The following is a 57,671-nucleotide window of genomic DNA, read 5'->3' on the forward strand; positions in this document are numbered from 1 at the left end:
TGTTTTATGGACTATCCGGTGGATGGCGTATAGACAAAGAAGCGTTTTTTTCGGGTGCGAACCTGAATTTCATCAACCTGTTAAAACTAAGAGCTTCATACGGTAAGCTGGGAAACCAGGCAGTTGCCTTGTATAGTTACCTGAATTCGGTAAACCTGGGCAATGACTATTCCTTCAATAACAGCATCTCTACCGGCGCCGCTGTCACGAAGTACAATGAACCGGAGATCACCTGGGAAACCACCCATACCTATGACGCCGGGTTAGACATCGCCGTATGGTCTAACAGGATCAACCTGTCGGTAGATGTTTTCAGAAAGAGAACGTCGAACATTCTGCGGCCCGTTAGTCTTCCGTCCCAGGTAGGCGGTTTGGCGGGCCCCACAAGAAATGTAGGCACCGTTGACAATACGGGCGTCGACATAAGCTTAAGCCATCGTAACCGGTACGGCGATTTCGATATTGAACTGGCAGCGGAATACGGGTTCGTAAAAAATAAAGTGGTGGATTTTAACGGGGAAAAGATCATCGGCACAAGACGGATCTCGGCAGAAGGCTATCCGTTAGACGCATACTATTTATACGAGGCCGAAGGAATTTATCAGGATCAGCGTGAAATTGACAACAGTGCAAAAATCAGTAATGCAGTCAGGCCAGGTTATATAAGATACAAAGATCAGAACAATGATGGCAGAATAAATGGTGATGACAGGATCATTACAGGCAGCTCCATTCCCACATCAAATTACAGCTTTACCATAAACGTGGGTTATAAAAGATTTAGCCTGAATACCTTTTTCCAGGGCGTTTCGGGCATACATCTTTATCCCACTTTGAACCTTGCATACCCTTTCAATAACGGCGCCGGAGTAACGAAAGAATGGGTAACGGACAGCTGGACGCCGTCGAACCCGGGTGCGCGGCTGCCGATTCTCACGACAACGCTCGCGACTGAAAACTTTCAGCCGTCTACTTTCTGGCTCGAGGATGCGTCGTACCTGAGATTGAAAAATATTCAGTTGAAATACGAGATGCCCGCACGATTGATTTCAAAGGCAGCATTGACGGGCCTTACATTTTTTGTTAGTGGTGAAAACCTATTGACATTTTCCCAATTCGAAAAGTTTGATCCCGAGAAGAATGTCACTTTAGACACTTTCTATGAGTATCCATCGGTAAAAACGGTCAGTTTTGGATTAAATGCAACTTTTTAGGTGAAACAATTTAAAAAAGACAAGATGAAAAGCTTATATATACTTTGCTTCGTGTCGTTGTTATGTTCCTGTTCTAAAAAAGCGTTAGAAACAACACCCACCGACCGATATACAGAAGAAACGTTCTGGGTCTCCGAAAGGAATGCTGTTGCTGCACTCAGCGGCTGTTATGCGGTGATGACTGAAAACGGGATCTTCGGCGGAGATGCTACCCCTTTGTGGGAAGAAACCGTTACACCCAATGCCTATAATTACATTGACGAGATGGGTTTCAATGCAATTGCTTCAGGAACGCACACGGCAGTTAATTCTTTAATTATCTATCATCGCTGGAACGATGCTTACAGGGGAATTGGCCGCTGCAATACATTGATAAGCAAAATTACAGAGATCTCTATGAACGACAATCTGAGGAACCGGATGATTGCGGAAGCCAAATTCCTCAGAGCGCTTTACTATACTGTTCTGGAAACTTATTATGGAGGCGTTCCCTTAATACTGGATCCACCCGATCCCAGGGCACATGGAAGTTTACCAAGAAATTCAAGAGAAGAAGTGGTAACCCAGATCTTGAAAGACATAGACGAGGCTGCTTCCGTTTTACCTGTTACTTATCCGGCTGCCGATAAGGGGAGAGCGACAAAAGGCGCAGCGCTCGGCTTAAAAGCCCGCATACTATTATTTGAAGCAAGTCCATTGATAAATACCACGAACGACATTAATAAACATACAGCAGCTGTCAATGCAGCAAAAGCTGTTATGGATCTTGCTCCATCAGCTAAATACGATCTGTTCCCCAATTACAGGCAGCTCCTTTTCCCTGCAAATGAAAATAATCCGGAAGTAGTTTTCGATGTGCAATTCAAAGCACCAGAGCTTACCGGCAATTCCTTCGACCTCATAGGCAGGCAGTTCAATACGAACGCGCCTTTGCAGGACCTGGTAACATCGTATGATATGGCAGATGGCCTGCCGGCAGATAAATCACCTTTATTTGATCCTAACGACATCTACAAGAACCGGGATCCGCGATTCTATCAGACCATCGTATTTCCCGGAGATACTTTTATGGGGAACCTGGTCACGCACCTTGCTCCATTTACACAAACCGGTTATGCGCTTAAAAAATACACTGTTTATGACAAGGAACCCACCACCAATCTGATTGGTGGGCTGCAGTCGCCGACAAACTACGTAGTGATCCGTTATGCCGACATCCTGTTAATGTATGCAGAAGCGCGAAACGAGGCCGTGGGGCCTGATCAGTCTGTTTATGATGCGGTAAACCGTGTACGTGCCCGTGCGCAGATGCCAGATCTGCCAGCCGGACTAAGTAAGGCGGAAATGCGTGAAGCGATCAGGAAAGAACGAAGGATAGAATTTGCCGGCGAGGGATTTTATTATAATGATATCAGAAGATGGAAGACCGCTGAACATGTGATGAATGCAACCATATACGACTCTGAAAATAACGTGATACAAAAAAGGACTTTCAATCCGGCAAGAGATTATTGGTGGCCAATTCCACAAGCAGAAAGAGATCTGAACCCGGAACTAACACAAAATTCGTTATATTAATGCGTGAAAATTTTAAATAATACATCACATAAACATGAGGAAAATAAAGTTTGCTGCCGTCCTGAGCAAGCCGTTGTGCCATGCTGTATTTGTCCTTTCTCTGTTACCTGTTATAGCAGGCTGCGGCACAGCCAATGCTACAAAGAGTGCCGGTGCCAAAGTTCATCCTGAGAACTGGAAGCTTGGTTCATCAACTTCATTAATACCAGTTTTGAAGCCGGAAGTAATAAAGGAAGTCAGGGAAAGCGGAATTCATTTTATCGAGATCGGTTGGAAGGATCACAACCTCGAAGGAAGCACATTCGCCGACAGGATGGATTACGCAAAAAGCGTGTTCGCGCAAGCCTCGGCTGAGGGTATAACTATCTGGTCTACCCATGTGCCTTATGGAAAGAATTTCGACATATCAAATCCCGATGCCGCAGCGCGAAAAAACACAGTGGCTTTAGTTAAGGAATATATCGATCTGGCCATTGAGATGAGGGCAAAGCAAATTGTTTTGCATCCGTCTGAACCTTTGGAAGAAAGCACTCGGGCACAGCGCATCATTAACTGCCGCGAATCTTTGCAGGAGCTTGCCGCGTATACAAAAGGGAAAGGTATAGCCCTGGCAATGGAATGCCTTCCGCCTAATTTTCTGGGAAGATCATCAAATGAAATGCTCGTTATTCTGGATGGCATTGAAGGCGTAGGCGTTTGTTTTGATTCCAACCATCTCTACCCCGAAAAGCCGGAGGAATTCGTCAGGAAAGTAGGAAAAAGGATCAGGACGGTGCACATCGCCGATTTTGATGGTAAAGTGCAGAAACACTGGATGCCGGGCAGAGGGGCCGTTGACTGGAACAAAGTTATTGACGCCCTTGCTGATATCGGGTATTCAGGGCCGTTCATGTATGAAGTGGTAAGGAGGGACAAGGAGACGCACACTTTTAAAGACCTCAAAGCAAACTTCGACTCTTTAAGAACGGCATGGTCAAACAGCAAAACCAGCAGGCGGTGAGCAGTGTGTTCCCTGTTAAATTTAATTGTCAGTACTTCTTAAAAATCACAAATGGAAAAGAACAATAGCAATTTGGTTATATCGAAAGCCTTATGGAAGGATGATAATGAATTATTTCAGATAGCCCGAAGAGAGTTATATACGGCGGTGATCGGTGATATTATGGACCAGATCGGATTGCTGCACCAGTTTTTGCCACCGCAGGTGCAACCACTGGAAAAAAATATGTATGTAATTGGCCGGGCCATGACGGTTTTGGAAGCTGATGTCATTGAAGACAAGCTTCAGCAGGGAAATAATCCCGTTCTTAAACAGTCATTCGGATTGATGCTGGATGCGCTGGATGACCTGAAAAAAAATGAAGTATATATCTGCAGTGGGGCGTCTCCTTCGTACGCACTATGGGGTGAACTGATGTCGGCCCGGGCAAAAAAATTAGGCGCGAATGGCGCGGTGGTAAATGGATATTCAAGGGATACAAAGGGAATTATAGCCATGGATTTTCCCACTTTTTCATTTGGCCGTTATGCACAGGACCAGGCGCCGAGGGGAAAGGTGGTGGATTTCAGAGTGCCAATAAAACTCGGAGATGTGGTTGTTGCCCCAGGCGATATTGTCATAGGTGATATCGATGGCGTTTGTATTGTGCCGGCCAATGCTGTAGAGGAAGTGTTTCGCCTGGCTATTAAGAAAGCAAGAGGAGAAAAAATGGTATACAGTAAGATAGTGGAGGGAATGAGCGCCAGGGAAGCATTTTACACCTATGGCATTTTATAATAATAGTATAACGTATGAACCTTGCAGGAAAGAATATACTGGTTACAGGTGGCGGCGGTTTCGGTGTGGGCGAAGGCATTTGCAGAGTGCTTTTATCAAATGGGGCTACGGTGATCATCAACGAGCGGGATGGTACTAACGCAGCAATGGCCGGCAAGAAATTTCCGGAAGCCCTCACTATTGTTGCCGACGTTAGTAAGCCTTCTGAAGTAGAAGCAATGTTTCAGCAGCTCAGCAAAAAAGTGCGGGTACTCCATGGTTTGGTCAATAATGCAGGCGTTGGGCTGAATAAACCAGCTCATGAAGCAACAGAGCAGGAATTTGGGGAGTTGTACGATGTGGATATGAAAGGCGTGTGGTTGATGTCGAAGTTCTTTGTGAATCAGCTGCTGAAGAATGGCAGTAAGGGAAATATTGTAAATATTTCGTCGGTCCATGCACATGCTACCATTTCCGGCTATGCTTTATACGCAAGTGCCAAATCCGCAGTGGAAGGCTTTACCAGGGGAATGGCAGTAGAACTGGGTAAGTATGATATCCGGGTAAATGCAGTGGCGCCGGGGTATGTTCACGCACAGCAAAACTATGCGCTGATCAGCAAGTTTACAGATGATCCTGAACAATGGGTTGAAGATCTTATCTCAAAAGAACAGGTACTGCACAAAAGAATAGAACCGGATGATTGCGGGAATGCAGTCGCCTTCCTGCTTTCCGATGCCAGTAGTTGTGTGACTGGACAAACGCTGTACGTAGATGGCGGAAATACGATCAAATTGTTTGGCTCTATTTAATATTACCATGAAAATTTCACGAATCACCTGGTATGAAGTAATCGTACCTGCCCATAAAGGATCTATTAATAGCAAAGAGATCAACAAACCACTGCATAAATTGCCCGTAGGAGCAAAGGAGGGATGGAGCCTGCAATTTGACGAGCTTCCAAAGCTGATAATAAAACTTGAGCTGGATTCAGGTATCATTGGCTGGGGCGAATGTTACCGCGGGCACAATGCCGCTGTCGTTGAAGACATCATTAACGTTCTACTCGGAAGAGATCTACGCAGTCTTACTTTACAGAAATTACCATTTGTTTTTTGCAGGGAATATGATGGCTTTGAATGCGCCATCTGGGATGCCTATGCAAAAGCGCATAACATGCGGGTGGTAGACCTGTTGGGAGGCCCGGTGAGAGACAAAGTGAAAGTTGGCGCGTGGTCGGGGCACAGATCGATAGCTGAGGTAGGGGACCTGGTAAAAAACTTTTCGGCAGCCGGATATGACTGTATAAAATTTAAATGTGATCTGGACGACAATGTTGTTGCCTGGTGCGAAGTGATCGCCGCAGAAGCACCGCGCATGCAGGTTATCCTGGATCCGAATGAAAGATGGGAATTTGGTTTTGAGGCACGTCGCAGAATGCATGCCCTGCAAAGAACAGGTAATGTTCTGTGCCTGGAAGACCCTATTCCCCGATGGAAATTAGCCGAATTTGCTGCCCTCAGATCAATTGGTTCAATTCCCATTGTGCTGCATGTTTCTCTGCCTTATATCCTGCATGGGCAGCGTATCCAGGATGCCGTAAGAGCGATTCAACTCGATGCGGTAGATGGTTTCAATTTCAACGCCGGTTTGGCAGACTTTCAACGGTTAGACCACATTGCTGCAGCCGCTCAACTGCCCTGCTGGCATGGCTCTGAAATAGACCTTGGTATACTGGAAGCGATGTACGTGCATAGTTCCGCTGCTGCTGCCTCCTGTGTATGGCCCGGCGATATATTCGGGCGAATGATCCGCGAACATGATCTGTTGAGAACACCATTGAAGTTTGAGCCGCCCTATGTTCACTTGCCGCAAGGTCCGGGCCTCGGCATAGAACCCGACATGGAAGCGATAGCGCATTACCAGGTCAATACAAAAGAGTATAAATTATAAATATGAGAAATCCTTTTATCAGCACAGATGCAGATAAAGCTGCCATATGGGAAATGCTTGTTACCCGCGATATCGATGCTTTTACAAAAAATGATTGGTCAGTCATTGAAGACGATTTTATTGAAGAAGGTTTTATTGGCATCGATGGAAAACTTCAACCCGATCCGGACAATTGGAAATTGAGTTTTCCGAACCTGGAGGCCTATAAAACAGAATGGTTGAACCAGGCGAATGCATTTCAAAAAACGACCTGGAGTGCAGATCCAAAGTCAATGGTGCTGCAAGCGACCCAGCTCGACCTCATCGAGATCCACGAAAGAACTGCATTGGCGCATAAGAAATTTGCAGGATCACTGAAAAAAGCAAATGGTGAACGAGTTCCCATGAACTGGCAAACATTGTATCACTGTCGTAAGGTGCAGAACAAGTGGAAGCTGAGCGGGTTTACCGGTTATATTCCTTATTTCATCGCCCATGAACCGCAAAAACAAAATACCATGATAAGAGTGCCCGAACATGCTTCACAACATACTACCGCAGGACCTTATTCACCCGTGTTGATCGTGCAGCCCGGCACGATGGTCGTGATCTCAGGCCAGGCGGCCATCGATACCGATGGAAAGGTTATTGGAGATACCATTGACGAACAGGCGGCTTTTACCCTTGATAATTGCAGAAAGCAGCTGGGTTTTGCCGGGTGCGACCTTAATAATGTTTTTAAGGTCAACGTTTACATGAAAGACCTGAAAGACTGGCCACAATTTAACGAAGTATATAAAAGATATTTCGGTTGGCCGCAACCCGTTCGCACCACTATACAGTGCGGGCTATTAGATAAGCTCTTGATAGAAATTGATATGTGGGCAGTAAAAAAATAATTGTATGATCTGGGATCAACTGACATCATCACAAATAGCAGCGACAGACAGGAACATTCCGGTTATTTTGCCTTTAACGGCCACAGAACAGCATGGCCCGCACCTTCCATTAGCTACAGACAGAATGATTGCAGAGCATTTTATTTATTCATTGAATGCTGAAATGAATGACAAAATACTTGTTCTGCCCTCGATATATGTTGGCTGCTCGCATCACCATATTGATTTTGCCGGAACACTGAGCCTGGATCATACTACTTTTCTCGCCATTGTAAAAAATATGGTGAGGGCCGTCTTGCACCATGGCTTTCATAAGATCATCTTATTTAATAGCCACGGCGGCAATCAGGGAATTATGACGGTAATAATGGAACAGCTGGGTTTTGAGAATGCACATGCCCATTTTTTTGCAGCAACATGGTGGGCTATGGCAAGAGAGGCTCTAATGCAGGTTTCCGAAACAGGCAGGGGAGGAACAGGCCATGCATGTGAATTCGAAACTTCACTAATGTTACTGATCGCTGAAAAGCTGGTCGACAAAGCTAAAATAGAGCCGGGTGCCAACGCGCCAACATTTGAATGGGCTGAAGGCGATATGCTGTATGGTTCGGCAGCTTCCTACTTCCGTATGATCAAAACGATGACGCCGAATGGTATTTACGGTGATCCAACAAAAGCGTCGGCTGAAAAAGGTAGAAAAATAACGGATTGTGTTCTCAGGTCTTTAAAGCAAATGGTTACTGATATTTATAAAATGAATACAACCTAATTGACCGATATGAAGAAAGGGATACAAACAAAAACGCCAATGAATAATTACGCCGCGATGGTGATAATAGGCGTGCTGTTTTTCATATTCGGGTTTGTGAACTGGTTAAACTCCTTATTGATCCCGTACTTCAAGCTCGTCTGCAATTTGAACAATACACAGTCAATGCTCGTGGCTTTCATTTTCTATTTTGGTTATTTTGTCATGGCCATTCCTTCTTCGATGATCTTGAAAAGAACAGGCTTTAAGAATGGGATCATGATCGGGTTGTGGATCATGGCGGCGGGTTCACTCATTTTTATTCCGGCTTCATGTGTCCGCAGCTATCCTATGTTTTTATTGGGGCTGTTTGTACAGGCAACGGGACTTACGATTATGCAAACGGCCGCCAATCCTTACGTGACGATAATGGGTCCTATCGAGAGCGCAGCCCGCCGGATCAGTATCATGGGAGTTTGTAATAAAGTGGCGGGAGCTATTGCTCCATTGATCTTTATTCATGCCATTACAAAAAATCCTGACGAGATCGATCAAACGAAAGCTTTATTATCAGGGTTGGATTCCATTCAACAGGCCGGCCTGTTAAATAGCCTGGCATCCAGGCTGATAATTCCGTATGTGATCATGGCCGCTGTTTTATGTTGCCTGGGTATTATGATCAGGTATTCACCATTAAAAGAAGCAAAGGAGCAGGAGGCTGAGAATAAAAGGGCGCCGGCAGCCGACACCAGGACCAGTATCCTGCAGTTCCCTTACCTGATCCTCGGAGCGTTGGCTATCTTTTTTGCAGTAGGGGTAGAAGTACTGGCCGTTGATTCCATCATTTCCTATAGCCAGTTCAATGGATACAGCTTCAGAGAGGCTAAATTCTTTGCAACCTATACCTTGCTGATAATGGTGATCAGCTACATAACGGGCGCTATTGTGATACCGCGATATATTACGCAGAAAAAAGTTTTGCAGGTATCGGCTATCCTCGGGTTAATGCTGTCAGCAGGGGCGATCTTTATTGTTGGTAAACCTTCGCTTTGGCTGATCGCTTCGCTGGGCTTGTGCAATGCATTATTATGGCCATCTATCTGGCCTTTAGCCCTGGAAGGCCTTGGCAGGTTTACCAAGCAAGGATCTGCGATTTTAATAATGGGGGTGGTTGGCGGCGCAGTGATGCCATTGTTATATGGCTTGTTAAGCGATCATTATGATCAGCAGATGGGGTATTGGATCATGATCCCCTCATATGCTTTCCTGTTATTTTATGCTGTGAAGGGTAGTACCTGGGGCAGTCATAAACCTTTGCCGGCAGAAGAACAACCATTAACCATCAAACCGACGATTTCAAAGTGACAGTGTACCCGTGCATGTAATCGACTACGAGGCCGGGGATAACTGGAACGGATAGTACAATTTTTTAATATTGTCGTTGGCTAAAGCTTTTCCAATAAAATTTATAAAAATTAACCCGTTCTACTGTTTTTTGGCAGGGATTTTATAAAGTTGTAAGTATGAAACAGTTACTTACTCTCCTTAATATTGCTCTCGCATATCCGGCGACCGCCCAAACGCTTAATGACGTATACATTGGTGCGCAACTATATACAACTCCTTTTGATGGCATGCAGATCAATAACATTGTTATTTACTTCAGAAATGACGGCAGTTTCAATGATCAGCTAAACACAGCTGACTGGAAAACCACAGTTACCGGTACTTATGTCATTAAGAACAAACTGGTAAAACTGTCGTTCAGGAACGGCCAGGAACCTGTCACCTACCAATTGGCGGCCAATGGTAATTTGGTAAGTATGGCTGGTATTAAGCACACCTTATACAAAGTAAAGAAGGTAACCAGTTTAACGGCCTCAGCTTATGAAAAAAGATCAGGCAGCAGCCGGGGCGGCATGGGAACCGGCATGCCGGCTGCGGGTGTATTTTCTTCAAACTATTTGCATTTTGATGGGAAAGGGAATTTTTCTTTCAATCGGTCAGGTATTGTTGGTATCGGGTCTAATGATGCAGCCGGAAAGTATGAAAAGAATAGTAAAGGCAGTGGCAGGTATAAGTTAGGTGACGGAGAAATAATATTGACCTTTAAGGATGGCAGCGTTAGCAAACATAGTTTCTTTTACAGTCCGCCAAATGAAGAAGATCTGATATTGTTAGATGGTGAGTTCTATTTCAGGGAGAAGGAGGGGCATCAGCCAGAGGAAGCAGTTGCTTCGGAAACAAAAAATGATGCTCTGCCGTCTGCCGCTGAATTAATGAACGAGTTACGGTTACGGTATGGTGGAGAAAGCATCGATAACATAACGACCCTTAAAGAAACGGCTACTATTAGCGGCAATATGGAGGCTGTTTCAGTTACTGATATCGTAAATAATAAAATACGGCTTGAGATCAGGCAGCATGGTCAATTGCTGATGGTTAAACAACTGGAAGGTGATTCAGGCTGGCAATGGGTAAAAGGCAAAAGGTCTGCACTGCTGCAACGCGATAAGGAAGAGCTGCGCTTAAGTTTATACCAGGGCGTTCTTGGGTTACATAAAAAATTGAATGGTTATTTTACAAAAGGAACTGTCGCGAGATCAGGCAGCGATTATATGATCACTTTTTATAAAGGCGATAAAAAGCTGGTGTATTTGATCGGCAGCGATTATTCGTTGAAGGGTAATGCGTATTCGGTAACAGAGGCGCCGAATATGTCGGTATATAAAAATTTTGCTAAGTCAAAAGGTATTACCTATCCTTCGGTTACGGAAACTACAGATGGAAGGAACAAGCTGACAGTAACAACAACAAGCATGGAGTTCAACCCTGTTTTGACAGCAGATAGCTGGATGGCCCCATAGCCGGCACATATTTCTATCCTGATTCAAGGACAACGTTTGGAATTTGCGATAATGCCGTATGTGCCCGATTAGATGCTCAAACAAAAAGTTTTGAGTTATCTTTAGCTTTTATGCATAATATATTATCATGATCAAGGTCTTTCTGTCTTTAGGGTTAATGATAGCCGGATTGTATGTTAAGCATGGCAACAGCAATGAGAATATGCAGTCTGCTGTTGCAAAAAAACCGGGTGTTGTTCTGGAAGAATTTTTGTTTACGAGTGCACCCTTTCCTTCCTGCCATGCTGTTACCCTCGTTGAGCTGGAAAACAGGGAACTGCTCGCTACCTATTTTGGTGGTACCTATGAGCGGCATCCGGATGTTGAGATACGATTGCAACGTAAAAAATCAGATGGCGCCTGGACGGCTCCAATAAGTGTGGCGGATGGTATACAGCCAGATGGTAAACGATTTCCTACCTGGAACCCGGTTATTTTTCAACCGAAAGGAGGACCCTTGACGCTTTATTACAAAGTTGGACCCAGTCCTAAAGAATGGTGGGGAGAATTTAAGACCTCCAGCGATAATGGAGTTTCCTGGAGTAAAGCGCAGAGATTGCCGGATAGCATACTTGGTCCGATAAAAAACAAACCGATCCAGTTGAGTGACGGCACCATTCTTTCCGGATCGAGCACGGAGGATCACGGATGGCGGGCCCATATAGAGCGTAGTACAGACGGCGGTAAGAACTGGAGTGTCATCGGGCCACTGAATGATCCTAAAAAACTGGGTGCAATACAACCCACCTTACTTACGCATGCCGATGGCAGCATTCAGATGTTGTGCAGAACGCCTAACAATCAGGATGGCCATATTGCAGAATGCTGGTCGCGGGATAAAGGCCTTACCTGGTCGGAAATGAAGCCCTCCACGCTGCCCAACAATAACTCAGGTCTGGACGCTGTTACCCTTAAAGATGGGCGACATGTCCTGGTCTATAATCACTCAACACGCGATCAAAAAGGCATGGGGCACAAAGGACGCGGGGTCATCAATGTAGCTGTAAGTAAGAATGGCAAAGACTGGGAAGCGGCGTTAATACTCGATTATATCGACCAGCCAAACAAACAATATTCCTACCCCTCCCTTATTCAAACTTCCGATGGGTTGGTGCACATCGTATATACCTGGCACCGGACACGGATCAAACATGTTGTTATAGATCCGAACAAACTGGAAACTTTTCCCATAAAAGATGGCCGGTGGCCGTATGATAAAATACCGCTTGTAAAAAGCAGTGAGAAACAGTAATTACTTTGAACCGTATCTTGGTTAAAACCGGCCACACTCGTTCCTGCCCACGGCAGGCGCCCTATGCTGGCAGAATTTTTAGTGATTAAATAATAAATGGCAGCTGCTGCCAATTGTTTAATTAAAAAAATACTGTCATGAAAGTAAAGGAAATGGCTACTTCAGCCGCAGAAATGGTAGGATCCCGTGTAGTAGCAAAAGGAGCGAATAAAGCTATTCAGTCATTACCCATGCAAAAGCAGAATAAGATAAGAGGCGCCCTGATGATTGGTGCGGCAATGTTCATGCTTGTGTCTGGCTTGAAGATGCTTAAAAGAAGGGGCTGAAAACTTATTGTTGAGCGTTCGCAAAACAATCTTTACCGAAATCAATGCAAAACGCCTCAAATAAATGATCGCGTTTTGCATTATTTCCGGCCCATACAATGCTGTATGGCTATATAGCTAAGCGTTCATTTTTTCCTGGCTTGCTTCTGTATTAATGCCAGCCTCTGCTATCGTGGTCAGGGACAGGTCGGCTTCCTTTTCTTCTTCCAATGTAGGAACCAATAATTCTGCGATCTTGTTTTGCCCCATGGTCTTGGCAAGGGTGATCAGGCTGCCATAGGAAGCTATTTCATAGTGCTCTACCTTCTGAGCAGCTATGATCAGGGCAACATCACGCTGCGAAGATCCTTCCTCTGTTTCGTCTATCACTTTCCATCCTTCGTCAAAAAGCCCCTGAAGACCCATGCAAGGTTGTGTTCTGGGAGGAATGCCTAACTGCGAAAAAACTTCCTCAAGCCGTAATTTGTGCTGTTCTGTTTCTTCCATATGCTCAATGAACGCCTCTTTTAACTGGGTATTGGTTGCGGCAGTACTCATCGTATTAAGCATCTGGGCCAGATGCGTTTCCGCCCAATAAAGTTCTTGCAGAGAGGTTTCAAAAAAGCTCTGCAACATCGAATTTCTGTTTTCCTGCATGTTACTTTCCATATAGCTATTTTTTTGTGAATGATAAATCGTTAACAATGGGAATGTTTTTGCACACTATGGCATAACTGACGCAATAACTATTCCGTGAGTGTCTTGCGTTCCGGTGCAGGGAAGCCAAAAAAGGTAGTTATAAAATCCGCGAATTGAATTTATTACACGAGATTTATTTTAAAAATGCACACCGGGAAATCCTACAAACTTTCTGAGTTCCTGTTCTGGACAAGGAGGAGTATATTCTGGCTTTTTCTGTTAGGCACGATTCCGACCGTTTTATACGAGGCACTCGATTGGAAATGGTTATCGGTACCGTGGGCCGTTGTCGCCCTGCTGGGTACTGCCACTGCTTTTATTGTCGGGTTTAAAAATGTACAAACCTATAATCGTACCTGGGAAGCCAGAAAGATCTGGGGCGCTGCGATGGGCGCCAGCCGGTCATGGGCGTTGATGTGCCGGGATTATATCGAGGATAGAGATCAGGCGCGTAAACTTATTTACCGGCATTTTGCCTGGCTTACCGCTTTACGCTACCAGCTCAGGGCCAGCAGGAGTTGGGAAACAACCGACACTTTGTACAACAAAGAATATAAACGCTACTATTCCATTCCGGAAAAAGAAACATCTTTAGATGATGAGTTATTAAAATATATCTCAAATACGGAACTGGCTGGTATATCTGCGAAGAATAATAAGGCCGTTCAGTTGCTTGCTTTGCAGGGCGAAGCGTTGAAACGCCTTTATAATGGCGGATCCCTTGAAAATTTCAGGTACCTTGAAATGCACAAGGCCTTAAGAGAGCTGTCTGACCACCAGGGTAAAAGCGAAAGGATCAAGAACTTTCCCTATCCCAGGCAATACGCTACCATCAATAACCTGTTTGTAAAACTATTTTGCATCCTGCTTCCTTTTGGCCTGCTGGGAGAATTCAATGATTTCAATAACGGGATGACTGGTGTCCTAAAAGGCAATATGGTATGGTTTGTTATTCCGTTCAGTGTGCTCATCTCCTGGGTATATACATCGCTGGAACAGGTAGGCGAAAGTACTGAAAACCCCTTTGAAGGTAATGCGAACGATGTGCCGATTTCGCAAATGAGCCGGACTGTGGAAATTGACATCAGAGAAATGTTGGGGGAAACCGATCTGCCTGCAGCCCTGAAGCCGCAAAACAATATTGTATTATAAATGCTAAATCTCAATGTTATCAGAATGTTATGGGGTGGAATAAGTTTTTAACAGTACAGGAGTAAAGAAAGAATGTAGCATGGAGCGTAACGCTGATTAGCATTAAATTGACCTAAAATTCTGATTATGTCGAAAAAAGAAGCAATATGGATGATCTCCGTCGTCGTAGTTGTCATTGGCGCATTCTATTATTATATGAAATATATCTATAAACCCACTCCCAAACAGCCTGCTGAAGTACTGGCCGCAAATTCTGCTTCAGGGCCGGCCGGAACGGTGGAGTGGCAGGAATGGCTATTACCCGATGAGCTGAAAGAGATCTCGGCGAATGTTTTTCAGGATGATACGCACATGGCCTGTATCGACGATAATGAGGGCATCATATACATCTATAACCTGCAAAGTAAACGTATTGATGACAAGATCCGGTTTGCCGGAAAGGGTGATTATGAGGGACTGGCAAAGGTGCAAAATACCTGGTATGTATTGCGGTCTGATGGTTTTTTGTACGAAGTTCAACCAGGGAGCAAAGATCCCGCAGTTAAAACGGTCGATCTGCCACTTGGTGTAGAAAATGATACCGAGTCTTTATGTTACGATAGCGCCCACAACAGACTGCTTATTGGCGTGAAAGAAAAAGATCTGACGGAGCAGGATAAAAAAGGTTTTTATAGTTTCGATCTGAAGACCAGGAAAATGAATACCAATGCGGTTTTTTATATAGAATCCTCGTATAACAGTGAGGATAAGGAAGAGAAAGATAAACATAATGATCAGGAGAAGGCTAAAGACAAGGATAAGAGCGGTAAGGGAAAAGACAAGAAAAAGAAAAAAGGTGACGCTGAGATCAAACCTTCGGGAATTGCTATAAACCCGGCAAACAGTGAATTGTATATCCTGGATGGGCCTTCTTCCAGATTGTTTATTGCTGATGCTACTGGTAATATAAGATCCAAAATTCAGTTAGATAAGAAGATCTTTCCGCAGCCCGAGGGATTATGTTTTAATTCAAAAGGCGATCTTTATATTTCAAGCGAAGCCGGTAAAAATGAACAGGGCGTAATTGTTAAGTTCAAGCCCGACTAAGAGGCATGACTACCTTTTAAAAGAAATGGCGGTTCCACTTACGAGCGGAACCGCCTTTTTTACTTAGTTATCTGCTCCCTATTTTACTATTGTGAACGTGATCGTTTTTGAAGTTCCGGCTGTGCCGCTTGCACCATCAGATGTATATGGGGTAGCTTTCAGGGTATAGGTGCCCAGTGCGGGGGGAGCCCAGTTGCCATAATAAAAGTTACCATTTTCATTATCGCCATGCAGCGCAAACGGTGCTTTGTTATCGGTATAGGTCTTGCTTTGTTTGCCGCTTAATTCAAACTTTACACTTCCTACGGTTGTAGTAGAGGTAATCGCGCGAATATTTGCGTTTTCCAGCTTCAGGGCGCTCAGGCTGATGGTTTGGCCATTGGTAATGGTCATTACATCTGAATCGGTAGCCGAGTTAACCAGTTTAAAGCCTGTGATGCTTTGAGTGCTGGTAGTGGTTGTTGTAGTTGTTGTGGTAGTAGGCACAGTGACATTGGGAACAGGCACCATGTCATTATAGGTAGCATATTCATTGCCCATTTTGATATCATCAAAGTAAAGTACACGTTTGTTGGTAGCAGATGTACGCGTACCATTCCAGTATGATTTGTAGATACCCAGTTTCCAGAAAGGCAGGTGATACGTGTCGTTGATGGGATAGCTGTTAGGGCCGCTGTGATTCACGATCTTTTGCCCATCACGCCAGATCTCAACCAAACCGTCAGAACCGGCCGTGTGCTTAACGTGCAATACATAGGCATGCCATTTATCTTTATCCAATGCACCCATATCGATCCAGGTATCCATTACGCGCAGATACAGTCTGTCAGACTTTGTGCGTAAGCAAAGTGACGGGGTAGTGCCGCCGCCCTGGTGCCATTGCGTGATCACTTCATCGGTAGCATCAATTTTATAATCGGCGCTGGGCACAAACAAAGAGTAAGCATACCAGCGGTTGTTGTTTGTTGCGTTCGGGAAGGTGATCTCGGCTCTTGTTCCGCTCTGTACTTCAGGGTCTGTATCTCTTAATTCAAAACGAACTGATTTGGTGCCATTGTAAAACTGATTGGTTGACGCTGTAATAGAATAGGAAGCTGCAGCCTGCAATTTTCCGTAGGTGTTATTAAACCAGGTGCCATCAGCATTCTCCTTGTACAAAAGACTGGCCAGTGATTCGGTAGACACAGTTTTGTTCTCCACGCTTTCTGCAGGCATTGCAGCAGTTGGTTGCATAACATCTTTTTTACATGAATACAGGGAGGCAAGTAAAAGAGATACGGCCAGCACACGTTGATTTTTCTGAATAAAGTTTTTTGAGGTACGCATTTGAGTTTTCATTTAGGGTTTTTAATTAATGTTAGATAGTGCTTTTACTTACCACTCATGGTTAACTTTTCTGCGAAGTGCATTTCTTGAAGTTTTCCACTCAGGCGTTCATCGCTTTTTTTTCATTTGCTCGAATCTGAACTATAAACTGCAATTGTATTGTTCTTATTTCCCGAAGAAATAGGGAAGAACCATTTTTACGTAGTAATAACTAGAGGCGCATCCAAAGTTCTTACTCCGGTTTAGTATGATCTATTATTCGTTATTGGGACAGTTATTATTTACCTGGCTTTAACCAGCAGATTGTGCTTTAATTGTAAGCAGGACAATGCAGGGCGTTTTTTTGCGCAGTAACATTGAATTGTAATATATATAGTGGCTATTATCCTATTTTCCGGTAGATCCAGAATGGCAGCAGTTTCATGATACTTGCAATCAGCCGCCAGCGTTTTGTTACGTAAGCAACCCGCTTTCTGGCTGCAATGGCAGTCCTGATCTGGCGGGCGGCTTTCTCTACCGGGGCTGCCCAGAACTGCCCCTGTCCTTTGGCCATTTTTGTATTAACAAACCCTGGACGGATATCTGTAATGAAGATGCTCGTGTTTAATTTGCGGGCTTTGATGTTCAAACCTTCTGCATAATTACTTATATAAGCTTTGCCGGCACTGTAGGCGGGCGTAAAGCTATTGCCCCTTACTGCAGCCACAGAAGAGATGACCGCCAGTTGGCCGTGGCCGCCCTGTTTAAGATAATAATTAAATGTAAAAGCCGCTATTTTCACAAAACCCATCACATTGGTAGCGGTGGAATCAATTTCTATTGCAGCTACCAGGTCTTCCGACGGCTCGCCATAACCGGCACTATAGATCAGCAGATCGAGGCCACCCATACGAGCGATCAATGCCTCCAACTGCCCGATCGCTTCCGCGCCCTGTACATCAAAACAGGCCGTGTGTATGGCGGGGTGTTGTCTTTTCAATTCCAGCAATAATTCCTGCCGTCTGCCGGTAACTGCCACGGTATGACCAAGGGCTATATACTGTTTCGCTAATTCCCGCCCGATGCCGGAAGAGGCTCCAATGATAATGACCTTCATGCGATGGATTTGATGGTTCCTTCAGTAAATGTACTAAGCCTTACCCGTAGCAGAAATTAAACCTGCGTGCTGTATCTGTTAGTCCTGTTATCCAGTCAGATAGCTGGCTTTGTATCTGATATGTCAAATAGACACTTTATTGGTTGATCAAATTGCCCCAGTCAATTTTTCTTCGGATAGTAAAATGTGCAGGTGCGAATGCAACCTAAAAATGTAATATTGACTCTTATAAGTAAATAGCTTGCGTTTTTCAAAAGAACGCTCCATAAATAGCGTCTAAACACAAAATTTACCAGACATGAAAACAAACCTCCGGGTTTCCGTTTTGACATTAGCTTGTTTAAGTTTTGGCACGATTGCACAAGCCCAGTATCCGACCATTCCTCCTGCGATGGAAGATTCGGCCAACCAGGTAATGAAAGAATTTAAAAGAAGATCCGATGAAGCATGGGCGAAAGCATTGCCCATTATCGAAGCGGATGCAAAGAATGGCAAGCCGTATATTCCCTGGGCGGCCAAACCATCTGATCTGCCACAGGCAAAGATACCTGCTTTTCCCGGCGCTGAAGGTGGTGGCGCTTATTCCTTCGGTGGCAGGGGCGGTAAAGTGTATGTAGTAACCAACCTGAACGATAGTGGTCCCGGGTCGTTCCGCGAAGCCTGCGAACAGGGTGGGGCGCGCATCGTTGTGTTCAATGTGGCCGGAATCATTCATTTAAAGAGCCCTGTAATTATCCGGGCGCCCTATATTACCATTGCCGGACAAACTGCCCCCGGTGATGGCGTGTGCATTGCTGATGAATCGGTATGGATCGATACCCACGACGTGGTGGTACGTTTTATGCGCTTTCGCCGCGGTGCTACAGAAGTTACCCGCCGCGACGACGCCCTGGGTGGAAACGGTGTAGGGAATATCGTTTTCGATCACGTTTCGGCCAGCTGGGGACTCGATGAGAATATGAGTATGTACCGGCACGTGTACGACAAAGGCGACGGATCGAAACCGCAGAAGTTACCTACCGTGAACATCACCATGTCGAATTGTATTTTCTCCGAAGCGCTGGATACGTATAACCATGCTTTCGGCAGCACGATCGGTGGACATAACAGCGGCTTCATGCGTAACCTGTGGTCGAGCAATATCAGCCGCAGCCCGTCGATTGGTATGGACGGTGATTTCAACTTTGTGAACAATGTGGTATTTAACTGGTGGAATCGCAGCGCTGATGGCGGTGATCACAGATCGTTGTTCAACTTCATCAACAACTATTTCAAGCCCGGTCCCATGACGCCAACCGATAAACCGATCGGCCACCGTATTTTGAAGCCCGAATCAGGCCGCGACCAGGCGAATGCCCAACGTTTCGGTAAAGCATATGTAAACGGTAACATTGTGGAAGGTAACGAAGCCGTTACCAAAGACAACTGGGCCGGTGGCGTGCAGGTGCGTGATATGGCCGATGCAGGTGAGTTCACTTCGCAAATACGAGTGGATAAACCTTTCCCCATGCCGAAGATCACTATCATGTCGGCCAAAGAAGCCTATAACTATGTACTTGAGAATGCAGGTGCTACCTTACCCAAACGCGATGCCGTTGACCAGCGGATAGTAAAGCAGGTCAAAGAGAACAAGATATACTATACCGAAAACGGCAAAAACGCTGATGATGTTGGCAAATTTGTAAAACGCCGTTTGCCTGCAGATTCCTATAAAAAAGGTATTATTACCCATCCCAGCCAGGTAGGTGGATATCCTGAATACAAAGGAACGCCTTATAAAGACAAAGACAACGACGGTATGCCCGACAGCTGGGAAACAGCCCACAAATTAAATCCCAACGATGCGGCTGATGCAGTAAAAGACCGTGATAACGACGGCTACACCAATATCGAGGAGTTTATAAACAGTGTTGTGAAAGTTAAAATGTAATTAACTTCTCACTTATCAGATAGCAAACAGGGCCATCCGCAGGCGGCGGATGGCCCTGTTTGTTTTAGCTTTTCATTACTTTTATAGCCAATCTTCCAGTATATGTCAATATTATTTACCCCGCTTCAGCTAAGATCAGTGCAGTTCAGGAACCGAATTACGGTATCACCCATGTGTCAGTACTCCTCAGTAGATGGGTTTGCTACCGACTGGCACCTGGTGCATTTGGGCAGCAGGGCGGTAGGCGGGGCAGGACTTATCATCACAGAAGCAACGGCCGTTTCGCCGGAAGCCCGCATCTCGCCGTTTGACCTTGGCATCTGGAAAGAAGAACACCTGGAGAAACTACAACAGATCACAGCTTTTATGACTGCACAGGGTGCTGTTCCCGGCATCCAGTTAGCCCATGCCGGCCGCAAAGCCAGTACCAATGTGCCCTGGAAAGGCCGTGGTAAAGTGGCTATTGAAGAAGGTGGCTGGCAGGTGGTGGCGCCTTCTGCTATTGCCTTTGCCGACAATTATCCCATGCCAGTTGCGCTGGATACAACCGGCATTCGAAAGATCATAAATGACTTTATCACAGCGGCCGACCGGGCTTTACGGGCCGGCTTTAAAGTGGTTGAAATACATAGCGCCCATGGTTACCTGATCCATGAGTTCCTGTCGCCCCTAAGTAATAAGCGTACCGACGAGTATGGCGGTTCCTTCGAGAACCGTATCCGGTTGCTGCTGGAGATCATTGCCGGCGTTCGAACAGTATGGCCTGCCGACCTGCCCTTACTGGTGCGTATATCCGCTACCGACTGGGCAGAAGGTGGTTGGGATATTGAGCAGTCTGTGCAGCTTGCCGGCCTGCTGCAACAGCATGGAGTAGATCTGCTGGATGTATCTTCAGGCGGCCTGGTCAACTACCAGAAGATCACTGCCGGGCCAGGTTACCAGTTACCTTTTGCTTCCCGTATTAAAAAAGAAACCGGCATGCCCACCGGTACTGTTGGTATGATCACCACCGCCATACAGGCGGAAACCATTCTCGTTAATGGAGATGCCGATATGGTGATCATCGCCCGTGAAATGCTTCGCCAGCCATATTTCCCATTACAGGCGGCGCATGAGTTAAAAGAAAATACTCACTGGCCGGTGCAATATGAAAGGGCGAAGTGGTAGGTGCCTTACTTTTAGCTAAATTTGCATAGTGTGTACGATATGTAAGCAGCGGGTTGAACCTGATTATCCAACCCCTGATTTATAACTTGTAAGTAAACTATATGGAACTGAAGAAAGTAGAAAAGATATCAAAAGCACTCGCTGATCCGAACAGATTGCAGATCCTTAAGTCGCTGCATGCAAAACAAACCTGTATGTATTGCTCAGATATCAACGAGATCATTGACCTGGCCCAGCCTTCAATTTCTCATCACCTCAAGCTACTCACTGATGCCGAGCTGATCATTGCTGAAAAAGAAGGCCGGAACGTGAAGTATACCATGAATAATAAGATGATCGACCAATATGTTAAATTCCTGGTAGCCCTGAAGGTGTAAAAATTTTTTTTCTGGAATTAATTGACATATCGAAATGTTTCGATAGGTTTGTAGCCGAATTCAATCCTTGCAAAAGGATTTTTTTGGAGAAAATACATCGATTTATTTCGATATATCTATTTAAATTCAGCATTATGAACCGTTTATTACCGACCAGACTAATCAAAAAAAAGCAACAGACAGGCTTTGCGCCGGCGTTGACCCCGGCATCCATTGTTTCGGGATTATCTTTGTTATTGTTATTCTTTGGGGTCATCCTCTTAGACGCCTGCACCAGCCGGGCCAACCAAACTGAATCAGCAGCCGCTACAGCAATTGCAGCTGCTCCGGGTATACCTGCAGATGTATATGTAGTGGCTCCCGGCGAAGTGAAACAACTGATAGAGATAGCAGGAACCCTGGCTGCCAACCAGGAGGTTTCCATCTCGAGCGAGCTCACAAAGAAAGTGGTGAGCGTACCTGTAAAAGAAGGCCATTTTGTTAACAAAGGCGCTTTGTTGTTCCAGTTAGACGATGCAGATCTGCAGGCACAGCTGGAAAGGCTTCGGCAGCAGGAAAAACTGGCAGCGCTGAATGAAGCACGAATGAAAGACCTGTTAGCACATGACGCTGCTTCGCAACAGGACTATGACCAGGCTGCCACCAACCTGGCTGTATTGAAAGCTGAGATCAGGCAGTTGCAGACAACGATCGACAAAACCCGGATCCGCGCGCCTTTCGCCGGAAGGATCGGTATCATCCGTACTTATCCGGGTGCATTGGTTTCTCCGAATACACCCCTTACTACCATAGTAGACGATGCGCGGGTGAAAGTGGAATTTTCATTACCGGAGAAATATGCCAACCTGGTAAAACCCGGGAGCCTGCAACAATTTACAGTAGAAGGCGACAGTACGCGTTACAATGCCACGGTGATCTCCAAGGAATCCTTTGTAGACGCTACTACCAGGACTTTACTGTTGAGGGCCATTGCGATGAACCCGCAAAACAAACTCGTACCAGGTCAAAGTGCGCATCTTACCATCGCCCTGCGAACAGCTGAGGATGCCCTTCAAATACCGAGTCAAAGCCTTATGCCTTCTTCCCAGGGATATTCGGTATACCTGCTTAAGAATGGCAAAGCACAGGCAGCGCCGGTGGTAGTAGGGCAACGTGACGCGGAGAGCGTACAGGTGACCAAAGGCGTTCAACCAGGCGATACCGTTATCATCAGTAACCAGTTACGCCTTACGGCCGGCGCTGCAGTTCGTGTCGTAAACCTGAAATAGCTCCCGTTCCCTACCGCAGTTTTTATCCCATTCTCTTATTATAGCAACTTATTGCAAATATGGTAGCGCAGTGGATTCTCATTGTGCACCACCTTCTATTGACCATTTTTAATTAATTATATGAGCGCCATTTCACAAACGAGCATCTCCAGGCCGGTACTGGCGGGGGTGATGTCAGTTCTATTGATCTTATTTGGCATAGTGGGGTATACGTTCCTTGGTACCCGTGAGTACCCGGTAACCGATTCGCCCATTGTGACCGTAACAACCGTTTATCCGGGCGCCAGCGCCGATATCATAGCATCGCAGGTGACCAAACCGCTGGAAGAGGCCATTGCAGAAGCCAATGGCATCCGCGCCCTGTCTTCTGTAAGCCGTGAACAGGTGAGCATCATCACCGTTGAGTTCAATATGAATGCAGATCTGGAAGCAGCGGCCAATGATGTGCGCGACAAGGTTTCCAAATCGCGGCAGCAATTGCCTGTAGACATTGAACCAACGATCGTGGAAAAATCCGGCCCGCCAGAGTTCCTGGTGTTCCTTACAGTGCAAAGCGATACAAAAAGCCTGGAGGATATTACCGACTTCGTAAATATCAATATCAAGGAACGGCTGCAATCCATTCCCGGCGTTCGGCTGGTGGAATCCTACGCGGGCCGCAAGCGCGCCATGCGGCTGCGTATGGACCCGGTGAAGCTTTCTTCTTATGGCCTTTCGCCTGCCGATATCCAGGCTGCCTTGCAACGGGAGAATGTCGATCTGCCCAGCGGACGTATTGAAGGCCAGCAAACGGAAATGACACTGCGAACCATGGGGCGGCTGGTCACCGAAGATGATTTCAATAACATGATCATCAGCGAAAAGAACGGTGCTATCGTTCGTTTCCGGGATGTTGGCCAGGCCATCATGAGCTCACAGAACGAGCGTACCGCCATGATCGTAGCCGAAGGTCAAACAGCGCGGTATGGCGTTGGTACCGGCGTACAACCGCAACGTGGCGCCAACTCACTCGCTATTGTTGATGAGTTCAACAAACGATTTGAAGAGATCATTAAAACAGCGCCCAAAGAATACAATATCAGGCTGGGTAAAGATTTTACCGTGCCGGTAAAGAATTCCCTTTCTGAAGTGGAAGAAACCCTGATCCTGGCATTCGGCCTGGTAACCATTATCATTTTCATTTTCCTGCGCGACTGGCGCAGTACGCTGATACCTTTGGTGGCCATTCCTGTGTCTATCGTCTCCGCTTTCTTTATCATGTACATAGCGGATTATTCCATCAATGTGCTTACCCTGCTGGGTTTGGTGCTGGCCATCGGCCTGGTGGTAGACGATGCCATTGTGGTGCTGGAGAATATTTACTCGAAGGTGGAAGAGGGCATGACGCCGTTGGAAGCCGCGCGCAAAGGCTCCAATGAGATCTATTTTGCAGTTATATCTACTACCATTACGCTGGCCGCGGTATTCCTTCCGATCATGTTCCTCGGCGGAATCACCGGCAAACTGTTCAAAGAGTTCGTGGTAGTAGTGGCCGGTTCGGTATTGATCTCGGCGTTCGTGGCGCTTACCCTGTCGCCCATGATGAGCGCTTACCTGTTGAAAGCAGGCGCCCACCACAATTGGTTGTACCGGAAAACGGAACCTTTCTTCGTAAAACTTAATAACGGCTACGAACGCCTGCTGAAAGGTTTCATGCGGTACCGCTGGCTGGGTTTTGTTCTGCTCATTCTTTCTTTTGGCATTGCATACTGGCTGGCGCCGAAACTGCCTTCCGAGCTGGCCCCGCTGGAAGACCGGTCGCTGGTAGGTCTGGCGGTAATCGCGCCTGAAGGCACTTCCTTCGAAAGTATGGAAGAATCCATGAAAGAGATCAGCAATTACGTGGCTGATTCCATTCCAGACCTGAACAACAATGTAACCTATGCAGCTGTAGCGGCCGGCGTGGGTACTCTGGTGCAACCCGCCAACAGTGGGTTCCAGTGGGTATTCCTTGAAGATCCGCATAAACGGAAAAGTGGTTTAACCCAACAGCAGGTATATGAAAAGCTGGTCGCTGCCAGTGGCCGGTTCAGGAACGTGATCGTTATCCCGATCCAGATCCCTACCATCGGCGGTTTTGCTTCCAATCAGCCCATCGAATATGTAGTGCAGGCGCCTGATCTGAAAAGCCTGATCGATGTAATGCCCAAACTGACCGCCGCTACAGCCGGCAGTAAAAAGCTGAGTTTCGTAAATCCTGACTTCAAAGTGAACAGGCCCGAGATCAGTATTAACATCGATCGTCAGCGGGCGGCCCAGCTGGGTATCTCTACGCAGGAGATCGGCCGTACGCTGCAGTTAGCATTGAGTGGCCGGCGGTACGGATACTTTATTTACAATGACCGCCAGTATGAAGTGATCGGGCAGCTTGAACGTTCAGAGCGTTCCACACCGGAAAATCTTCGTTCGCTGTTCCTGAAATCTGCTAATAACGAAATGGTGCCGCTTGACAACCTGGTGTCACTGCATGAAGGGATCAGTCCGCCCGCTATTTACCGCTACAATCAAAGCTACAGTGTAACCATACAGGCTACGCCGGCTGCAGGCGTGAGCATGGGCGAAGCGCTGGATGAAATGGATCGCATTGCCAAAGAAACCCTGCCGCCGGGTTTCAGAACAACACTCGCAGGACAAAGCCGGGATTACCGGGAAAGTAGTTCAAGCCTCGTGTTTGCTTTCATCTTCGCCATCATCCTGATCTACCTGGTACTGGCGGCGCAATTCGAAAGCCTGATCGATCCGTTTATCATCCTGCTTACCGTGCCTATGGCTGTAACGGGCGCCCTGATCAGTTTGTGGGTAAGCGATAGTTCCATCAATATCTTCAGCCAGATCGGCATGATCATGCTGATAGGTCTGATCACCAAAAATGGGATCCTGATCGTGGAATTCGCCAATCAGCGGAAAAAAGACGGATTAAGTGTACGGGATGCCGTTATACAGGCGGCTGCCTCCCGCTTCAGACCCATTCTGATGACCACTCTGGCCATGATCTTTGGTGCGCTGCCCATTGCCCTCAGCCTGGGTAACTCTTCCGGAAGCCGCGCATCACTGGGTATTGTAGTGGTAGGGGGATTGGTGTTCGCCGGTATTCTTACCCTCTTCGTGATCCCTGCCGTGTACAGTTATTTCAGCCGCAAAGCGAGGCCCGTGCAAAATGATGTAAACGGAACTGCAGTATCTACTGCTGTTTCATCTCTTCAACCCAATACAGTATTATCATGAGATCACTAGCATTTCTTACGTATTTAAGCCTGTTTTCGATGATCGCACCGCTTGCGATCCTGGCGCAACCCGAAAAAAAACTCAGTTTATCCGATGCCGTATTGCTGGCAAAACAACATAACCGTGCTTTGAAAGCAAGTTCACTGGATATTTCCATGGCCCGTGAGCAGGTGCGGCAGGCAAAAAGTCTTTCGTTGCCTTCAGCCCAGTTGGGAGCACAGTACCTGCATTATTTTGCCTTGCCGGCCTTTTTCGGATTTGGGGAGAACGGCAGCGCCAGCAAGATCCCATACGCCCGCTTTGGCGGCCGCGATCAGTTTGCCGGAACCATCAACGCCAGCTATTCCGTGTACAATCCCATGGCAGCGCCCACCCGTAAAGCCGCGCAATTGCAGGAGCGGCTATCACAAACATCTTACCGGCAGTCATCCATCGACCTGGTGGCAGATGTACAGCAAACCTATCTTGGCATACTGGTGCTGGCGGAGCGGGTGAAGCTGCAGCAGGAAAGTTTGTTGCGTAATGAGAAGGCGTTGGCTGATGCAAGGTCTTTGCTGGCGCAGGGGCGGGGTTTGCGGGTAGATACGCTTCGTGCATACACAGCTGTGCAAAATCTGAAACCGGATATACTAAAACTTAATTATGCGATAGAAGTCGGCAAACAACAACTGATCACGCTGATGGGAACAGATTCGCTCACGCAGATCAGCTTAACTGATTCACTGGCGATACAGGCGCCCGCCGCGGTACCAACAGAAACTGAATTATATGAACAGGCATTGCGTCAGCGGCCCGACCTGCAGGCCCTCGCGTTGCAGCAACAGGTGAGTGAACAGCAAACAGCACTGGCCAAAGCAGCGCGGCTGCCGGTGGTGTCTGTTATCGGCCAGTACCAGCTGACAAGCCAGGCGCGTAGATTGGATTTTGTAAATGCCAACTGGCCTTCCACCTCTTTTGCAGGAGCACAGGTGGCATTACCCCTGTTCACGGGGTTTAGCAATCAGGCAAAGATCAGGCAGGCAGAATTGGCGCATCAGCAGTCCGGGATTCGGCTTACAGAAGCACAGCAGGCTTTGAAAACGACGGTTAAGCAGGTGATCGCCGATCTGAAAGAGACCTATGACAGAATGCAAACGCAATTGAAGGTCAAGGAAACGGCTTTGCAATCGTATGAGATCGTACAGTACAGATACGAAAAAGGCGTAACGTCCAGGCTGGAATTAACAGATGCAGAACTGGCTTTAACGGCCGCTCAACTGAATTACCTCGAAGCCGTTTACGAATATAGAAGTGCTGAAATTGCATTGGCAAGAACGAGCGGTTTGGAAGGCGTAGCTAAATAGGATAGGAGATGGGGGTAAACAATGGTGCCACACCCGCAAGGTGTGGCACTTGTATGTTTAGGGCTTCCACCCATTGTATTTTCGAATGAGCTCCCTCGCTTTCAACCCTGATGGTTTCATGTCTTTGTCGGTCCAGTTCCCGGTCGATGAGGCCGTGGGCAACAAAACCGAGCAGGTTTCATCTTTGTCAGACACCGACCACGTGATCCAGCTGATCCTGTTCTTCTCCGCCCAGTTGATCCATTCATTCCATTCCGCCTCGTTCAGCGGACCATTACCTGTAGCTTCCATACCGGCCGATTCGGAGATGAAGATGGGTAATTGTTTTTTAATAGCATAGTCACCGCGGTCGCGGAGAGATTGTTTATGGGTGGCTGCATAAAAGTGAAGCGTGTACATGAGGTTGTTATATCCTTCGATAGGATCATCGGCCACCAGGTGTATATCCTGGTCCCAATGCGGCGACCCCACCAGGATGATATTATCCGGATCGATGGCCCTGATCGTTTTAATAAGCTCGATGGAATATGCCTTTACATCGGCCCATGATTGCCGTTCGGGTTCATTGAAGATTTCATAAATGATATTTGGCTGTTTACCGTAGGTGGTTGCTATTTCAGTAAAGAACTGTTTTGCTTCCTCCAGTCTAATATTATGGCTATGCCAGTCAACGATCACATAAATACCTTCCTGAATGGCTGCATCGATCACTGCTTTTATCTGCTCTTTCGACCAGGCCGGCGCTTTGATATAGCCGCGATCAGGTTCTACACCCATGGCTGCACGTACCACATTGCAGCCCCAGTCTTTTTTTAACCAGCTTACTGTGCCGGCATTGTAAAACCGCGGCCACCAGTTATGCCAGCCATAGCTCATGCCCCGGAGTACGACCGGTTGTCCTTTTTCATTGACCAGCTGAATACCCGAAACCTTCAACTGACCATGTTCCTTTACGGGTTGTGCAAAGGCCATGGAAATAATAAAAAGGAGAGAAAGGGTAAATTGTATCTTTTTCATATTAACAAGCTTCAGCAGTTAAGGTGCTATATTTTATTTAAATAAAAAAAACAGGGCAATAAAAGCTGATAAATGGATAAAAAAGTAACAGTTACCCCGCGAGGGCGGGGGAGGCGCTGGCCTGTAAATTGATAATAAATGAATAATATATCTTTGTTCTCTTAAACGTTTAACATATGTTCGGAGATCTGTTTAGCAAATTGCAGGAAGCCCAGCAGAAAATGCAGGAAGGCAAGCAAAAGCTGGCTGATGTTACTGTTGACGGCGAAGCCGGTAATGGCATGGTAAAGGTGTCGGTAACCGGCACCAGGGAAGTAAAGTCCATTTCGGTAGATAGCCAGTTACTGTCGCCCGACAAAAAGGAAGAACTGGAAGATCTGCTGATAACAGCCCTGAACCGGGCGCTTAAAAATGCCGAGCAGGCATGGGAAGACGAAATGAAAGACGTTGCTGGCGGTATGTTAGGCGGCCTGGGAATGTAATGCCACATCAATTAATGCAGCAATGGCTGGCTGTAAGTACTTACGGCCAGCCATTTTCTTTTTTAAGAGCCAAGGCTCATTTATTGCCAGGCCAGCGTGCATTTGCCGATGGCGTAAAAGTTTTTATTATAGCGTTGGGTTCTGGCTGTATATATTACCGTGAAACTGCCATCTTCTTCTTCAATAGCGCATAAGGGTGTACGCATGGCATGGTCACCCGCATCGGCCCAAACGTTATCGGCTGTTTGTACCTTAACCCTTGTTTCATGCTCCCAGTGAATACCGTCTTTTGACAGGCTGTACCCGATCTCCTGGTCACCGAATGAATCAAAGATCATCAGGTAACGTCCATCCTTTAACCGGGTAACGATCTCGTTCTCGGTGAATACTTCAGCGAGGGGAAGGGGATTGAATGGTTCTGGCATTCTTTTCCAGGGTCCTTTCAGGGATGGTGCATAAGCCAAGCCGGTGGGCCATGGTCCGCGGGGCGTATGATTGTGCCCGTCGTAAGGAGAGAACCAGGTATTGCCCACTTTATACGGATTGAAACAAGCCACGGCCTGTTGTCCTTCCCACTCCTGCGATGTGCTGTCAGGTTCCATTATGACATCCATATCGGCATAGGGGCCGGCAATACCATCGCGGCCTTTTATAATGGATTTGGCGCGCCAGATCCTTCCTGCATAATCATTGCCGGGAATTTCACCTTTGGTTGAATCGCCGGCACGATAAGCTACGTAAAAGATGTTCCAGGCATCTTCTTCTTCATTGAATACAACACCGGTGCACCATACTTCTGCGCGGGGATTGCTTGCAATTCTTCCCGGCACACTTTCTACAATGGTCGATTGACGGTTCCAGGTGGCAGCATCGGGGCTGGTCCAGTAGGAGATGCGCATATCCCGGTGCGGCCGATTGAACATCTCATTTACGAACATGTGATAAACGCCGTTTATTTTTACCACCTGCCCGGTTTCAAAACCTGATTTATTGTTGGAGGCTGTTACATCGGCATGGTCGGCGCCAATTACGGGACCTGTATGTTGCGCCACCATTTTTAATACTTTTACTTCCGGTTTTACGGTGCTTTCTGTTTTTGTGTTTTCTTTTTTGCCTGAGGTCTTTTTCTTTTGAGCACATAGCGGCTGCACTGTCATGCAGGCAATTGTTACAATCGTTACAAACTTTGCGGCGAACTGCATCTTTTTTCTATTCATTACAATTATTTGCTGGTGTCAATAAGTAATTATTATGAGCGCGGCCAAATTTACATCATGGTCACAGAATAGTGTCCTGTACCATGCCGCACCAGGAGAATGTTACTGGAAGCGTATGCTCATGGCTGTTCTTTTTTGTCGCCGTACATGGCAGGCAGCTGCAGGTTATATTTTACAACGATCAATCGGAAGATAAAGATCAGCACCATCACCACTACATCTAACCAGTCTTTATTAAAGTTCAACTCCAGTAAAAGGAAGTAGATAAGTCCGCCCAGGATACAGGCGGTGGCGTAGATCTCTTTCCGGAAGATCATTGGAATATTGTTGAGCAGTATATCTCTTATTACGCCGCCGAAGCAACCGGTGATAGTGCCCAGTGCAATGCAGATAAGGGGATGAAGATTAAAAATGATTCCTTTTTGTATGCCGAGTACTGTAAAGAAACCAAGTCCCAGGGAGTCGAAAATAAAAAGGGTTTGCTGGAAATTTTTGATAATATTTCTAAACAAGATGGCGGCTGTAGCGCTGGCGAGAATTATAAGCGGCGTATTAACACTGCGCATCCAGCTAACAGGCAGATCGCCGATAAGCATATCCCTTAATGTACCGCCGCCAATGGCGGTGATGAATGCAATGATCAGAATGCCGAACACATCGAGTCTTTTTTGCATGGCAGCAAAAACGCCGGAAACGGCGAAGGTGCAAGTGCCCAAGATATCTATCAGGCGCAGGAATTCTGCTTTCATAGTAAATATATTCCGGTAAATATAGGTACATTATGAAACAGGTGCGCCATACTTCCGCTTGCGATGCAAAAGAAGTATGGCGCACATTTTTATACAACCTGGTGTTACTTGCGATCAGGTAAGCAGGGAAGAACTGCTGAAATTCACTATGTTCTTAAGCTTCGGACAGGCGCAGGTAACAGTGAAAGTTGTCCCCTGTTTATGCCGGCTTTTAAACTGGATGCTGCCATTTAGTAACTCCAGATAGCTTTTGACTATGTGTAAGCCCAGGCCTGTTCCCTGGATGCCGGTGGTGTTTTTCGCCCGGAAAAAATTGTTGAATATATATGGTTGATCTTCTTTCGGAATTCCTATGCCAGCGTCTTTCACCTTTATGGTGAGCTTACCCGCATTTATTTCAGTATGAATTTCAATGGTCTTGTTTTCGTCGGAATATTTGCTGGCATTGGATAATAAATTCAGCAGTACGATTCGCAAAATGTTTTTATCCTGCAAAATGTGGCTGTCGCCATGGTGGGCGTATACCAGGTTTTGCCCCTTCTTCAAGCAACTTTCCGTTTGGTCCATTATTGCCTTGATGAAACTCTTTACATTGAACCATTCAAAAATAATATCCGTTTTGCCCTGTTCAATTTTCTCTGCGGCCAGAAAATCGTTCACCATATCCACCAGGTGTTGTGATGAAGAGATGATGCGGTTGATATGTTTTGCCCGTTTATCAGCGTTCTTGCCTTCATTGTTGTAGCTTTCGAGCAGGGCAGTGCTGGTTAAAATATTGGTTAGGGGCGTTTTAAACTCGTGGGAAGCCATTGAAAAGAAATGTCTTCTCATGGCGCTCATTTCTTTTTCGCGGTTAAGTGAATCGATCAGTTCCCGGGTGCGCTCTTTTACCCGCTCTTCCAGTTCATTGTACACCTTTATATTCTCCAGGGTCACTGCAGTGATATCGGCCAGCGATTGCAGCAAAATGACCTGGTCTTCCGTAGGCACATGCTCATGTGCCCAGTAGGTGCCAATGGCCCCGATAGGATCATCGATGCTTCTTATTGGCACCATGACCAGACTTTTTACAAATGTTCGCCGGTAGATATTTATTGGTATGCGGCTGTCGTTGTAAACGTCTTTAATAACAACCGATTGTTTGTGAAGCATTGCCCAGCCGCTTATACAACTGTGAATGGAAAAACGCTGACCCTTCCACAAGGGGCTTATGGCATCTTCATCAGCATAATAGCACTTGTCATTTTCCCGCAAAACAAAAGTGGCGCCATCGGCTCCGCTAATTTTCCTGGCTGTTGTTCGAACGATAAACATCACGGTTTCAATATCTCTCGAAAGGGATAATTTTTGAACAGCCTGTACCAGGCATTGCACGGTCTGCTTATTCATCGAACATTCTAAAAGAGATGTTGATGTATTCATAATCCACTAGGTTTCATTGCTTTAAAAACTGGCCGGAATGCTTGATATTACTAAAGGATGCAGGTTTGAAAGAAGGGAGGGGACTAATTGCAGTAATTATAAACGTAATTTATACAATTTAGTTTAAAATGAAGCGGAGCCTGGCAAAAAAAATGCCCCGGCGATCTTGCCGGGGCTGCTGTATGATCGGTGCTGCTAATAAATTGTGTCCGGAATAGAGCACATGCTGAAAGCTATTCACCTATTTTGGATAACCATCGTTCTGGCCAAGGTTCCGGTTCACATCACGCTCTGTTTGCGGAACAGGCAACAGGAACTGATGATCCTGAACATTGATACCCAGCGCCGCCATCACTTCTTTATATCGTTTCAGGCGGATGAGGTCGTATTTGCGATGGCCTTCTATGAACAGTTCACGACCCCTGTCTTTTACCAGGCTGTCGATGAATGCTTCGCTGGTAGGCGTATTGGTGAAGTCAAGCTGCTGGGCGGGGTCTTTTAGGCCGGCCCTTGATCTTACGGAATCAACACCTGCAAATTTAGCGGGGTCAGCCGGATTGATATTATTCAATGCTTCCGATTGCATCAGCAGCACATCTGCATATCGCAGCACGATCCAGTTCACGTTCGAGTTATTACTGTTGGCTACATAAGACGGATCGCGGTATTTGTATACAAAAGGAGCAACAGCCGTACTTCCCACCCGATTGGCCATATTCCATCTGCTGCGAATACTGTCAGCCGCGGAATACCCATTCTGGAAAAAAGTGGTATTCACCGTAAATGGACCGGCGCCACCCAGTTGTGTAGGGTATAACATCCGCAAGATAATATTCGATGTAATGCCTGTTGTTACCGGGCCGAACTGTATTGAAAAGATATGCTCGGGGCCGTTCTTTTTGTCATTATCAAATACATCCTGGTATCTTGGCAACAACTGATATACTTTGGAATTGATCACCCGGTTGAGGGCTGCCAGTGCATTATGGTTGTCCTGGGCATCGGCAAAACTGGTACTGGCTCTTTGCAGGTATACTTTGGCCAGCAGGGTGGCTGCTGCACCGGAAGATGCCATGCCTTTATTAGCACCGGGGATCCGGTTCTCGGGCAGGCAATTGGCCTCTGCAAATTGCAGGTCTTCAATGATGGCCTTGTACACTTCTGAAGCCGCTGTTTCAGAAGGGAACAGTAAGGAATCACCTGCATTTTCTATCGGACGAAGCAAAAGGGGCACATTGCCAAAATTACGCACGAGGTCAAAATACCCCAATGCGCGAAGAAAGCGGGCATTACCAACGATATGGTTACGATTGGTAACGTCCATATTGATTGCCGGCACATTTTTGATCACATCATTGGCGCGGCTGATCATCACGTAAGAGCTTCTCCACCAGTTGGCGATCTCTGAATTGGAAGGCGTCCATTTGAATTGATTCAGTTCAGCACGTTCCTGCGTAGTAATGCCCACCAGGTGATCTGCCGGCAGTTCGGCAATAAGCCAAACGGTACGTTGGTAGTGCGTTTGTGCCTGCATGGCGCTGAAGACGCCGTTAATGGCGGTTTGCGCATCGGTAGCATTTTTATAAAAATTGGTAGGACTCAGAAAACTGTAAGGTTTTTCTTCCAGTTGCTTTTTGCAGGAGGCCATTAACAGAAGACCGGCGCTCGCTATAAGGAAAATACTTTTTTTCATAATAGTTCAAGTTCATTTATGTAAGCAATACGATCCATGCCCTGGCTAAAAGCCGAGTCTTAAACCTACTGTATAGGTTTTGATATTCGGATATGGGTTATAGTCAACATTCAGTGAGGTGTAATTGCCTTGCGTGTTGCTATAAGAGTTCACCTCCGGATCGTATCCCGAATAGTCAGTGATGGTGATCAGGTTCTGGCCGGTAGCATAAAGGCTGGCCGATTTAAAGATAGGGCTTACTTTGGGCAGCGGCAGGTCATAGGTAAGTGTAATGGTCTTGAATCGCAGGTAGCTACCATTCTCGATCAGGTCGCTGGTAACGCCCAGGTTACGGCGGTAGGTGCTCACAACACTTGGCAATGTGTTGCTGGTTCCTTCACCGCGCCAGCTTTGATCGGCTACATAAGCGAATTTATTGGCGAAAACGAGTCCATTTTCCATTTCGATCTTGTTTTCGTTAAGGATGTCAACGCCCTGCACACCTTGTATCAGCACGAAGAGGTTGAACCGGCCAACAGTTAAGTTACTGGTAAAACCATAGGTGAATTTAGGCAGTGCATGACCGATGATGGTTCTGTCGTTGGTGGCATCCAGTGCACTATCGCCGTTGAGGTCTCTGTATATGGGATCGCCGGGTTTAACAGATTGTTTGGTGCCGCTTTTGGTTATATCCGCCTGGCTTTGCCAGATACCGTCGAACACATAGCCATAAAATTCGCCAATTGGTTTTCCTACCTGTAAAATAGAGGAGAAGCGGCCGCCACCGGGGAACAGGTTGGAACTTACGTTGCCGGTGAATTGATAGGGCACATCACCGAGGTCGAGCACTTTATTACGGTTGGCTGAAATATTGAAAGAAGTAGACCATTTCAGTTTTTCCTTATCAATATTAATAGTATTGATGCCTAATTCAACCCCCTTGTTCTGAACGCTGCCTATATTCTGTGTCATGGTAGAAAAACCTGAGGTAGTGGGCAAACTTACCTGGAACAGCAGTTTAGTGGTTTTTTTGTCATAGTAATCCGCTGTGATCTGCACGCGGTTGCCGAGTATGGCCAGGTCAAAACCGGCATCAAAAGCCTTTGTTGATTCCCAGGATAGATCCGGGTTAGGCAGGTTATTCTGCGAGAAGCCGGTTACCCGGGTGCGATTCAGCACATAGCTATTGGCGGTATATTGTTTTATGGAAAGATAAGAAGGCAGCTCCTGGTTACCGGTAGCTCCGTAGCTGGCCCTGAACTTCAGATCGCTGATGGCATCTACCTCTTTCAGGAAGTTTTCTTCTTTCACCCGCCAGGCAAAAGCACCGGAAGGGAAATAACCCCATTTGTTATTCTCGCCAAAACGCGAGGAGGCATCAGCACGGAAGGTGAAGGTGAACAGGTACCTGTCGAGCAGCCGGTAATTAAGCCGGCCCAGGAAAGAGGCCAGCACATTCTTATTGGTATTTGAGCCGTTGTTGGCAGTACCGATCGCCAGGTTGTCGGTAAACAGGTTGTTGGTTGATAAGCCGGTAACCGTAGAAGTAACAGAGGCGTTCTTCCATTCCTGGTAAGTAACACCTGCCACCGCATTTATTGAATGGGTCCTGTTGAACACCTTATCGTAGGTGAGGGTATTTTCGGTAAGCCAGTTATAGTTGTTGTTCGTAACTACCTGCGCATAGCCATTGGTTTGGGCGCCAAGGTAAGAGTTGCTGGGGCGAAACACATCGTTGCGGAAATTGCGGTATTCGCCGCCAAAGCTGCTTCGCAATTTGAGGCCTTTGATCATTTCGTATTCAGCAAAGAAATTGGCAAATATGCGGGTGTTCTTGTTTTTATCACTGTTCAGGTTAGCCGCCGCCACAGGGTTCCCCACGTCAATTGCATAAGGTTGCGGGCCGTTTCTGAATGTATAAGCGCCTGTACTGTCATATACAGGTGTGACAGGGCTTGAAAGAAGGGCATCGAGCAGGGTACCGCCGGCGCTGCCGCCCGTAGTGTTTACGTTAGCCTGTAATTGCGATTCGTAGGATACCTGTGAGCTAAGTCCTACTCTTAGCTTTTCACTGATCTTGCTATCGAGATTGAAACGCAGCGTGCCACGTTTGTAATCAGAGCCAATGATGATGCCATCCTGGCTGAAATAGTTCATGCTCAGATAATAGCGGGAGTCGGCATTGCCACCGGTAAAACCCAGGTTATAATTGGAGATGCGGGCATTACGGAACAGTTCATCCTGCCAGTCGGTGCCTTTGCCCATAGCATTGATCTGATCTTCTGTATAAGGCTGTGGCAGTACAGGGCTGCTTTTGGCAGCTGCTTCATTAACAAAGCGGGCATACTGTTGAGCGTCCATCATCTCCAGCTTGTTGGCCACCTGTTGAACACCGGTGTATGCATCAAACGTAATGGCTTTTTTGCCTGCTGCGCCTCTGCGGGTGGTGATCATCACTACGCCATTGGCGCCCCGGCTTCCATAAATGGCCGTGGCAGAAGCGTCTTTCAGCACATCCATCGACACAATATCGTTTGGATTGAGCGCTGTAATATCTGCACCGGCATAGCCATCCACTACATACAACGGATCACTGCTTGTAGAGATAGAATTGGTACCACGAATGCGCACGGTAAAAGCGGAGCCAGGTTGAGAATTGGTTTGCGTTACCTGAACGCCCGCTACGCGACCTTGCAAGAGCTGGCTGGTACCGAACACAGGCGTTTTTTCCACGCTTTGTAATCCAACAGATGCAACAGATCCGGTAAGGTCTTTCTTGCGTGCGGTTCCATAACCTACCACCACCACATCTGTAAGTTGCGTAGGTACTTCAACTAATGTGACCGTCAAATCGCCAGTGGCGTTGGTAACATCCACTTCCTGTGTGGTATAGCCAACAGAGCTTACCACGAGTAATACTGGTTTAGTTTCTGGAACATTGAGAGCGAAAAAGCCTTTTGTGTCGGTGAAGGTTCCTATATTGGTTCCTTTCACTTGAACATTAACTCCCGGCATAGGTAAATTGGATGAGTTGAAGACCTTGCCGGAAATTCTCCTTTGTTGAGCTGCTGACTCATAGGGTAAACATGACCATAAAATGAACAGCAGGAAGCAGAGTTTCCGAATAGCAATCATTTGTTTTTAAAATTAAGGTGACGAAACGAGAGCTTGAAATTGATGAAAATGAATTGAACCGCGCAGTTTTTGTACGGAAACGTTTCCGTAGATGCTTTCAATAATGGCTATGGGGGAATAAATTGACGTTTTTTACGTTGCCGAAAAATGCAGATGATGGTAATACACATTCCTGTGTGTTAATTACCATCAATACAATAAAAGCAGCATAAATATGGAATAGCTTAGCGGGCCCTGTAGTCGGAAGGGGAAATACCAAATTTCGATTTAAAAAGTCTTGAAAAATGAGCACTGTTCTCAAACCCCAGGGAATAACAAATATCAGCAATGCTTAGCCCGGTAGTTCGTAACAGTTCCTTCGCCTTTTTCAATCTTTGCTCTCTGATCCATTGGGAAGGTGGCATATTGTAAACGGATAAAAAGTCCCTTCTGAAACTGGAAAGGCTTCTTTGTGATAAAGCGGCCAGCTCATCAAGCGACATGGCGCTCATTAAATGTTCTTCTACGACGGCATAGATGCTGGGCCGGAAACTTCTTTTTACATGCAGCAATAAGGGCAGGAGGGGGCTGTCTGCACTGGCCAGGCAGAATAGCAACTCAAGTATTTTGATCTTAGTAAGGTTTTCATCAACATTTGATGAGATATCCAGGTAAGGCTCAAGGGAGTCGATAAATTTTTGAATATTGACGCCAGATCTGTTTATAACGATTCCTGGAACTTCATTTTTATTGGCAAAGTTTAGCACCGCCAGGGCTACAAACTGTTTAACCAGTTGCTGGCTGAAGTGGAAGATCAAATATTCCGTTTTTTCTGTTTCATCTGCGGGCTGACAAAAGCATTTACAGGAAACAAGTGTGTTATGCTTAAAAGCGACCATCTGATCTTTATCAACCATATGGTCTACTTTGCCACATTTAATAGTGATTGCGCCTTCCCTTACAACCAACAATGTATTTTCTTCTGTACAAAAATCGAACTGCTGTTGGCCGGTTATAACATAAGCGGCAATAGCAGGGTAACCATTTAACAATAATATTTTCTGAGACCGGCTGGGAATAGCTGTATAAGCGGAAAGTTTGGTTGATTGCTGTAACATCTTGATGTGGTATTAATATAACAGAATTACAGTTTTTGCTGCTTCAGAAATAGCACATACGGATGTTCTGATACGGGAAGCGATAAGTGTTTTTGGGGAATCGTTATAACAAGAACGGTAAATAAAATTACAAAAAATGTTATAAAAAAAACAGTCGAAAGTGTAGATGCAACAATAATTTTTTGGGTAACTGCACGAATGTGCTTTTAAGAAGCAAAACTTTTAGCACTCACAGATGATGTTATTTTTCCACCGGCGCTACCGGTGGTTCAGCGTGCGAGAAAGTATTAATAGCCGCCAATTGAATTGGCTGTAGCAGCAATATAGTCACATTCATTTGTCGGGAAGTGCGGCGCCTTTATGTATCCACTCTTTGACCTTTGCTACAAAGTCGTCGTGCGTTAGCGGTGGTCTGGTGCCATAGGTAAAACTGTGTAGAACTAGCTTGTCGTGTTCAACATGTTCAATTAACTGGTCAAGGGATTTGAAACCGGTAAATTTTGGATCTTTAAAGCTCATGGCGAGTTGCCGTGGACTTTTACCCTGAAAGACCATTGGCCTCGCTGCTGTTGGCAAATGCCAGTTGGGATGACCAGGCGGAAGATGTTCGCCTTCCAGGTCGACGCTTTGGTGGCAATTGCTGCATTTAAGCGCATACAATCCTTTGCCATCAGGTCCGCGTTTCACACCCTGTGGTACACATATGCCTTGCGTTGATTATATGCAGGTGGCTGTCATCTCCTTGCAGGGGAACATCTCCTGAAGGATGACAATTCATACAACGTGGATGCATAAAAACAGCATATGCTTCTGCAAAAGCTGCTTTCGATTCTGCTTCCCGTTTCTTTTGATTGTCATCGGCCGTTGGCTTGTTTTGGGATACAGTAGTTGCTGGCTGCGCAATCGCTGATGACGCATTCAGGTTAGTTGGCCGGGCGGGCAGCACCAGGTTCAATAAACCAATGGCCAGCACGATAGAAACGATAACTTTCCATGTATGATTAAATAGTGTGAATTGAAATTTTTTCATAGCCCTGTTTTTAAGATGAACAACTGGTCAGGTAGCTGATCTCTTTATATCAGCCGCGAGGTGAATCGCTTTGCGGATTCGTTGGTAGGTTCCACAGCGGCAGATATTACCCGACATGGCATTGTCAATGTCTTCATCTGATGGATGGTTGTTTTCCCGCAACAGGATGGCTGCTGCCATTATCTGACCTGTTTGACAGTAGCCGCATTGCGGCACGTCTATTTCTAGCCAGGCATCCATCAACGGTTTGCTCAATGAAGCCTGTAATCCTTCTATCGTTACGATCTCTTTTCCAATCGCGCGGGAAACCGGCGAGATGCATGACCTGATGCCTTGTCCGTCAAGATGCACGGTGCAGGCGCCGCATTGTGCAGCCCCGCAGCCAAACTTTGTTCCGGTAAGTCCCAGCTTTTCTCGGATGACCCATAAGATAGGCATATCGGGCGGTACGTCTACTTCATATTGTTTTCCGTTCACTTTGAGTTGTATCATAGCAATGGCTTTATGGTGAAGCGATTGAAGAAATATTATTCCCACCAGCAGCGTAATTATTTTATGCAGTCCCCGTATTTACTTTTTTTATGGGTAAATTCCTGATGCGCTTACCCGTTGCAGCGAAAATGGCGTTTGTAACTGCCGGCATCATTTGTCCTACGGATGCTTCGCCAATGCCGCCCGGTTTTTCGTTACTGGGTACAATAAACGTATTAACCTCGGGCATTTCATGTATGCGCAGGATGGGGTAATTATAGAAATTTTTCTGCTGTACATAGCCGTTTTTAAAGGTGATCTCACTGTATAGCGCAGTTGACAAACCATATCCGATGCTGCCCTCCATTTGCGCCACCACGCCGTCGGGGTGTACGGCCAAGCCGCAATCGACGGCGCAGGTCACTTTATGCACTTTTACCGATCCGTCCTTTGATACCGATACTTCAGCCACCAGGGCAACATAGCTGGCAACTGCTTCGTACGCTGCAATTCCTTTTCCCCGGCCTTTAGGCAAGGGTGTGCCCCAATTGCTTTTTTCAGCGGCCAGGTTCAATACGCCCAGCAGTCGGGGCGCATCTTTATACAGCATTCTTCTGTAATCGACAGGGTCTTTTTTAACAGCGTGCGCCATTTCATTGATAAGGCTTTCCATGGCAAAAATGGTATGGCTTAAACCTACGGCCCGCCAGTTATCGATGAGTACCGGCCATGTTGGCGTGTTCAGTTCTATCTTTTGATCTTTTATGTTTTTTACAAAAGGTGCAGTATGCATGCCTTCTATGGAGAACATATCAACACCGTTAATAACGGCCACTTTTTCAAATGGTCCGCCGGTCATAACGGACTGGCCTACGCTGATCTGATTCCAGGAAACGGGCATGCCATTTGCGTCGAGCCCAACCTTGAACCGGTGAAGAAAGGCTGGGCGGTACATACCTCCCTGAATGTCATCTTCGCGTGTCCATACTGTTTTTACCACTTTGCCGGTTGCTTTCGCTATTTCAACGGCTTCACGAACGAAATCTGAGCGGGTGATGTTTCTGCGGCCAAAAGACCCTCCGAGGAAGCATGTGTGTATAAATACTTTATTGATAGGCAGTCCGGTGATCTGTGAAGCGGCCCGTTGATCATCTGTTTGGGTTTGCGTGCCCGTCCATATTTCGCATTTATCAGCGCTTAATTGCACGGTGCAATTCAATGGTTCCATGGGCGCCTGGGCCAGGAAAGGTTGGTAATATTCGGTTTCCAGTTTGTATTTGCTTTTAGCAAACATTTCCTCCGGATTGCCCACATCGGTGGCGGCAATACCTCCTTTATCGGCCCTTGCCCTTAATTCAGTCAGCAATGAATCACTGTTAATATGGCTGGCTTCACCCAGGTCCCACTGTACTTTCAATGCATCACGGCCTTTTTTCGCAGCCCAGAAATCATCGGCCAGCACGGCAATACCGGTAGGTATTTTTACCAGCTGCCGAACACCTGGAACTGCCATAGCCGCAGCTTCATCATATTTAGTAATACTGGCCCCTGATACAGGCACTCTCGACACTATTGCTGTTAACATACCCGCAATCTGAATATCCATTCCAAAGACAGCTTTCCCGTTTATTTTTTCAGGTGAATCCAGCTTTTTTATTTTTTGTTTTCCTATGATCTTCCAGTTGGCGGGATCTTTCAAAGGAACGTCAGCAGGAACGGGCAGGGCCGAAGCTTCCTGCACCAGTTCGCCATACCTGACGTTTTTGTCGCCACTGATCACATAGCCATTTTCAGTTCTGCATTCGTTGCTATTCACTTTCCAGCGATTGGCAGCAGCCTGCACCAGCAGGTAGCGGGCTGTAGCACCCGCTTTTCGGTAACGTTCAAACTCAGAATACAAACTGCTTGAACCTCCGGTGCGCTGTGTTGCATAAATAGTATGGTAATAGGCTGTATCAGCAGGCGCATGCTCTACCTGCAGTTTATGCCAATCGGCATCCAGTTCTTCTGCAATCAACATGGAGAGGGAAGTCCAGATACCCTGACCCATTTCACAATGCGAGAGCAGGATCTTTACCGAGTCGTCGGCGCCAATGCGGAGAAATGCATTGGGCATAAACAGGTTGGATTCTGTGAGCGCTGTTATTTTGCGGATACCTGCCGGTACACGAAATGCTATAATGAGCCCGCCGGTGGTTAGGGCTGTTGACCGAATGAATTGCCGGCGGCTGATCGATCCGGATTGTTTCATGACTGTTGGTTTTGGTTTCCTTACTTTCCGATAAATAATCTATAATAAAGATCGGGCATGAAACCACCGTTTCATTTATCAAATCCGTTCAATTTTATTGCTTTTCCGGGTCAAAAGGTTGTTTCTTCTTACCGTTTTTTATTTCATTCGCCGTCGACAAAGCATCGTGTACCGACTAATCGATGCCTGTGTATTCATTTATGGCAATATAAGTGCTAACCATTATTCGGTACCTGTAACAAATAATTATAATAAACTGGTTTCAAGTTTGTGGGGTTGCAGGTATGCATCAAAACTACCAGCAATTAGAATTGCAAACATTAATTGATTTGCTGGCAGAGGAAACGCAAAAGTACACCAAGGCTTTTATTAGTGGCAATTCAAAGGAGGCGGATCTACAGAGGGTAATTATCGATGCCCTTGTTGAGGAAATTAACACCCGGAAACGGGGCGTATCGGGTAGTGCAGATCAACAACTTGTTCAGCTATGATTGGTAATGGCTTAGGTAATTACTGAGCGATTGTTTCATGCCGGCTGCGAATGATTTCTATGTCAGGGTACAAAAAAGAACGCAAAACCCCGCTCAACGGCGGGGTTTTACTTTAAGAAACAGCACTTTGAATTGCATGGAACACGATTTGCATTATTACACCGGTTTTTTATTGAATGGATGAGCGGGGCCTTATGTCTATATGCGCCCCCTTTTTATTTTTAACAAACCAGCTCAAAACATGCATGGAGATATCCGACACATATGTATGGCCGAGGATGATCCTGATGACTTTTTTTTATTTTCTAAAGTCCTCAAGGAAACAAATAACAGCGTCAAGCTCACCTGGTTCCAGACCTGTGATGCGCTGTTGAAGTTCCTGCGAAATGAAAGTGATTTACCAGATCTTATTATCCTGGATATGAACATGCCAAAAATGGATGGTCATTCCTGCCTGGTAATGATTAAAAAAGAATTGACCCTGCATCATATTCCGGTGATCATATTTTCAACAGCGGGCCAGCCGGCTCATATGGAACAGGCTGTAAAGGCTGGTGCGTTGAAATATATTTTAAAACCACCTTCGCTTGATGAACTTAGAAAGGTAATTAACGAAATACTTAAGCCTCATGCCCAATGACCGGGGCTGATCTCTATTAATCTTCATATACTGCCAATCGCGAAAATTTCGGCCATAAAGCTGAACAAGGCCTGTGCTTACATAACTCTAATCCATTTCCAGCGTTGTGTGCATTAGTTTCTACGTTCAGGAAGTGTATAAAAAACAGTCCCGGCGGTATCGCCGGGACTGCGTTGAAAATAAACTGATCACATTAAGTCATCATTTTAAACCCCATAGTTCTATTTTCGCTTTCTTACCGTTTTCTCCGGCAGTCCGGTATACGAAAGTTACATTCTTGATCTCAGTATCCGCATTTTTCAATTCAATTTCCCGGCTTTTTTCGCCTGACTTCAACTCAGAGGCCAGTGAAATTTCTTCTTTTGTACCACCCTCAAATTCTACTGTCATGCTTTCAATATGCACAGCAGCATCCTGATTTCTCACCTGGAGTGCTTTGAATTTATCTTTACCAATTAAAATGAATTTATCCTTATCCGATTTGAAATCTACTTTTGCATCACCGATCTTGTTCCAACCTGCTTTGTCTTTTGCTATTACTTCGGGTTGTTGAGCGTTCAATACACTAACGGTTAAAAATGTTGACATAAGAAATAAAAGCATTCTTTTCATGGTCATTCTATTTTAGTGAAACAATGTTTCGGATATTAATTGCAAAATTTATTCCCATCGCTATTGTGTGGAGTTATTAGGACTTTCTGTTTCAACGATTAATAATTGAAATCAAAATAAATATTAGACGACGTTGATTATCTTGCGGTTAGTTGATATTCAAACAATCATAATGGTTGAACTGTTAATTAAGGAATAAAAAAAAGGATCGCGGGTCGCGATCCTTGCAGTAAGGATACTGGAGATATAGCGAAAACTCACAAAAAAACGGCCGGTTAGTATTCGGGTGCTCTACACCGTTAAGATGATAAGCGTGAAAAAAGGATCGCAATTAAGCGACCCTTTTTGGGTTTGCCTTACAAAAGTGATCTTACATAAATAAGATCATCACAATGAAAAGGCAGAACACCACTCGAAAGGATAAGGCAAGCCTTAACGCATGTTTATGGTTAATGGATAGTTGAGACTACTAAATTACCGCGAAGTGCGAGCCTTAAAAAATGCAGTTTGTCACGAATTCCCTCAGCAAAGAACGATAGCATGCGGACGAACATGGTGGTAATGCCCGCTTTGTTTTTTAGCAGCAGCGCCACCCGTATAACAGGGAGGGCTTCATTTTTGTAGCTTTGCCTGTATGAATACCCACAAGCCCAACAAACAATTTTATCTGATTCTCATCCTGGGCTCATTATCCGCCATCGGGCCTTTTTCGATAGATATGTATCTGCCGGCCTTTCCGGATATTGCCAAAGGGCTGCAAACGACTGTAGCACAGGTAATGTTATCGTTATCCAGCTTTTTTATTGGCATTTCTGCCGGCCAGTTGGTATATGGTCCTTTGCTTGAGCGTTTTGGCAGAAAAAGACCCTTGTATATTGGCCTTTCCATTTATTTACTGGCATCTTTGGGCTGCGCGCTGTCAGCATCTGTAGAGATGTTGATCGGTTTCCGTTTATTACAGGCCTTAGGTGGTTGCGTAGGCATGGTGGCCGCACGTGCTATGGTACGCGATCTGTTTGAAGTAAAAGAGAATGCCCGGGTATTTTCCATGCTCATGCTGGTTGTGGCTGTGTCGCCTATTATAGCGCCAACAGCCGGTGGTTATGTTACCGCAGTAGCAGGCTGGCGCTGGATCTTTGTGCTGCTGATGATCGTTGCGGTGATCATTCTCACAGGTATATACTTCCTATTACCCGAAAGCAAGCAGCCCAATCCCGATTTTTCGCTAAGGCCAAGGCAGATACTCAATAGTTTCAGAAGCATCATTGTGCATCCGCAGTTTTATACCTATGCATTAACAGCAGCTGTTTCGGCCGCCGGTTTGTATGCTTATATCGGCGGGTCGCCTTCGGTGTTCATGGGTGTTTTTCATGTAAGCGAAAAGCAATACGGATGGATCTTTGCGCTGATTGCCATGGGGCTGATCGGTGCTACCCAGGTCAACAGCGTGCTGCTGCGGACCTATACCAGCGAACAGATCATTAAAGTGGCATTGGCCTGTCAAAGCATTATAGGCCTCGTGCTGGTGATCATTACCCTGGCAGGCTGGGGCGATCTGTTCCTTACCATTTTTCTCATCTTTCTGTTTCTGTGTTGCCAGGGTTTTACATTTCCAAATGCATCGGCATTGTCGCTGGCGCCTTTCGGCCATAATGCGGGCAGTGCTTCTGCGCTGATGGGCGCTATTCAAATGAGCATTGGCGCCTGCACATCGGCCCTGGTAAGTGTGTTTCAGAACAGTACCGCATTGCCAATGACCGGTGTTATGGCCGCTTGTGCTATTGGGGCTTTTTCTGTTTTTATGCTGGGAAGGAATATTATTTTCCAAAGAGCCCGGGCGGAAGCGGTGGAAAAAGAGGATGTGGAGATGATCAGCACGTTGTAAACCGAATTTAGTATGTTTGCGGTCCCTTTCTTAAAACACAGGTATGAAATATTCTCAATGGATAGGCATTGCAGCGGCTATTATTCTTGTTATTGCTGGTTTTTTGCCCTGGACATACCATCCTGACCTTGATAAAAACTTTACCGGCTTTTTTACGGAAAACAATGTCTACGGCAAGCCGGGGCGCGTATTTATTGTCTTGTCGGCGATCACTATAATGTTTTTTGCGGTGCAACGCATTTGGGCCAAGCGATGGAACGTGTTTATGTGCGCTATCACGTTATCTTATGCCATAAAAAGTTTTATTGTTTATTCAGGCTGTTACCGCGGGATTTGTCCGGATAAAAAAGCCGGATTATGGATCATGTTGTTGTCTGCGATCCTGATGATGGCAATGTCTTTGTTCCCCGATATGAAGTTGAAAGCAGAAGAAAAATTAAAAAGCTGAAATAAGGATATTGTCGTTTATCTTTTAATTGTATACATAATTTGCCAAAAACATTGCTGAAAATTATATTGTGCCTGCCGCCGGCGCCGGACATGGCAAAAATTTCACCCTGGTAGTATTCGTGCTTCACATCAGTGGCATTTCCAGGTATTCTTCAATGGTGTAATGTTTCCTGTAGTAGTTAGGCGCAGCTTCATTTACTGCTGAATTATGCTCCATTTCAAGCCGTCCTGAAATGTAACCTATTTATTGCGGTTGTCCTCTTGTTGCTTCTTATTTTCCATACCATTAGAGTACGAATTTTCAAATGAATTATCTTTCAAATATTTTGGCCACACCGAATGCTGCACTGGCTGCTGCAGCACCTATCAGCATCACTTTTAGCGCACCGGCTAACGGAGCGACACCCGTCATGCGGCTCTTAAAATATCCAAATGCAAACAGGCAAATCAGGGTGACTATCGACGATATCTTCAACGCTTCAACAGGCGTGTCGATAAAGAAATAAGGGCTTAAAGGTACCAGTCCGCCTATCACATACGATAAACCGATATTTAGAGCCGATTTTGCAGCCCGGCCGGGATCGGGTTTGTCAAGGCCGAGTTCATGTTTCATCATAAAGTCAACCCATTTTTGTTTGTCCCGGGCTATTTCTTCAACTGCTTTATCCTGCACTTCCTTGCTTAGTCCCAGGTTTTCGAAGAACCCGCGCACTTCTTCTTTTTCTTTTTCAGGCACCAGTTCCACTTCTTCATGTTCTCTTTTGAGTTCACTATTATAATGGTCAATTTCAGTCTTTCCCGCAAGATAACCACCGAGTCCCATAGCAATGGAACCGGCGGCTATTTCTGCAATACCGGCAATAATGATGATACCGGTTGACTGAACGGCTCCACTTAAACCAGCAGCCAGTGCAAACGGCACGGTGAGGCCATCACTCATGCCGATGACTACGTCCCTAAGCCATTCAGCGCTTTCCAAATGTTCTTCGGTATGGTCGGTATTAACCTGCACGTTCATTGTTTAGATCATCATTCAAAAATGTCAAGGCTCTTTTTAATGATTTGAACACATTCCAGGATCTGCTCGCGGTTAATAATTAACGGTGGTGCAAACCTGATCTTATCGCCATGCGTTGGTTTGGCCAGTAACCCATTATCTTTTAAAGTGAGGCATAAGTTCCAGGCAGCGTTCCTGTCAGGATGATCGATGACAATAGCATTCAACAACCCTTTGCCACGAACTGCGGAAATGTATGGTGACTGTAACTGCTGTAGTTCTTTCCTTAATAATTCACCCATGACCATTGCATTGGCTGCCATGTTTTCGTCTTTCAATACATTCAGCGATTCAATGGCTACGCGACAAGCCAGCGGATTGCCGCCATACGTAGAGCCATGTTCGCCCGGTTTAATGGTGAGCATAATGGGATCGTTTGCCAGTACGGCCGATACGGGCATGGTGCCACCACTCAGTGCTTTACCCAGGATCAGAATATCTGGTTGTACATTTTCATGGTCGCAAGCCAGCATTTGACCGGTGCGGCAAAGACCGGTTTGAATTTCATCGGCTATGAACAGCACGTTCGCTGCTTCACAATATTGTTTGGCGCGCGCCAGATAGCCATCATTAGGCACTACTACGCCGGCTTCCCCCTGAATAGGTTCTACCAGGAAACCTGCCACATCCGGATCCTGTAATGCTTTTTCCAAAGCAGGAAGGTCATTGTAGGGAATAACGGTAAATCCCGGCATGTATGGACCGAACCTGTCGTGCGACGAAGCATCGGTGCTGAAAGAGATGACGGTGCTGGTACGGCCGTGAAAGTTTTCGCTGCATACAATGATGGTAGCCTTGTTCTCAGGAATGTTTTTTACGGCATATCCCCAGCGGCGGCAGAGTTTGATGGCGGTTTCAACCGCTTCAACACCTGTGTTCATTGGTAACACCTTATCATAACCGAAGCAGCCGGTAATAAATTGTTCAAACTGGCCCAGTACATCGTTATAGAAAGCGCGGGAGGTGAGTGTAAGCTGTTGCGCCTGCATCATAAAGGCCGCAATGATCCTGGGATGACAATGTCCCTGGTTTACGGCAGAGTAACCGCTGAGGAAATCATAATACCGTTTGCCATCAACGTCCCATACATATACGCCTTCGCCTTTTTGCAAGACTACCGGCAGTGGATGGTAATTATGCGCGCCATATTTTTCTTCAAGATCGAGGTAGTACTTTGTTTTGTCAGATAACGTGTAAACCATAAGCAGAAAAAATGAAAATATAATTAAGCAATGAATGATCAATAAAAGCCAGGAAAGACTGGTATATACGCACGTAGTCCTGTCCCGACAGCGCCGGGACAGCAAAGGTTATCCTCGATGATTCAGGAAATCGAGATTGCAGTGAAGAAAGTGTAGTATGTGCGCTTTGCTGTTGATAGCAATATATTTACGGCAAATATAATCAATTTCAGGCGAGCGCTAAAATGATGAATGTATTAAACTACCAGATAAATAGACAAATCATTGCAGGTAGAATACCGCATAATGCGCAGGCCATTGGAAGGCAGGCAGTTGCTGTTTGGGAAAGATGCCGAAAAAGCAGGAGCCGCTGCCTGTCATGGAAGCATACAGCGCACCGGCTTCATATAATTTTTCTTTAATGGCCTTCAGTTCAGGATACTGAATAAATACCGGGGCTTCAAAATCGTTCCTTAACGCCAAACGCCAGCTGGTAATGGGCTGCCGGATGATCTCCTGCAAAGGCAGCGGCGATGGGGCAGGGGTGAGTTGTGAAAAGGCCCAACCGGTATTGATATGAATGCCTGGGTGCACTACGAGAAAAGAATACGCTGACAGGTCGAGTTGTACAGCCTGCAGCAATTCACCGCGGCCGGTTGCGTAGCAGGGTTTGTTGATGATGAAGAAAGGACAATCACTGCCGAGTTGCAGGGAATAGTCGAGCAGTTTCTCGCGCGACAAATTCAGCTGGAATTTATCGTTCAGCAATTGCAGCGTGAAGGCGCCATCTGCCGAACCGCCACCGAGGCCGGCGCCCATGGGAATGGCTTTGTGCAGGTACAGGTGCACGTCAGCAAGCTGCGGATGATCTTTTTTGAGTAGGTGATAGGCTTTGATGCAAAGATTATCTTCCGGTTTGCCTTGAACCGGCAGGCCGCTCAGCTGGATTGAAACGGGGTTGTTTTCTGCTGTATGTGTTGGTGATTGCCGGGTGACGACTTCCAGGGCGTCGTGCAGCGGCAAAGGATAAAAGATGGTTTCCAGGTCGTGGTAACCATCTTCGCGTTTGCGGGTCACATGAAGACCCAGATTTATTTTACAATTGGGAAAAACAACCAAAGGAAGAAATTTTGGGATTTTGAGATTAGCGATTTTGTGATCTAGATCCCGAGATCCAGAATCAGCCATTATGTTTATTGGTTCAGTAATTTAAATCTCAAAATCTCGAAATCAGCAATCAGAAATTAAATTACCCGCGGTTGCGTTTGCGGCTGTTAATTTCATCGCGGATAGCAATGGCCCGGATGTAATCTTCCTGTTCGAGCACCTCGTTCAACAGAGTGTTCAGCTCATCGAGCGTAAGTGTTTTTAAGTCATCAGTACCGGCAGAAGATTCGGCAGCTACCGCTTCGCGGGGCTGTTTTTTCTTGCCCGATGGATCTTCCATCAAAATACCGGCACTTTCGAGAATATTGTCGTAGGTATAAATAGGGCATCCGAAGCGAACGGCCAGGGCCAGTGCATCAGATGTTCGGGAATCAATTTCTACAGTATCGTGCTCACTTACACAAACAAGCTTCGAGTAAAAAATGCCTTCCTGCAGATCGCAGATCACGATCTCCTGCAGATCAATATTGAAGGCATTCATGAAATTTTTCATCAGGTCATGCGTAAGCGGCCGGCTTGGATGCATTTTTTCCAGCGCCACAGCTATTGCCTGCGCTTCAAAGCCGCCGATCACGATCGGAAGCCGGCGCAACCCGTTTACTTCTCCCAACACAACAGCGTAGGAATGAGTTTGTGTGATGCTGTGTGACAAGGCAACTATTTCCAACTCTATTTTCTTCATAACGAAAGCACGAAACTAAGGGTTTTTATTCAAAAAATGAGCCCAAATCATTTAGCCTCATTTCATTGAATATACCGGGTTAATTTATGCCATTCCTTTCAGCTTTTTTACCGCTTCCGTTATTTTGGGTATTACTTCAAATGCATCACCCACAATACCATAATCGGCTGCTTTAAAGAAGGGGGCTTCGGGATCTTTGTTTATAACAACGATCACCTTGCTGCGGTTTACACCGGCCAGGTGCTGTATAGCGCCCGAAATGCCGACTGCAATATATAAATTAGGCGCAATAGTAAGACCGGTTTGTCCAACATGTTCATGGTGCGGGCGCCAATGTTCATCAGCCACCGGGCGGCTGCACGCGGTAGCTGCCCCTAAAGCATGGGCCAGGTTCTCGATCAAAGCCCAGTTGTCGGGGCCTTTCAGGCCACGGCCACCGCTTACCACCACTTCAGCTTCGCTTAACGGAACTTCGCCGGAGGCCTTGTTTACAGCCTTGATTTTTACTTTTGGCGCATCTACCGTAGCATTAAAAGGAGCCACTTCGGCGGTACCGCTGCCTTCTGTTACCTGGTAAGAGTTGGGATTGAGCGAAATGATCTTGATATCGGAATTGATGGTATAGGTGGCAAAAGCTTTACCTGAAAAAACGTTTTTCTTAACCATGAAGCCATTGGCAGTTTCCGGCAGGGCAACGGCGCCGGGTACCAGTCCGGCCCTGAGGCGGGCAGCCAGGCGGGGCGCAATGGCCTTACCATCAACATTGTTTGAAAAAATGATCACTTTTGAGCCCGCAGCCTGTGCCACCTGGGCAATTACTTTGGTGAAGACCTGCGCATCGAAGTGATTGAGTGCGTCGTTTGCCACATGATGTATCTTTTTTACCCCATATTTACCAAGGGCAGCCAGTTGATCGGCAGGAACGGCGCCTAAGACCACCCCTTCAGCAGTGGTGCCTAATTGTTCAGCGACTTTGGCGCCATAACTCAATACTTCGTAAGAAGCTTTTTTTACATGGCCATCGGCCTGATCTATAAAGACTAAAACCATAATTTGTTAATTTGATAATTAGCTAATGTGATAATGAAATACACGATCAGATTAGCAAATGGGATTTGTGATGAATAAAGAACCGAACGTACAAGTGTGCGACGCAACGGAAGTTTAATAGTTATCCAGCTGCCGGGACAATGAGCATATCAGCTAATTAGCACATCAGCACATTTAGATGATCTTCGCTTCTTCGTGTAGCAAACGCACCAGATCGGCGGCGTTTTCGGCCGGGATCAGTTTAACGCCCGCTTTAGCCGGTGGTAGTCCAAAGCTGGAAACAGTGGTAAGGGTATCTGCCGCAACCGGTTCCAGCACTTTTAAAGGCTTGGTGCGGGCGCCCATGATACCCTTCATGTTGGGAATACGCTGTTCGGCCATCCCTTTCTGACAGCTAACTACCACGGGTAAATTCACTTCACAAATTTCTTCGCCGCCTTCAATTTCGCGGGTAATGGTAGCAGTAGTACCATTCAGTTCAAATTTAATGGCCAGCGATACATAGGGCATATCGAGCAGCTCGGCCACCATGCCGCCGATGGAAGAGCCATTGAAGTCGATGGTTTCCTTACCGGTAAAAATGAGGTCATAATTGCCCTGTCTGGCAACTTCCGCAATTTGGGAAGCAATATAAAAGCTATCGGTGCTGGTGGTGTTCACGCGGATGGCTTCATCGCCACCCAGGGCCAGGGCCTTGCGGATGACCGGTTCGGCATCGGCGCCGCCTACATTTATCAGGTGTAATACAGTAGAAGGATCTTTTTCTTTCAGTTCAATAGCACGAACCAGCGCGTACCATTCGTCGTATGGATTGATGATCCATTGTACGTTGTCCTGTGCAAATTTCGTATTGTTATCAGTGAAAGCTATTTTTGCCGTTGTATCCGGCGTTTTGCTGATGCAGACTAATATCTTCATTGGCAATCGATTTAAATTAAACTCATTGGTTGTTTATGCAACCATCATGTATACAAATATAAGTGCCATAAAGATACATTTTGCTATTTTATGGATTTTTTAATTGAGGAATATGGATCGCATAACCCGACTGAAGGAGTTCCTGCAGGCCACTCCGGGAGATAATTTTCTGAAACACGCACTGGCATTGGAGTATATTAAAATTGGCGATGATAAAACAGCCCGGACTGTTTTTGAGGAAATACTTGCCCAGGACCCTGGTTATATTGGGTCTTATTATCATTTGGCCAAATTACTGGAGCGTACCGGCGACACTGAGGCAGCGATACAATGGTATGAAAAGGGAATGGAGGAAGCGCAAAAAGCAGGTGATAAACATGCTTATGGTGAGCTGAGGAGTGCGTATGAGGAACTCACTTTTTGATTTCTGATTTCCGATTTTGAGATTTCTGATTTTGAGAATTCTGATTTTGAGATTTCTGATTTTAAGATCTTTCGATTTGGCTCCTGTTATTTGAGACTTGAATTTTTTCCATGAATCTACTCCAACGATTTCAACAATACGTTTCAGACCATCGTCTTTTTTCACCAAAGGATACGTTACTATTGGCCGTTAGCGGCGGCCTGGATTCAGTGGTGCTGTGTGAATTGTGCAAACAGGCTGGTTATTCCTTCCTAATAGCCCATTGCAATTTTAAATTAAGGGGAGCCGAGAGTGAGCGGGATGCCGCTTTTGTACAACAACTGGCGCATAAATATAACGTGCCATTTCTGGTAAAGGAATTTGAAACGGAAGCACATGCGGAAAGCAATAAGTTATCTATACAGGAAGCAGCCAGGGAGTTAAGATATACCTGGTTTGAGGAATTGCTTGTTGGAATCCGGAAGTCAGAAGTCGGAGGTCAGCAGCCGGAGACCGCGATACGTGAAATGCGAGACGTGAAACCTGGAACCTGGAACCCGGAAACCGAAACAGGTACCGGGCAATCGGGCGATCCGGAAATTGAGAAACCCATTCATCACACACCATTCACCATTCACCATCTGCTCACTGCCCACCACCTTGACGACAACATAGAAACCATGCTCATGCATTTCTTCCGGGGAACGGGTGTGCATGGCTTACGGGGTATGTTACCAAAACAGGGCCATATCGTTCGGCCATTGCTGTTTGCCCGGAAACAGGAGCTGCAACAATTCGCCACAGAAAATAACTTGCAATGGGTAGAAGACAGTTCCAATGCCCTTGACAAATATTCCCGCAATTATTTTCGTCACCAGCTCATTCCATTGGTGCAGAAAATATTTCCTGAAGCAGAAAATAACCTGGCTGCCAACCTGCGCCGCTTTGCCGAAATGGAACTATTATATGAACAGGCTGTAGCGCAGCATAAGAAAAAGCTGCTGGAATATAAAGGCCAGGAAGTACATATTCCTGTACTGAAGTTGCAGCAATCACAGCCACTGCATACCATCGTGTATGAGATCATAAAAGACTTCGGCTTCTCACCCGCACAGGCAGAGGAAGTGATCCGTTTGCTGGGTAGTGAATCGGGCCGGTATGTACAATCGGCCACGCATCGCATTATCAAAAACCGCCGCTGGCTCATCATTGCCCCCGCTGAATCGGAAGAGGCGCAAACGATAGTCATCGATGATGAAGAGAACAAGATTGTGTTTGAGAACGGAACGCTGGCTTTTGAACAACTGGCCGGTAAGCAGGTACAGATATCCAATGATCCTTCATCAGCGTTTATTGACCAGTCTACCATCCAGTTTCCACTGTTGTTGCGCAAATGGAAAAAGGGCGATTATTTCTATCCGCTGGGATTAAGAAAGAAAAAGAAGCTGGCCCGGTTCTTCATTGATCAAAAGCTCTCGCTCACTGATAAAGAAAAAGTGTGGGTGCTGGAAAGCAATAAAAAGATCGTTTGGGTAGTGGGGCTTCGAATAGATGACCGGTTTAAAATAACGGATGCTACCAAACAGGTCGTTAAAATAATGTTTGAAAAGTTAGGACCCTGAAACCTGTAACCTGAAACCTGTAACTATTTACCCACTCACCGATCACCATTCCTGAAGGGATTGGCAAGGCTTTAGGTAAACGACATTGGGTCACAACTTACATTCGCATCAAAATCTGCTTGTAAAATTTCTTACTTTAAAAATGAATTCTTCCAGCACATGAAAATCGGAGAACAAATAACTGGTGGCAATGATAAAAGCAATACCGTATAAACCGCCAAAAATGTGCGCCGAGTGATTGATATTGCCGCCGCCGCGTTTATCGAGGTAAGAAGATATTACGATATACAGGAAACCAAAAACAAATGCCGGCAAACCCCATTGCGGGGGTAAAAATATAAGTCCGATCTTTTGCAACGGGTTCAGCATGATATACGCAAAGATCACTGCCGATACAGCGCCGGAAGCGCCCAGGCTCCTGTAATAATTATCTGTTTTATGCTTGGCATAAGTAGGTAATAAACAGGCAAAAAGCGACGTAACATATAACAGCAGGTAAAGCAGTTTACCTTTTCCTTCAAATATGCGAATAAAGTTGTCCTCCACATTATCGCCAAACATGTAAAAAGCATACATATTAAAGATCAGGTGGCCGTAATCGGCATGAATAAGTCCGCACGTCAAAAAACGATACCATTGTCTGTCATGAGTAACGGCAGGCGGGTAAAAGATGAAATCGTTGAATACTTTATCGTTCGTAAATGCTGCAATAGAAACCAGTACAGTAATAATGATAATGATCAGGGTTATGCTTAACGTCATTGCTTTTTATTGATGGCCAAAAATAATAAGAAAGCGGCTATGCAGCGTCCTATCCGGAAACTGCTGTTTGCCCGCAAATATGGGGCGTATAACTTAAAACAATAGGGCAACTGGTGAATTTATTTCCCAAAAAGGAGTGTTAATTCCGGCTTTGATCCGATTTTGCGTAGTCTTACGCTGGTGTATTTCTAACATTTTATCTATTTTCATGCTCGCTAAATTGGTTACAAGCTACTGTAAATCAGATAGTCACACGTAATCTTGTGAATAACTATTGGTTGCGGTCAGTTTTTCCTGCTGGCATGGTACGTACCTTGCTTTATAGTAAATGCTATTGAGATGCATGAAAGCATAATAGCCAATTAAAATAAGGAATTAGTCTTCATAGGTATAGAAAAGGCCCCCGATTTATCGGGGGCTTTTTCGTGATAGGTTGCCTGATCTTGTCTTAAAGCATCCCCGATCTCATTTCTTTAAATAGCAATATGCGTCGCTGCGGCATTTACATGCGCCAGGGGAGAATTTGAAATTTGAGATTCGGATCGTATCACAGAAAGAAATCCCAAAATCCCAAGATCGGCAATCAGAAATCGGCAATTATTGCCTTACCAAGGGCTGTGGCTGAACGGCGTTCACCACAACAGGATATTTTTCAATGGTCACGTTACTGGGGTCAAGGCCAAAGTTGATGGACTCCTTTACACCCAGGTATTTGAGGTTATAATAACTTTTCATCAAAAAGTTCTTCCAGAAAGGCATGTCGTTTTCATAGGACAAAAAGCTTTCCATGACGAGGAAGCGAAAATCACCGATCTTGCTTTCCTGGTACAATTGCTCACTTCTGTCAGATACATCCACTTCGCCTGTTTTGACCAGTTCATTTGCTACCTGTCGAAAGTAATAGTCGATCCGCGGCTCAATGCGGAAACCCAGGTTGAACTCTACAAAATAAATGTCGTCTTTCACAACAGTGTCAACCCGGTAACGCATGGCATAGGGCTCATCCAGTACATTCACATGCACGAACCAATAGATGTCTGCGCGTTTAGGCGATTTTGACAGAATGGAATCGATGGCCGTCTTCTCAATTTTACGCGAAGTGCCGGAACTGGTAAAACAGGATGGCACCGATGATGAGGGTTATATAACCGCCTTCTTTAATTTTTTGCAGGTTGGCGGATAGGAACGAAAGTTCTATCACGGTGAATAAACCGGTGATCAGCACAACCCATATCGTTGGTACCCGTTTGGTATACAAATAAAAATTTATCAGCACCGTACTCATCAGCATGGTGAGGGTAACGCTTAAACCAAAGGCGGCTTCCATTCTGGTCGACTCCCTAAAGGCAGGGCGGCAATTATTACAAAACAATTGGTAGTTCAATAACCTGCATAGATATGGAGCCGCTTAATGCATACTTCCTGCAAAATAAAAATTAGCAGGGCCGCATGGCCAGTTTTACAATAAAAGTCTACAAATTTGATAGCAGGTCCCGATTACTACCCTGCAATTTGTATAAAGGAAATGCCAAATGAATCCCCAGCAATTAAACACTTATGCCATATATAAAGATTTTGTATGCCTCCCTTCTAACATGCACCAGTATACTGGTTCTCCATGGCTGCCGGTCGGGCCAGCAAAATGCCGGCCGCGCGCCTAATATTATAATGATATATGTAGATGACCTGGGCTATGGCGATGTAAGTTGCTATGGCGCAACTCAGGTTAAAACCCCCAATGTAGACCGGCTGGCGCAAAACGGACTTCGTTTTACAGATGCCCATTGCGCGGCCGCTACCTGTACGCCTTCGCGTTTTTCGCTGTTAACGGGCATGTATGCCTTTAGAAACAATGCCGCCGTTTTACCGGGTGATGCGCCCCTGTTGATCCCGCAGGGTATAGAAACGCTGCCATCCGTATTACAAAAGCGGGGTTATACAACCGGGGTAGTGGGTAAATGGCATTTAGGCCTGGGCATTGGTACAATCGACTGGAATAAACCTATCAGCCCGGGCCCGTTGGAAACAGGGTTCAATTACTCGTTTATAATTCCGGCTACCGTTGACCGGGTGCCATGTGTGTATGTGGAAGGCCATCATGTATATAATGCCGATCCGGCTGATCCCATCCAGGTGAGCTACTCAACCAAGATTGGTAATGAACCCACCGGTTTAAGTAATCCCGAAATACTTAAAATGAAAGCCGATACACAGCACAGCAATACCATCATTAATGGCATAAGCAGGATCGGTTACATGGCCGGCGGAAAAAAAGCCTGGTGGCGCGATGAAGATATGGCCGATGTGTTCACGGCCAAAGCAAAAACATTCATCAATAACAATAAGAGCAAACCTTTCTTCTTATATCTGGCCCTCACAGATATTCACGTACCCCGCACGCCTCATGAACGGTTTTTGGGAAAGAGCTCCATGGGCAGAAGAGGGGATGTTATTCTCGAAATGGATTGGCTGACCGGTGAAATTACAAAAGAGATCGAGCGATTGGGATTGGAAAAGAACACCCTGATCATTTTTACCAGTGACAATGGGCCGGTGCTCGACGACGGGTATAGCGATGAAGCCGTGGAGAAAGTCGGAGATCATCGGCCTGCAGGTATGTTCCGGGGCGGAAAATACAGTGCTTTTGAAGCCGGCACCAGGGTGCCTACCATCGTGTATTGGCCCGGCACCGTAAAACCGGGCGTGTCAAATGCCTTGTTATCCCAGGTTGACTTCATGGCATCCCTGGCTGCATTAACAGGTTCCTCATTGGCCGATTCGGTTGGTCCTGACAGTAGAAATGTGCTGCCCGTTCTGCTGGGCGCCACTACTACCGGCCGGGATTATATGCTTGAAGAGTCATTCACTTTTTCGCTCCGCTATGAACAATGGAAATACATCATGCCGCAG

The 57,671-nt window shown here is 46.0% G+C and carries 52 protein-coding genes (2 of these 52 cut by a window edge); 28 read left to right on the top strand and 24 right to left on the bottom strand.

Translation table 11 applies throughout. The annotated features are described in order from the left end of the window. The 12 genes from JUB15_RS24445 to JUB15_RS24500 form a co-directional block, all read left to right on the top strand. Window positions 1-1,214: the final stretch of a SusC/RagA family TonB-linked outer membrane protein gene (locus tag JUB15_RS24445; RefSeq protein WP_207515284.1), read on the top strand. The gene continues 1,915 nt to the left of window position 1, outside the view; 1,214 of the gene's 3,129 nt are visible here — the last part of the coding sequence; its start codon lies beyond the left edge, outside the window; it ends in the stop codon at window positions 1,212-1,214. A gap of 24 nt (window positions 1,215-1,238) precedes the next feature. Continuing rightward, window positions 1,239-2,792, top strand: coding sequence for a RagB/SusD family nutrient uptake outer membrane protein (locus JUB15_RS24450; protein ID WP_207515285.1), 1,554 nt, complete (start codon window positions 1,239-1,241; stop codon window positions 2,790-2,792). Window positions 2,793-2,826: 34 nt separating this feature from the next. Then, window positions 2,827-3,792, top strand: a complete 966-nt coding sequence (locus JUB15_RS24455; RefSeq protein ID WP_207515286.1) for a sugar phosphate isomerase/epimerase family protein — start codon at window positions 2,827-2,829, stop codon at window positions 3,790-3,792. A 51-nt stretch (window positions 3,793-3,843) separates the two neighbouring features. After that, window positions 3,844-4,569 (top strand): RraA family protein, encoded by a 726-nt coding sequence (locus tag JUB15_RS24460; protein WP_207515287.1) that lies wholly within the window; start codon window positions 3,844-3,846, stop codon window positions 4,567-4,569. A gap of 14 nt (window positions 4,570-4,583) precedes the next feature. Next, complete coding sequence (locus JUB15_RS24465) at window positions 4,584-5,360, top strand: SDR family NAD(P)-dependent oxidoreductase (protein WP_207515288.1); 777 nt, start codon at window positions 4,584-4,586, stop codon at window positions 5,358-5,360. A gap of 7 nt (window positions 5,361-5,367) precedes the next feature. Continuing rightward, on the top strand, window positions 5,368-6,501 hold the full coding sequence (locus JUB15_RS24470; protein ID WP_207515289.1) for a mandelate racemase/muconate lactonizing enzyme family protein: 1,134 nt from the start codon (window positions 5,368-5,370) through the stop codon (window positions 6,499-6,501). A 2-nt stretch (window positions 6,502-6,503) separates the two neighbouring features. After that, window positions 6,504-7,379, top strand: a complete 876-nt coding sequence (locus JUB15_RS24475; protein ID WP_207515290.1) for a RidA family protein — start codon at window positions 6,504-6,506, stop codon at window positions 7,377-7,379. Between the two features lie 4 nt (window positions 7,380-7,383). Further along, entirely contained in the window at window positions 7,384-8,148 is a 765-nt protein-coding gene (locus JUB15_RS24480) for a creatininase family protein (RefSeq protein ID WP_207515291.1), read from the top strand. 9 nt (window positions 8,149-8,157) lie between these two features. Beyond that, window positions 8,158-9,492: a sugar MFS transporter gene (locus JUB15_RS24485; protein ID WP_207515292.1), complete on the top strand. Its 1,335-nt coding sequence runs from the start codon at window positions 8,158-8,160 to the stop codon at window positions 9,490-9,492. 158 nt (window positions 9,493-9,650) lie between these two features. After that, entirely contained in the window at window positions 9,651-10,994 is a 1,344-nt protein-coding gene (locus JUB15_RS24490) for a hypothetical protein (protein ID WP_207515293.1), read from the top strand. Between the two features lie 127 nt (window positions 10,995-11,121). Further along, window positions 11,122-12,285: a sialidase family protein gene (locus tag JUB15_RS24495; protein WP_207515294.1), complete on the top strand. Its 1,164-nt coding sequence runs from the start codon at window positions 11,122-11,124 to the stop codon at window positions 12,283-12,285. A 137-nt stretch (window positions 12,286-12,422) separates the two neighbouring features. Continuing rightward, window positions 12,423-12,611 (top strand): hypothetical protein, encoded by a 189-nt coding sequence (locus tag JUB15_RS24500; RefSeq protein ID WP_207515295.1) that lies wholly within the window; start codon window positions 12,423-12,425, stop codon window positions 12,609-12,611. A gap of 117 nt (window positions 12,612-12,728) precedes the next feature. Here JUB15_RS24500 and JUB15_RS24505 read toward each other — a convergent pair whose 3' ends face one another. Further along, complete coding sequence (locus JUB15_RS24505; protein ID WP_207515296.1) at window positions 12,729-13,259, bottom strand: YciE/YciF ferroxidase family protein; 531 nt, start codon at window positions 13,257-13,259, stop codon at window positions 12,729-12,731. A 174-nt stretch (window positions 13,260-13,433) separates the two neighbouring features. Between JUB15_RS24505 and JUB15_RS24510 the strand changes: the two genes are divergently transcribed. Both JUB15_RS24510 and JUB15_RS24515 read left to right on the top strand, forming a co-directional pair. Continuing rightward, a complete protein-coding gene (locus JUB15_RS24510; RefSeq protein WP_207515297.1) occupies window positions 13,434-14,441 on the top strand; it encodes a bestrophin family protein in 1,008 nt (335 codons plus the stop codon). Between the two features lie 126 nt (window positions 14,442-14,567). Further along, a complete protein-coding gene (locus JUB15_RS24515) occupies window positions 14,568-15,527 on the top strand; it encodes an SdiA-regulated domain-containing protein (RefSeq protein WP_207515298.1) in 960 nt (319 codons plus the stop codon). Window positions 15,528-15,605: 78 nt separating this feature from the next. On the opposite strand, the gene JUB15_RS24520 is transcribed toward JUB15_RS24515, so the two are convergent. After that, window positions 15,606-16,853, bottom strand: a complete 1,248-nt coding sequence (locus tag JUB15_RS24520; RefSeq protein WP_207515299.1) for a polysaccharide lyase family 20 protein — start codon at window positions 16,851-16,853, stop codon at window positions 15,606-15,608. 382 nt (window positions 16,854-17,235) lie between these two features. Further along, entirely contained in the window at window positions 17,236-17,949 is a 714-nt protein-coding gene (locus JUB15_RS24525; RefSeq protein WP_207515300.1) for an SDR family NAD(P)-dependent oxidoreductase, read from the bottom strand. Between the two features lie 298 nt (window positions 17,950-18,247). Here JUB15_RS24525 and JUB15_RS24530 point away from each other — a divergent pair, with 298 nt between their 5' ends. The 6 genes from JUB15_RS24530 to JUB15_RS24555 all read left to right on the top strand — a co-directional run bounded on the left by JUB15_RS24530 (window position 18,248) and on the right by JUB15_RS24555 (window position 27,298). Then, window positions 18,248-19,879 (top strand): pectate lyase family protein, encoded by a 1,632-nt coding sequence (locus tag JUB15_RS24530; RefSeq protein ID WP_207515301.1) that lies wholly within the window; start codon window positions 18,248-18,250, stop codon window positions 19,877-19,879. A gap of 102 nt (window positions 19,880-19,981) precedes the next feature. Next, window positions 19,982-21,046 carry an NADH:flavin oxidoreductase/NADH oxidase gene (locus JUB15_RS24535; RefSeq protein WP_207515302.1) on the top strand — a complete coding sequence of 355 codons (1,065 nt, stop codon included), beginning with the start codon at window positions 19,982-19,984 and terminating at the stop codon, window positions 21,044-21,046. Between the two features lie 101 nt (window positions 21,047-21,147). Next, window positions 21,148-21,423 carry an ArsR/SmtB family transcription factor gene (locus JUB15_RS24540; RefSeq protein WP_207515303.1) on the top strand — a complete coding sequence of 92 codons (276 nt, stop codon included), beginning with the start codon at window positions 21,148-21,150 and terminating at the stop codon, window positions 21,421-21,423. A 134-nt stretch (window positions 21,424-21,557) separates the two neighbouring features. Further along, window positions 21,558-22,691 (top strand): efflux RND transporter periplasmic adaptor subunit, encoded by a 1,134-nt coding sequence (locus JUB15_RS24545; protein ID WP_207515304.1) that lies wholly within the window; start codon window positions 21,558-21,560, stop codon window positions 22,689-22,691. A 120-nt stretch (window positions 22,692-22,811) separates the two neighbouring features. Then, window positions 22,812-25,955, top strand: a complete 3,144-nt coding sequence (locus tag JUB15_RS24550) for an efflux RND transporter permease subunit (protein WP_207515305.1) — start codon at window positions 22,812-22,814, stop codon at window positions 25,953-25,955. After that, window positions 25,952-27,298, top strand: a complete 1,347-nt coding sequence (locus tag JUB15_RS24555; protein WP_207515306.1) for a TolC family protein — start codon at window positions 25,952-25,954, stop codon at window positions 27,296-27,298. The genes JUB15_RS24550 and JUB15_RS24555 overlap by 4 nt, the downstream gene beginning before the upstream one ends. A 57-nt stretch (window positions 27,299-27,355) precedes the next feature. Here JUB15_RS24555 and JUB15_RS24560 read toward each other — a convergent pair whose 3' ends face one another. Further along, window positions 27,356-28,315: a glycoside hydrolase family 5 protein gene (locus JUB15_RS24560; protein ID WP_207515307.1), complete on the bottom strand. Its 960-nt coding sequence runs from the start codon at window positions 28,313-28,315 to the stop codon at window positions 27,356-27,358. 176 nt (window positions 28,316-28,491) lie between these two features. Here JUB15_RS24560 and JUB15_RS24565 point away from each other — a divergent pair, with 176 nt between their 5' ends. Then, complete coding sequence (locus JUB15_RS24565) at window positions 28,492-28,797, top strand: YbaB/EbfC family nucleoid-associated protein (RefSeq protein WP_207515308.1); 306 nt, start codon at window positions 28,492-28,494, stop codon at window positions 28,795-28,797. A gap of 80 nt (window positions 28,798-28,877) precedes the next feature. Here JUB15_RS24565 and JUB15_RS24570 read toward each other — a convergent pair whose 3' ends face one another. The 10 genes from JUB15_RS24570 to JUB15_RS24615 all read right to left on the bottom strand — a co-directional run bounded on the left by JUB15_RS24570 (window position 28,878) and on the right by JUB15_RS24615 (window position 41,841). Continuing rightward, the gene (locus tag JUB15_RS24570; protein WP_207515309.1) at window positions 28,878-30,014 is read right to left on the bottom strand and encodes a glycoside hydrolase family protein; all 1,137 of its coding nucleotides are present in this window, start codon (window positions 30,012-30,014) and stop codon (window positions 28,878-28,880) included. 119 nt (window positions 30,015-30,133) lie between these two features. Continuing rightward, window positions 30,134-30,763: a trimeric intracellular cation channel family protein gene (locus JUB15_RS24575; protein ID WP_207515310.1), complete on the bottom strand. Its 630-nt coding sequence runs from the start codon at window positions 30,761-30,763 to the stop codon at window positions 30,134-30,136. 114 nt (window positions 30,764-30,877) lie between these two features. Further along, window positions 30,878-32,185 (bottom strand): GAF domain-containing sensor histidine kinase, encoded by a 1,308-nt coding sequence (locus JUB15_RS24580; RefSeq protein WP_207515311.1) that lies wholly within the window; start codon window positions 32,183-32,185, stop codon window positions 30,878-30,880. Window positions 32,186-32,426: 241 nt separating this feature from the next. Continuing rightward, a complete protein-coding gene (locus JUB15_RS24585; RefSeq protein WP_207515312.1) occupies window positions 32,427-33,878 on the bottom strand; it encodes a RagB/SusD family nutrient uptake outer membrane protein in 1,452 nt (483 codons plus the stop codon). 45 nt (window positions 33,879-33,923) lie between these two features. Then, a complete protein-coding gene (locus tag JUB15_RS24590; protein ID WP_255539674.1) occupies window positions 33,924-36,992 on the bottom strand; it encodes a SusC/RagA family TonB-linked outer membrane protein in 3,069 nt (1,022 codons plus the stop codon). 224 nt (window positions 36,993-37,216) lie between these two features. Then, window positions 37,217-38,089 carry a helix-turn-helix domain-containing protein gene (locus JUB15_RS24595; RefSeq protein ID WP_207515314.1) on the bottom strand — a complete coding sequence of 291 codons (873 nt, stop codon included), beginning with the start codon at window positions 38,087-38,089 and terminating at the stop codon, window positions 37,217-37,219. A 333-nt stretch (window positions 38,090-38,422) separates the two neighbouring features. Continuing rightward, the gene (locus JUB15_RS24600) at window positions 38,423-38,776 is read right to left on the bottom strand and encodes a hypothetical protein (RefSeq protein WP_207515315.1); all 354 of its coding nucleotides are present in this window, start codon (window positions 38,774-38,776) and stop codon (window positions 38,423-38,425) included. Further along, window positions 38,760-39,119, bottom strand: a complete 360-nt coding sequence (locus JUB15_RS24605; RefSeq protein WP_207515316.1) for a hypothetical protein — start codon at window positions 39,117-39,119, stop codon at window positions 38,760-38,762. Before JUB15_RS24605 ends, JUB15_RS24600 begins: the two co-directional genes overlap by 17 nt. 27 nt (window positions 39,120-39,146) lie before the next feature. Beyond that, a complete protein-coding gene (locus tag JUB15_RS24610) occupies window positions 39,147-39,611 on the bottom strand; it encodes a (2Fe-2S)-binding protein (protein WP_207515317.1) in 465 nt (154 codons plus the stop codon). Between the two features lie 61 nt (window positions 39,612-39,672). Beyond that, window positions 39,673-41,841: a xanthine dehydrogenase family protein molybdopterin-binding subunit gene (locus JUB15_RS24615; RefSeq protein ID WP_207515318.1), complete on the bottom strand. Its 2,169-nt coding sequence runs from the start codon at window positions 41,839-41,841 to the stop codon at window positions 39,673-39,675. Window positions 41,842-42,125: 284 nt separating this feature from the next. Here JUB15_RS24615 and JUB15_RS24620 point away from each other — a divergent pair, with 284 nt between their 5' ends. Then, complete coding sequence (locus JUB15_RS24620) at window positions 42,126-42,332, top strand: hypothetical protein (protein ID WP_207515319.1); 207 nt, start codon at window positions 42,126-42,128, stop codon at window positions 42,330-42,332. A gap of 241 nt (window positions 42,333-42,573) precedes the next feature. Continuing rightward, complete coding sequence (locus JUB15_RS24625; protein ID WP_207515320.1) at window positions 42,574-42,972, top strand: response regulator; 399 nt, start codon at window positions 42,574-42,576, stop codon at window positions 42,970-42,972. A 201-nt stretch (window positions 42,973-43,173) separates the two neighbouring features. On the opposite strand, the gene JUB15_RS24630 is transcribed toward JUB15_RS24625, so the two are convergent. Further along, window positions 43,174-43,584 carry a DUF2541 family protein gene (locus JUB15_RS24630; RefSeq protein ID WP_207515321.1) on the bottom strand — a complete coding sequence of 137 codons (411 nt, stop codon included), beginning with the start codon at window positions 43,582-43,584 and terminating at the stop codon, window positions 43,174-43,176. A gap of 634 nt (window positions 43,585-44,218) precedes the next feature. Here JUB15_RS24630 and JUB15_RS24635 point away from each other — a divergent pair. Continuing rightward, the gene (locus JUB15_RS24635; RefSeq protein ID WP_207515322.1) at window positions 44,219-45,469 is read left to right on the top strand and encodes a multidrug effflux MFS transporter; all 1,251 of its coding nucleotides are present in this window, start codon (window positions 44,219-44,221) and stop codon (window positions 45,467-45,469) included. 43 nt (window positions 45,470-45,512) lie between these two features. Next, window positions 45,513-45,917, top strand: a complete 405-nt coding sequence (locus tag JUB15_RS24640) for a hypothetical protein (protein WP_207515448.1) — start codon at window positions 45,513-45,515, stop codon at window positions 45,915-45,917. 312 nt (window positions 45,918-46,229) lie between these two features. Here the strand turns inward: JUB15_RS24640 and JUB15_RS24650 are convergent, their stop codons facing one another. The 6 genes from JUB15_RS24650 to JUB15_RS24675 all read right to left on the bottom strand — a co-directional run bounded on the left by JUB15_RS24650 (window position 46,230) and on the right by JUB15_RS24675 (window position 51,974). Beyond that, a complete protein-coding gene (locus tag JUB15_RS24650; protein WP_207515324.1) occupies window positions 46,230-46,937 on the bottom strand; it encodes a VIT1/CCC1 transporter family protein in 708 nt (235 codons plus the stop codon). 11 nt (window positions 46,938-46,948) lie between these two features. Then, complete coding sequence (rocD, locus tag JUB15_RS24655; protein WP_207515325.1) at window positions 46,949-48,178, bottom strand: ornithine--oxo-acid transaminase; 1,230 nt, start codon at window positions 48,176-48,178, stop codon at window positions 46,949-46,951. A 261-nt stretch (window positions 48,179-48,439) separates the two neighbouring features. After that, window positions 48,440-49,276, bottom strand: a complete 837-nt coding sequence (gene ispE / locus JUB15_RS24660; protein ID WP_242696501.1) for a 4-(cytidine 5'-diphospho)-2-C-methyl-D-erythritol kinase — start codon at window positions 49,274-49,276, stop codon at window positions 48,440-48,442. Between the two features lie 130 nt (window positions 49,277-49,406). Beyond that, on the bottom strand, window positions 49,407-50,006 hold the full coding sequence (locus JUB15_RS24665) for a bifunctional nuclease family protein (protein WP_205512776.1): 600 nt from the start codon (window positions 50,004-50,006) through the stop codon (window positions 49,407-49,409). 84 nt (window positions 50,007-50,090) lie between these two features. Further along, window positions 50,091-51,056, bottom strand: a complete 966-nt coding sequence (locus JUB15_RS24670; protein WP_207515327.1) for an electron transfer flavoprotein subunit alpha/FixB family protein — start codon at window positions 51,054-51,056, stop codon at window positions 50,091-50,093. A 174-nt stretch (window positions 51,057-51,230) separates the two neighbouring features. Next, the gene (locus JUB15_RS24675) at window positions 51,231-51,974 is read right to left on the bottom strand and encodes an electron transfer flavoprotein subunit beta/FixA family protein (RefSeq protein WP_207515328.1); all 744 of its coding nucleotides are present in this window, start codon (window positions 51,972-51,974) and stop codon (window positions 51,231-51,233) included. A gap of 112 nt (window positions 51,975-52,086) precedes the next feature. Here JUB15_RS24675 and JUB15_RS24680 point away from each other — a divergent pair, with 112 nt between their 5' ends. After that, entirely contained in the window at window positions 52,087-52,398 is a 312-nt protein-coding gene (locus JUB15_RS24680; RefSeq protein WP_207515329.1) for a tetratricopeptide repeat protein, read from the top strand. A 110-nt stretch (window positions 52,399-52,508) separates the two neighbouring features. Beyond that, complete coding sequence (gene tilS, locus JUB15_RS24685) at window positions 52,509-53,999, top strand: tRNA lysidine(34) synthetase TilS (RefSeq protein ID WP_207515330.1); 1,491 nt, start codon at window positions 52,509-52,511, stop codon at window positions 53,997-53,999. A 108-nt stretch (window positions 54,000-54,107) separates the two neighbouring features. Here the strand turns inward: tilS and JUB15_RS24690 are convergent, their stop codons facing one another. The 3 genes from JUB15_RS24690 to JUB15_RS24700 form a co-directional block, all read right to left on the bottom strand. Further along, window positions 54,108-54,761, bottom strand: a complete 654-nt coding sequence (locus JUB15_RS24690; RefSeq protein WP_207515331.1) for a rhomboid family intramembrane serine protease — start codon at window positions 54,759-54,761, stop codon at window positions 54,108-54,110. 597 nt (window positions 54,762-55,358) lie between these two features. Continuing rightward, window positions 55,359-55,889: a KUP/HAK/KT family potassium transporter gene (locus JUB15_RS24695; protein ID WP_207515332.1), complete on the bottom strand. Its 531-nt coding sequence runs from the start codon at window positions 55,887-55,889 to the stop codon at window positions 55,359-55,361. Beyond that, entirely contained in the window at window positions 55,852-56,088 is a 237-nt protein-coding gene (locus JUB15_RS24700) for a KUP/HAK/KT family potassium transporter (RefSeq protein ID WP_207515333.1), read from the bottom strand. Before JUB15_RS24700 ends, JUB15_RS24695 begins: the two co-directional genes overlap by 38 nt. Before the next feature lie 230 nt (window positions 56,089-56,318). Between JUB15_RS24700 and JUB15_RS24705 the strand changes: the two genes are divergently transcribed. After that, a protein-coding gene (locus tag JUB15_RS24705; RefSeq protein ID WP_207515334.1) for a sulfatase family protein crosses the window boundary here: on the top strand, window positions 56,319-57,671 show its 5' portion. It continues 210 nt past the right edge of the window; the window shows 1,353 of its 1,563 coding nt (coding positions 1-1,353); the start codon lies at window positions 56,319-56,321; the stop codon falls past the right edge of the window.

It is taken from the genome of Longitalea luteola (assembly GCF_017356035.1).
In the GTDB taxonomy this organism is placed as follows: domain Bacteria; phylum Bacteroidota; class Bacteroidia; order Chitinophagales; family Chitinophagaceae; genus Niastella; species Niastella luteola.

What these genes read in the sequence shown, in the direction of transcription:
- JUB15_RS24450 (WP_207515285.1), top strand. Translation starts at nt 1,239, where the DNA reads ATGAAAAGCTTATATATACTTTGCTTCGTGTCGTTGTTATGTTCCTGT.
- JUB15_RS24455 (WP_207515286.1), top strand. Translation starts at nt 2,827, where the DNA reads ATGAGGAAAATAAAGTTTGCTGCCGTCCTGAGCAAGCCGTTGTGCCAT.
- JUB15_RS24460 (WP_207515287.1), top strand. Translation starts at nt 3,844, where the DNA reads ATGGAAAAGAACAATAGCAATTTGGTTATATCGAAAGCCTTATGGAAG.
- JUB15_RS24465 (WP_207515288.1), top strand. Translation starts at nt 4,584, where the DNA reads ATGAACCTTGCAGGAAAGAATATACTGGTTACAGGTGGCGGCGGTTTC.
- JUB15_RS24470 (WP_207515289.1), top strand. Translation starts at nt 5,368, where the DNA reads ATGAAAATTTCACGAATCACCTGGTATGAAGTAATCGTACCTGCCCAT.
- JUB15_RS24475 (WP_207515290.1), top strand. Translation starts at nt 6,504, where the DNA reads ATGAGAAATCCTTTTATCAGCACAGATGCAGATAAAGCTGCCATATGG.
- JUB15_RS24480 (WP_207515291.1), top strand. Translation starts at nt 7,384, where the DNA reads ATGATCTGGGATCAACTGACATCATCACAAATAGCAGCGACAGACAGG.
- JUB15_RS24485 (WP_207515292.1), top strand. Translation starts at nt 8,158, where the DNA reads ATGAAGAAAGGGATACAAACAAAAACGCCAATGAATAATTACGCCGCG.
- JUB15_RS24490 (WP_207515293.1), top strand. Translation starts at nt 9,651, where the DNA reads ATGAAACAGTTACTTACTCTCCTTAATATTGCTCTCGCATATCCGGCG.
- JUB15_RS24495 (WP_207515294.1), top strand. Translation starts at nt 11,122, where the DNA reads ATGATCAAGGTCTTTCTGTCTTTAGGGTTAATGATAGCCGGATTGTAT.
- JUB15_RS24500 (WP_207515295.1), top strand. Translation starts at nt 12,423, where the DNA reads ATGAAAGTAAAGGAAATGGCTACTTCAGCCGCAGAAATGGTAGGATCC.
- JUB15_RS24505 (WP_207515296.1), bottom strand. Translation starts at nt 13,259, where the DNA reads ATGGAAAGTAACATGCAGGAAAACAGAAATTCGATGTTGCAGAGCTTT.
- JUB15_RS24510 (WP_207515297.1), top strand. Translation starts at nt 13,434, where the DNA reads ATGCACACCGGGAAATCCTACAAACTTTCTGAGTTCCTGTTCTGGACA.
- JUB15_RS24515 (WP_207515298.1), top strand. Translation starts at nt 14,568, where the DNA reads ATGTCGAAAAAAGAAGCAATATGGATGATCTCCGTCGTCGTAGTTGTC.
- JUB15_RS24520 (WP_207515299.1), bottom strand. Translation starts at nt 16,853, where the DNA reads ATGCGTACCTCAAAAAACTTTATTCAGAAAAATCAACGTGTGCTGGCC.
- JUB15_RS24525 (WP_207515300.1), bottom strand. Translation starts at nt 17,949, where the DNA reads ATGAAGGTCATTATCATTGGAGCCTCTTCCGGCATCGGGCGGGAATTA.
- JUB15_RS24530 (WP_207515301.1), top strand. Translation starts at nt 18,248, where the DNA reads ATGAAAACAAACCTCCGGGTTTCCGTTTTGACATTAGCTTGTTTAAGT.
- JUB15_RS24535 (WP_207515302.1), top strand. Translation starts at nt 19,982, where the DNA reads ATGTCAATATTATTTACCCCGCTTCAGCTAAGATCAGTGCAGTTCAGG.
- JUB15_RS24540 (WP_207515303.1), top strand. Translation starts at nt 21,148, where the DNA reads ATGGAACTGAAGAAAGTAGAAAAGATATCAAAAGCACTCGCTGATCCG.
- JUB15_RS24545 (WP_207515304.1), top strand. Translation starts at nt 21,558, where the DNA reads ATGAACCGTTTATTACCGACCAGACTAATCAAAAAAAAGCAACAGACA.
- JUB15_RS24550 (WP_207515305.1), top strand. Translation starts at nt 22,812, where the DNA reads ATGAGCGCCATTTCACAAACGAGCATCTCCAGGCCGGTACTGGCGGGG.
- JUB15_RS24555 (WP_207515306.1), top strand. Translation starts at nt 25,952, where the DNA reads ATGAGATCACTAGCATTTCTTACGTATTTAAGCCTGTTTTCGATGATC.
- JUB15_RS24560 (WP_207515307.1), bottom strand. Translation starts at nt 28,315, where the DNA reads ATGAAAAAGATACAATTTACCCTTTCTCTCCTTTTTATTATTTCCATG.
- JUB15_RS24565 (WP_207515308.1), top strand. Translation starts at nt 28,492, where the DNA reads ATGTTCGGAGATCTGTTTAGCAAATTGCAGGAAGCCCAGCAGAAAATG.
- JUB15_RS24570 (WP_207515309.1), bottom strand. Translation starts at nt 30,014, where the DNA reads ATGAATAGAAAAAAGATGCAGTTCGCCGCAAAGTTTGTAACGATTGTA.
- JUB15_RS24575 (WP_207515310.1), bottom strand. Translation starts at nt 30,763, where the DNA reads ATGAAAGCAGAATTCCTGCGCCTGATAGATATCTTGGGCACTTGCACC.
- JUB15_RS24580 (WP_207515311.1), bottom strand. Translation starts at nt 32,185, where the DNA reads ATGAATACATCAACATCTCTTTTAGAATGTTCGATGAATAAGCAGACC.
- JUB15_RS24585 (WP_207515312.1), bottom strand. Translation starts at nt 33,878, where the DNA reads ATGAAAAAAAGTATTTTCCTTATAGCGAGCGCCGGTCTTCTGTTAATG.
- JUB15_RS24590 (WP_255539674.1), bottom strand. Translation starts at nt 36,992, where the DNA reads ATGATTGCTATTCGGAAACTCTGCTTCCTGCTGTTCATTTTATGGTCA.
- JUB15_RS24595 (WP_207515314.1), bottom strand. Translation starts at nt 38,089, where the DNA reads ATGTTACAGCAATCAACCAAACTTTCCGCTTATACAGCTATTCCCAGC.
- JUB15_RS24605 (WP_207515316.1), bottom strand. Translation starts at nt 39,119, where the DNA reads ATGAAAAAATTTCAATTCACACTATTTAATCATACATGGAAAGTTATC.
- JUB15_RS24610 (WP_207515317.1), bottom strand. Translation starts at nt 39,611, where the DNA reads ATGATACAACTCAAAGTGAACGGAAAACAATATGAAGTAGACGTACCG.
- JUB15_RS24615 (WP_207515318.1), bottom strand. Translation starts at nt 41,841, where the DNA reads ATGAAACAATCCGGATCGATCAGCCGCCGGCAATTCATTCGGTCAACA.
- JUB15_RS24620 (WP_207515319.1), top strand. Translation starts at nt 42,126, where the DNA reads ATGCATCAAAACTACCAGCAATTAGAATTGCAAACATTAATTGATTTG.
- JUB15_RS24625 (WP_207515320.1), top strand. Translation starts at nt 42,574, where the DNA reads ATGCATGGAGATATCCGACACATATGTATGGCCGAGGATGATCCTGAT.
- JUB15_RS24630 (WP_207515321.1), bottom strand. Translation starts at nt 43,584, where the DNA reads ATGAAAAGAATGCTTTTATTTCTTATGTCAACATTTTTAACCGTTAGT.
- JUB15_RS24635 (WP_207515322.1), top strand. Translation starts at nt 44,219, where the DNA reads ATGAATACCCACAAGCCCAACAAACAATTTTATCTGATTCTCATCCTG.
- JUB15_RS24640 (WP_207515448.1), top strand. Translation starts at nt 45,513, where the DNA reads ATGAAATATTCTCAATGGATAGGCATTGCAGCGGCTATTATTCTTGTT.
- JUB15_RS24650 (WP_207515324.1), bottom strand. Translation starts at nt 46,937, where the DNA reads ATGAACGTGCAGGTTAATACCGACCATACCGAAGAACATTTGGAAAGC.
- rocD (WP_207515325.1), bottom strand. Translation starts at nt 48,178, where the DNA reads ATGGTTTACACGTTATCTGACAAAACAAAGTACTACCTCGATCTTGAA.
- JUB15_RS24665 (WP_205512776.1), bottom strand. Translation starts at nt 50,006, where the DNA reads ATGAAGAAAATAGAGTTGGAAATAGTTGCCTTGTCACACAGCATCACA.
- JUB15_RS24670 (WP_207515327.1), bottom strand. Translation starts at nt 51,056, where the DNA reads ATGGTTTTAGTCTTTATAGATCAGGCCGATGGCCATGTAAAAAAAGCT.
- JUB15_RS24675 (WP_207515328.1), bottom strand. Translation starts at nt 51,974, where the DNA reads ATGAAGATATTAGTCTGCATCAGCAAAACGCCGGATACAACGGCAAAA.
- JUB15_RS24680 (WP_207515329.1), top strand. Translation starts at nt 52,087, where the DNA reads ATGGATCGCATAACCCGACTGAAGGAGTTCCTGCAGGCCACTCCGGGA.
- tilS (WP_207515330.1), top strand. Translation starts at nt 52,509, where the DNA reads ATGAATCTACTCCAACGATTTCAACAATACGTTTCAGACCATCGTCTT.
- JUB15_RS24690 (WP_207515331.1), bottom strand. Translation starts at nt 54,761, where the DNA reads ATGACGTTAAGCATAACCCTGATCATTATCATTATTACTGTACTGGTT.
- JUB15_RS24700 (WP_207515333.1), bottom strand. Translation starts at nt 56,088, where the DNA reads ATGGAAGCCGCCTTTGGTTTAAGCGTTACCCTCACCATGCTGATGAGT.